We start from the raw sequence: 56,368 nt of genomic DNA, 5'->3' as shown, positions 1-56,368 counted from the left end.
ACAGCACCTCATCATTTCTGCAGGGAAGTTCTCCAAGGCTGTCGTGGTGCTCGACCACCATGGCAAGACCACTCTGGCGCAGAACATCGAGATTGTGGTCGGAGACGGCGCGCAGCTCACGGTGGTAAGTGTCCAGGAATGGGACGACGACGCCGTACACGCCTCCTCGCAGCAGGCGAAGATCGGCCGGGACGCCCGTTTCAAGCACGTGGTCGTCACTCTGGGTGGCGACCTCGTGCGGCTCACGCCGTCGTCATTCTTCACCGCTCCCGGCTCCGAGGTGGAAATGTACGGCCTCTACTTCGCCGATGCAGGGCAGCACCTTGAGCAGCGGCTCCTCGTTGACCACGCCGTACCGAACTGCAAGTCCCGCGTCACCTACAAGGGTGCCCTGCAGGGACAGGACGCGCACACTGTCTGGGTAGGCGACGTGCTGATCCGCAAGGAAGCCGAGGGAACGGATACGTACGAGACCAACCGGAACCTGTTGCTCACCGACGGCACCCGCTCGGATTCCGTACCGAACCTCGAGATCGAAACCGGCCTGATCGAAGGCGCCGGACACGCGAGCGCAACAGGCAGGTTCGACGATGAGCACTTGTTCTACCTGATGGCCCGCGGGATCGATGAGAAGACGGCCCGCCGTCTGGTAGTGCGCGGATTCCTCAACGAGGTCATCCAGCAGATCAAGGTTCCGGTACTGGAAGAGCGCCTCACGGAAGCCGTGGAGCGCGAGCTGGCTGCAGGGAACTACTGATGACCCGGACACCTGAGAACGGCACCGGGCCGCAGGGCGAGCTCGTCTGCAATGTGAATGATATTGAGGTCAAGCAGGCGCTGCGGATCCTCATTGACGATTACCCCGTAGCAATCGTCAAAGATTCCGACGGCGGCATCCACGCAATCGGCGACACTTGCTCCCATGCCGATATTTCCCTTTCCGAGGGTGATGTCGAGGGCTGCAGGATCGAGTGCTGGGGACACGGTTCCCAGTTCGATCTGCGCAGCGGCATGCCGCTCCAGCTTCCCGCCTACGAGCCTGTGCCGGTTTTTGCACTTGAGATCCACGGTGACGAGGTTTACGTCGACATCACTACGGTGACCAACTCGGCGCCTGTCCCCGATCGCGGCTAGAACTGTCACGAGCCAAAACACTTTCGAACATTTGAGCAACCCTGCACTGCAGGATGCAAAGGAGAACCCAAAGATGTCCACCCTTGAGATCAAGGATCTGCACGTCAGCATCGAGACGGAACAGGGCGCCAAGCCCATCCTCAAAGGCGTCAGCCTGACTATCAACACCGGCGAGAGCCACGCCATCATGGGCCCGAACGGCTCCGGAAAGTCGACCCTCGCATCCACCATCGCCGGTCATCCCCGTTACACCGTGGACAGCGGCTCGATCACCCTCGACGGTGAGGACGTCCTGGAGATGAGCGTCGATGAGCGGGCCCGCGCCGGACTCTTCCTCGCTATGCAGTACCCGGTCGAGGTTCCGGGTGTCACCATGACAAACTTCCTGCGCACGGCCAAGACCGCACTCGACGGCCAGGCCCCGAGCCTCCGGCACTGGACCAAGGACGTGAAGGAGGCAATGTCGCAGCTGCGCATTGATGCCGACTTCGCTCAGCGCAACGTGAACGAGGGCTTCTCCGGCGGCGAGAAGAAGCGCGTGGAGATCCTTCAGCTCGAACTGTTCAAGCCGAAGTTCGCCATCCTGGACGAGACCGACTCAGGTCTCGACGTCGACGCGCTCAAGGTGGTGTCAGAGGGCGTCAACCGTGAGCACAGCAAGGGCAACATGGGCACCCTGCTCATCACCCACTACACACGCATCCTGCGGTACATCAAGCCTGACTTTGTGCACGTCTTCGTCGACGGCCGAATCGCTGAAGAGGGCGGCCCTGAGCTCGCCGATCGCCTGGAGGAAGAGGGCTATGACCGCTTCCTCGTGGCCGGTACAGCTACTGCCGGCGCCTGATCCGGCTACCGACACAAAGAGAGGCTCCTGACATGAGCGATGTGAACGCAGCACAGACATCCCTTGAGGATGTCGAAGAGTCGCTGAAGGACGTCATTGATCCTGAGCTCGGCGTGAATATTGTCGATCTTGGTCTGTTGTACGGCTTGAAGTACGCCGACGACGGCGCTCTGCTGATCGACATGACCCTCACCACCGCAGCGTGCCCCCTGACCGACGTGATCGAGGAACAGGTGGGGCAGGCGCTCGATGGGGTAGTCGACGACTGGAGGCTCAACTGGGTGTGGATGCCGCCGTGGGGGCCCGAAAAGATCACCGACGACGGCCGCGATCAAATGCGGGCACTGGGCTTCAATATCTAGCCCATCCGGAACACCGGTCCGCACACAAGGGGAGGCAGCGCTGCGAGCGCTGCCTCCCCTTGTGTGCGTCAGTGTCAGCCTTTACTGTTCGTGTGAGCGTGCCGAAAGACCGAAACAAGCCGCTCCGAAAACAGCACGAAGCTGATCTGCCGGATACCGCCGTCGTAGTCAGCAACCCTCGCGAACGCAATTCTGGCCACCGCGTCGGGGTCCCAACCAAAGATCCCGGCGCTGATCGCGGGAAAGGCAACCGAGCGTGCGCCCAGCTCGTCGGCGACCTTGAGACTCTGTCGGAAGCAGGACTCAAGCAGCGCGGGGTCACTCTGGCCCGCATGGCGGTTGGGACCGACGGTATGGACTATCCAGCGGGCAGGCAGCCTGAATCCCGGCGTCGCGACAGCCTGACCCACCGGCAGCCCGCCGGGCAAAGAATTCGCGCGGATTTCACGGCACGCTTCGAGCAGTTCCGGCCCCGCCGCCGCATGGATGGCACCGTCCACCCCACCTCCGCCCAGCAGCGATGAGTTCGCTGCATTGACGACGGCGTCGACGTGCTGGGTGGTGATGTCACCGTGGAGGATCTGGACTTCCGGTGCCATGACGGTCACATCCGTTCTGCCCGGTGACAGGACCGCGCGGTTCGACAGCGATGAGCGTGTGCACCAATGTACTAACGTTTGCGGTATTGCCAGAAGAGGGAGACGCCCCAACCATGCCCTTCATCGACCGTCTGCTGTACTGGGCACGCCGCGAACCCGGGCGGAATGCCGTCGTCGCCGGGTCCCTGCGGCTGACCTACGGCGAGCTGGCTGCACGGGCGTCCTCACTGCAGTTGCCTGAAGGAGGAATGATCGCCCTACAGATCAGCGATCCGGTGCATTTCGCCGTTGCTTTCACCGCCGTGGTTGGACAGGGTAGATGCGCCGCCGTCCTTGATCCCCGCTGGCCGAGTGATCTTCGGGTCAGGATCCTGGAGGCCCTCCATCCGGACGCCGTGATCACTTCAGCGGATCCGACGGAGGCCGCGCACCCGTCTTCGCTGGCCGACGCAGCTGCCGACGCGCGCTTTTACTGCGGATTCACCTCTGGCACGTCCGGAGTCCCGAAAGGGTTTGTACGAACTGTCGGTTCGTGGTCCCGCTCACTGGAGCGGAGCGTGAACTGGTTCGGTGTCACTCCGGGGTTGCGTGTCTGTGCACCGGGTCCGCTGGCTGCCAGCCTGAATCTGTACGCCCTCGCCGAGTGTCTCTACGCCGGTTCGACCTTCCACTCACTGGCACCCGGGGATAGGGCAGCGACAGGTCCGCTGACGGCGCAGGTCCTAAGGTCCGAGCGCATCGAGCATCTCGTCGGGGTCCCGTCCACACTGCGGCTGGCTCTGGACCGAATCGAGGGAGAACTACCGGAACTGCGCACCGTGGTATCCGGCGGCGCCCGGCTTTCCGCGGCGGACACCCAGATCATCCTGCGCAGTGCGCCGGCCGCCCGCGTCTTCGAGTACTACGGCGCGTCGGAGCTGAGCCTGGTCACCGCCCGGCGGGTGGACGGCTTTGACGGGAACGATGTCGGCCGTCCCTTCCCAGGGGTGCGGATCAGGATCGACGCGGACAGCGGTTCCGGCCGGCACGGCAACGTGGGTACCATTTCCGTCCAGACCGACACAGCGATCGAAGGTTATCTCTTCGGAGACGACGGACGCGCCTTCCGGCGCGACGGGAGCTGGGTCACGGTGCAGGACCAGGGCTGGATTGACGACGACGGCGCGCTGCACCTGACCGGTCGGCACGGCGACATGCTCGTGGTCGCGGGAAGCAATGTCTATCCGAGCGAGGTCGAAGCCGCGCTCGCGACGGCAGGTCATCCGGCCGCCGTCGTGCTCGGGGTTCCGGACGCACGCCGTGGCTGCGCGCTGGCCGCTGTCATCCAGGCGCGCCCGGATGCCGTCATCGACACCCGGGCCCTTCGCACCCGGCTGAAGGAGCTGCTGCCCGTCGATAAGGTGCCGAAACTGATCCTCCGAACCGGGCGGCTACCGTTGACCACCGCGGGGAAACCGGATCGCGCCGCGCTGAAGGCGTCAGTAATAGGAAGGGACGGTGCCCTTGAGCGGCTTGCCTGAGGACCGTCGGGACGAGAGGCGGGCCGTCATTGCCCTCTGCCGCCGCACACCGTTCGGCCGCCTCCGCGGGGTGTTCTCGTCGACCGAGGCGCATGATCTGCTCGCAGCCGTCCTGCACGCCGCGTACCGGGACGCCGGCCTTCCGGAGAGTGGCCTGGCGGACGTCATCATCGGCAATGCCGCCGGTGGAGGAGGCAACGTAGCGCGGTTGGCAGCGCTGGCCGCGGGCCTGCCGGTGGAGGTACCCGGCCTCACGATCGACCGTCAGTGCGCTTCCGGTCTCGACGCGATCTCGTTGGCCTGCCGGCTCGTGGAGTCGGAGGCAGGCGCTTGGTTCATTGCCGGGGGTGTGGAAAGCTGCAGCACCGCTCCCTTGCGCGCGCACCGGTTGACCTCGCTGCCCGGAGCGCCCGACTTCTTCTCCCGCGCGCGGTTTGCACCGGAGACTCACGGCGATCCGAGTGCCGGCCAGGCAGCTGAGAACGTTGCCGCCGCCTTCGGCATCCAACGTGACGAGCAGGACCAGTACGCCCTCCGCAGCTACACCCGCACCGCCGCAGCGCTCGATGGAATGTCGGCGGAGATAGTTCCGATTGCCGGCTGCGACACGGACGAGACACCACGTCGTGGGATGACATCGAAGGTCCTGTCCCGATTCCCACCGGCATTCACGGCGGCCGGGAGCGTTACCGCCGGCAATTCCTGTGCCGATGCAGACGGAGCGGTAGTCGCCGTCGTGACGAGCCGTGCACGTGCCAGGGCGGCGGGCTTCAACACAGTGCTTGAATTCCACGGTTCTGCATCTGCCGGAGGGGCACCTGCCCTCTTTGGAACCGCCGGCGCGCACGCGGTGCTGAAGCTCCTCGAAGGGATCCAGTTGAACAGGAACGCTGTATCCACCTGGGAGTACAACGAGGCCTTCGCGGCGCAGGTGCTCGCCTCGGCGCAGCTGTTAGGAGTTGCCCCTGAACGTCTCAACCTCCACGGCGGGGCTCTTGCCTATGGCCACCCATATGGTGCTTCGGGCGCGATGCTTGTTGCCAACCTTCTGCGCCAGGCCGCCATGCCGGGCGGCCCCCGGGACGACGGCGGCTGGTCGGTGGCTGCGGTGAGCGCAGCCGGCGGCGTAGGGACAGCCGCCGCTTTCCGTACGGTGAGCCTCCAGTAGCAGCGGGAGGATCCGCTGCCCAGCAGCCCTACGAACCGGACCGGGATGCTCCACCGGGAGTGCCGCCGTCGTGATCTGCTTCCGCGAGACCGCGTGCTGCGAGCGCATCTCCGGTCTGCTGTGCATAGGCCACCGCACCGATGAAGACGGGAAGGATCAGCGCGCGTGGATTGCGTTCCAGGCCGCGGGCACGGGCCGCGTCGCGGGAATCCTCCGCAGAGCCGACCAGATAGGGGATGCTGCGCAGCATCAGTGCGACGGTCAGCCCAAAGCGTTCCGGATCGGCGCCAAGCGGCTGCAGCGGACGAGCCAGTGAAACCAGTCCGTCGAGAATGCGTTGGCTCTCGGTTGTCAGCGTGATCAGCAGGGCAGCCAGAACGCAGGTCACGATGTTCCCGACTACGAGGAACGCTGGAAGGAGTCCCGCGCTGAACCACTGGAACGCTCCAAGGACGACGATGAGCAGCCACATCTTCCGAAGGGGCTGGAGCAGCTCGCGGAACCCAAGCCGAGCACCCCCGAGGTAGGCCAGGACAACCAGGCCCAGACCGGCCAGTGTGGCTTCCAGCGAACTTAGTGCCAGGACCACCACCGACAGCACAGCCACCGGCAGGAACTTGGCCCACAGGGGAGCGGCATGCAGGATCGATCTGCGCTCCACATACGCGCCAAGCAGGCTGGCGTGACCCCTCACAGCGGCCCTTCAGCGGACGCATCATGCAGGCTGAGCTCGCGGTAGGCGGCGACGGCGTCGGCGGGGACGCCGTCGAATATCACCCGGCCGGAATCAACCACCAGGGTGCGTTCAGCCTGCAGCGCGAAGTCCAGCGAATGGGTGGTGAAAATGACCTGCTGGTCAAGACCGCGGAACAGGCGCCGCACGCGTTCTGAGTTACGGAGGTCCAGGAGGGTGGTCGGTTCGTCCGCAACGAGGACCTTGGGATCACACGCAAGGACGGTTGCGAGGGCGAGGAGCTGGCGTTCACCGCCCGAGAGGTCGTAGACGCTCTGATCCGCAAGATGCGCGAGTCCGAATCGGCCGAGAACTTCAACAGCTGCCGTGCGCCGCGCCCCGCGGTCTCGGTAGCGCCGGCGCAGGGACAGCTCCACGTCTTCACGACCGGTGGGCATCACCAGTTGGGACAGCGGGTCAGTGAACATGAAAGCCACGCTTTGCCGGACCGCCGCGCCTTTGCGCGCGGTGTCCAGCCCGTCGACCGTCACCTGACCGGACGTCGGCAGGACCAGTGAATTGATCAGTTTCAACAGGGTGGACTTGCCGGATCCGTTTGCGCCGATGATGCTGATGCGGCTTTCTACCAGTGAGAGATTCAGCGGTGCCAGGATGGTTCGTGGTACCGGATGATCTGCCTGTACGGCTGCTTCGCTGAACTGGATCATTGCCTAGCTCAGCGCCGGCGGGCTGAACGGGACTGGAGACGGGGGAACGCCTTGAGAACACTGAGCCCGATTGCAGCGGCCGCCAGGTTCTTCAGGACATCTCCGGGGAGGAAGACGACGTCGGCTGCGATGGCAGCGGCGAGGTCAAGTTTTGCATTGATCATCATGCCGATGATTCCCAACGGATGTGTGATGAGCAGGCTCGTCACAGTGCAGGCAACGAACAGTGCAAGGAACCGGTAGCGGGAAAACCGGCGGAAGACGATGCGTGCGAGGAAGCCGACCACGAAGGCTGCAATGGGAAACGCGATGATGTAACCGGCTGATGGGCCGAAGAGGACACCGATACCGCCTCGGAACTGGCTGAAGATCGGCAGTCCCGCGAGCGCAACGGCCACGTACAGGCTGAGGGCTGCGCCCGCCCGCCACGGCCCGAGCACAATTCCGGTCACCATGATTGCCAGGGTCTGCAAAGTGATCGGCACCCCCACCTGCCCCACCGGTATAGCGGGTAGGATGGCACTGGCGGCCACGACGGCTGCGAAGACCGCGATCAGCGAGAGATCGGTCGCATTCCAGGAAGAACGAGCCCGTGCCGGAGTATCGGCGGGTGTGGAATGCGGAGCCGGATTCGTCTGTTGCATCGTGACGCTTTCTGTGAGATCTACACAACGGTGAGCTGTTACTTACCGAGATTAGTGCGGAAAGAAGCAAACGCTTTTGTAGGTTTCCTACAACATTGAGGTCCGGCCTACAGCGCCGGAACAGGAAAGGCCCAGCCACCGTGATTACCGTGTCGAATCTTGAATTGCGCGCGGGCGCAAGGCTGCTCATGGATCAGGTGTCCTTCCGGGTGGACCGGGGAGACAAGATCGGGCTCGTCGGGCGAAACGGCGCCGGCAAGACAACGCTGACCCGGGTATTGGCGGGGGAGGGTCTGCCGGCCGCCGGCACCATCACCCGCACCGGGGAGATCGGCTACCTGCCGCAGGACCCGCGCACTCCCAACATGGAGCAGTTGGCCCGTGACCGGATCCTCTCTGCCCGCAACCTGGACGTTGTTGTCCGGAAGCTGCGTGAGACGCAGGACCAGATGGCCAGTGAAGATACCACCGTCCGGGACAAGGCTATGGCTCGCTATGACCGCCTGGAGACGGAGTTCCTCGCTCACGGCGGCTACGCGGCAGAAGCCGAGGCGGCTGCTATCTCCTCGAATCTCGCGCTTCCGGAACGAATCCTCAACCAGCCGCTGAAAACACTGTCGGGCGGTCAGCGCCGACGGGTGGAGCTCGCGCGCATCCTTTACTCCGGCGCTGAAACCATGCTCCTCGATGAGCCGACCAACCACCTGGACGCTGACTCCATTACCTGGCTGCGGGAATTCCTGAAGAATCACCAGGGCGGGCTGATTGTCATCAGCCACGATGTGGAGCTGCTTGAAGCGACCGTCAACAAGGTGTTCCAGCTTGATGCGAACCGGGCCACCATCGACCTGTACAACATGGGGTGGAAGCGCTACGTCCAGCAGCGTGAGACCGATGAGCGGGCGCGCAAGCGGGAACGGGCCAACACCGAAAAGAAGGCCCAGGTGCTGATTGACCAGGCCAACAAGATGCGCGCCAAGGCAACCAAGGCGGTCGCTGCCCAGAATATGGCAAAGCGGGCTGAGCGGATGCTCTCCGGGCTCGATGACGTACGCGCACAGGACCGCGTCGCAGCTCTGCGCTTCCCCGAACCGGCGTCGTGCGGCCGCACGCCGATGACGGCAGAGGGTCTGAGCAAGTCCTATGGCTCGCTGGAAATTTTCACCGACGTCGATCTGGCCATCGACCGCGGCTCCAAGGTGGTGATTCTCGGGCTGAACGGTGCGGGCAAAACCACCCTGTTGCGCATGCTTGCGGGGGTTGACAAGCCGGATACCGGCGAGATCATCCCCGGTCACGGACTGAAGGTGGGCTACTACGCCCAGGAGCACGAGACGCTTGACACTGAGCGCACCGTCCTCGAGAACATGCGGTCTTCGGCACCGGACATGCGGGACGCAGAGGTCCGCGGCATTCTCGGTTCCTTCCTGTTTTCCGGAGACGACGTCGACAAGCCGGCAGGAGTCCTCTCGGGCGGCGAGAAGACCCGCCTCGCCCTTGCAACGATCGTGGCATCATCCGCCAATGTGCTGCTGCTCGATGAGCCCACCAACAACCTGGACCCGGCAAGCCGCGCGGAAATCCTGGGAGCCCTGCGGAACTACTCCGGCGCGGTGGTGCTCGTCAGTCACGACGAGGGCGCTGTGGACGCGTTGAACCCGGAACGGGTAGTGCTGCTGCCTGACGGCGTGGAAGACCTCTGGAACGACGACTACCTTGACCTGGTGACGCTCGCCTAGAGTCCCTGGGCGTCCAGAATCGCATCTTCTTCCTGCTCGGAGGAGGGGCGGCGGCGTGCCCGTGCTGGCGCTGACTGCGCATGCTCGTCCTCATGGTCGATGCGGTACTGCTGCCGGGCGGCATAACCCAGACCGACGAACAACAGCACTCCGAAGGCGAACCACTGCATGGAATAGGACAGGTGCGGCCCGAGATCGATAGCCGGCTTGGCCGGCGCGATCGGGGCTGTGGCCGGGGCCGGTGTTTCGCTGGCTACCAAACCGTATGCAGCGGTGGAAATCGGATACTCCAGCTGCGATTGATAGGTAGCCAGGTCAATGGAGGCCAGTTGTCCCTGCGGCGCCGACCGGTCCAGGTCCGGCTCTGCCGGACGAATGCGTGCAACGACGGTGACTTCTCCCTCCGGCGCCGGAGGAACTGTATCGGGGCGGCCCGCGCGGTCGTTGCCAATGGGCAACCACCCACGGTTGATGACGACGGCGGTGCCGTCCTGGAGCTTCAACGGAACCAGAACTTCGTAGCCCGGCCGGCCGCCCAGCGGCCGGTTACGTACGATGCGCTGGTTGGCGGAGTCATAGTGTCCGACGAGCGTGACAGGCGCCCATTCCGTTGCCCCATCGAAAGACTCAAACAGCGACGGCGAGTAGGGGATCGGCGCGAGATCATAGTTTGCCTCGACCGTGTTCACAGTAGCCGCCGCCTGGTCCCGCCGGTCCAACTGCCACAGCCCCAGTGCGCTGCAGGCTGCGGCCAGCACCAGAACGAGCGCCAACCAGCCGAACCAGCGGGGTGTCGCCAGGTATTTCAGTATCTTCACGACGCCGCCGGACTGCCTTCCAGCGGCAGCGTCTGCTTCCAGAGTCCTCTGGTGGTGAGGTACTCCTCCAGCCACTCGCGGTGCTCGCTGCAGGCCAGCCACGTCTTTCTGCGCTCAGGAGTGTGAATGCGGGGGTTGTTCCAGAGGAGTTGCCAGGACGCACTCTGTCCGCAGGCTTTCCGGGAGCAGATGGGGTTGCCGTGCGCTGTAGATGCAGCCCTGGTTGAAGACTGTGCTGTTGAGGGAACTGCGCCCGGCAACTGGTCGAAGATGCTCACGATGTTCCTTCCTGCTTCCCTGCTTCCTGATCGAGCTCCGGCTCGTCTTCGATGATCTCGCCCTGCAGCGTGACGGGCTCCTCTTTCACTGCCGCCGGTGCCGGTGCTTCCAGTTCCGCGGCAGGAGCACGGTCGAGCAGCGAATCGCTGTGGGCGAGGTTGCTGGTGTCGCTTCCACCATTCGCTATGATCACCGCGAAATAGGGAAGGAACACGGCTCCCGCGATCATGACCCACTGCAGCCAGCCCTCCACCACGAAAACGAGGATCAGGCAGACCATGCGAATTCCCATGGACACGGAATACTTGATCATCCGCTGGCGCATGTCATCGCTGTGCGCCTCGCGGGCATCACTGATGTTATGGATTTCCGGGCGGCGCTTTGACTGAAGGCTCAGCTTGATCATCACACTCCAAGGGGACTACTCCATTGTCTCACTCCCGAGCCCCCACTTAAAGTTCCCGGCAACATCGGTCAGTGCAGATAGGATCGAACGGATGCTCAGCACCGCTCCCTCCGAAAGGACCCTCCGTGCAGGAACAAGACACCGCTGGAACGCCCGAGAAGAAAACCGGACGCAGCGTCCTGGTAACGGGAGGCAACCGGGGGATCGGGCTGGCAATTGCTCAGTCCTTCCTCGCCAACGGTGACCGGGTGGCCATCACGTACCGAAGCGGCAATGTTCCGGCCGGGATGCTCGGGGTGAAAGCGGACGTCACGGACAACGCGCAGGTCGATGCCGCCTTCAGCGAAGTTGAGAACACCCACGGCGCTGTTGAGGTGCTGATCGCGAACGCGGGTATCACCAGGGACACCCTGCTTCTTCGGATGAGTGAAACGGATTTCACGGACGTCGTAGACACAAACCTCACCGGCTCCTTCCGGGTGATCAAGCGGGCCAGCAGGGGGATGCTTCGCCTGCGAAAGGGCCGGATTGTCCTCATCTCGTCAGTGTCCGGGCTGTATGGAGCGCCGGGACAGATCAATTATTCGGCGTCCAAGGCCGGTCTCGTGGGAATCGCACGCTCGCTGACGCGGGAACTCGGATCGAGGGGAATCACCTGCAACGTGGTTGCTCCCGGCTTCATCAACACGGACATGACCGCCGCGCTTCCGGCCGAAACCCAGCAGACCTACCTCTCCTCCATCCCGGCCGGCCGGTTCGCGGATGCAGACGAGGTTGCCAACGTGGTCCGGTGGGTTGCCAGCGACGAGGCGGCCTACATTTCAGGGGCCGTCATCCCCGTTGACGGCGGACTCGGAATGGGTCACTGACCACCACAGCAGTTCTTCGCACTACACAGCCAAAGGCACAACCGAATCAAGGAGGGCCCCGGACATGGGCGCACTGGACAGCACAACGGCAATCGTCACGGGATCGTCCCGCGGAATCGGCGCTGAGGTGGCAAAGCTCCTGGCCGCGCAGGGCGCCGCCGTCGTCGTCAATTACCGGCAGAAGGCGCCCCGGGCAAACAAGGTGGTCGCGGGCATCGAGGCCGCCGGCGGCCGTGCCGTGGCAGTGGGCTCGGACCTGACTGCCCAGGACGGCGCACAGGCACTCGTGGACGCTGCTGTGCAGAATTTCGGTGGACTCAACCTGCTGGTCCTCAATGCCTCCGGCGGTATGGAGTCCGGCCTCGGGGAGGACTACGCGCTCAAGCTGAACCGGGACGCACAGGTCGGCATGCTCACAGCAGCTCTTGACGCCATGCCCGCCGGCTCCCGTGTCGTCTTTGTCACGAGCCACCAGGCCCACTTCATCAACACGGTGGAAACGATGGACGCGTACGAGCCGGTAGCGCGCAGCAAACGTGCAGGTGAGGATGCGCTTCGGGAGATGGTCCCGGCGCTGACCGAGCGCGGCATCAGCTTCGTCGTCGTTTCCGGAGACATGATCGAGGGCACGGTCACCGCTGCCCTGCTCGACCGCGCGGCGCCGGGCGCCATCGAGGCCCGCCGGCAGGAGGCCGGACGCCTCTACACGGTGGAGGAGTTCGCGGCCGAGATTGTTGCCATGGCAACCGCTGATGTTCCCACCGGCCACACAGAGTACGTAGGCGGAGCTGAGCACTTCACGCGCTAGCCCTTAGCCGGCTGCCGCGAAGAGCATGGACCTACAACCGCACGAAGTGGCGGACCACGTCAAGATAGGGAAAATTCACCGCAACATCAGCGGCTGACCGCACCGCCGGCTTGGCGTTGAACGCGACGCCAAGCCCGGCAGCGGCCAGCATGTCCAGGTCATTGGCGCCGTCGCCCACTGCCACCGTACGTTCGAGCGGTATCCCGGCGGCCTCGGACCATGCCCGCAGGCACCGTGCCTTCTCCGCCCGGTCCACCACCGGACCGATCACTGAACCCGTGAGCGTGCCGGCGTCCACGCCCAGTTCATTGGCTTTGGCATGGGTGAGGTTCAGGCGCGCGGCCAACGGCTCGAGGATCTGGCTGAATCCGCCCGAAACCACCGCAACAACATGACCAGCATCCAGGAATGCCGCGACCAGATGTTCTGCACCTTCGCTCAGCTCGATCCGGGTGCCGACATCATCGATGACACCCTCAGTCAGCCCGGCGAGCACGGCTACCCTCGCATGCAGACTCTGTGCAAAATCCAGTTCGCCGCGCATTGCGGATTCCGTGACGGCAGCAACCTCCGCTTCCCGGCCGGCGTGTGCTGCAAGGAGCTCGATGACCTCCTGCTTGATGAGGGTCGAGTCCACATCCATGATGAGCAGTTTGGTTCCCTCGCCGAGGAGCGCCGTAGGCACCACCGCGATGCCCGTTTCATCTGACAATAGCGGCGCAACCGTCGTGCGAAGCGTATCGATGCCGTCATCGGAACTGACGGTCAGGCAGGCAACCTGGTAGCGGCCGTCGTCGTTCCGGCTTTCACCGACGACGACGGCGCCACTTTCCTGCAGGGCGCGGCGCACCCGCAAGCAGTGAGCATCCTCCAACCGGGCGCCGAAGCTGACCACCCTGAACATCTCCGCCACGTGCGCCAACGGCCTTTCCTCGATCCGAATCTCCTTTGTCATTATGATCCCCTGCCCGGCGGCGGTGAAACCGGTGACGGGCCATACGGATTTCCGGTCATGCCGCCGCTGTTCATTTAACGTTCAAGGCTGCTCTTGGCCTAGTGTCTACTGTCATGAGTGATGTTCTGGAACTCTCCGGGGTGAGTCTTGTCCGCGGAGGAAAAGCGCTCCTGGACGACGTCAACTGGCAGGTCCGTGAGGGCGAGCGCTGGGTGGTTATGGGCCCCAACGGCGCGGGCAAAACCACGCTCCTGCAGATCGCAGGCGCGCGGATCCACCCAACGCGCGGCGTGGCGGGAATCCTCGACGAGGTGCTGGGAGCGGTCGACGTCTTCGAGCTGCGGCCCCGTATCGGCCTCGCCTCGGCGGCGTTAGCGTCCCAGATCCCGGAACATGAAACCGTGCTCAATGTGGTCGTTACTGCCTCCTATGGAATGACCGGCCGCTGGCGCGAACAGTATGAGCGGCTGGATGAGCGTCGGGCCTTCCGGCTGCTCGACGCCTGGGGTGTGTCCACCCTGATGAACAGACCCTTCTCTTCGCTGAGCGAGGGCGAACGCAAACGTGTCCAGATAGCGCGTGCCCTGATGGCTGACCCGGAGCTGCTCCTGCTCGATGAGCCTGCCGCCGGCCTGGATCTGGCCGGGCGCGAGGACCTCGTCGCGCGCCTCAGCGAACTTGCTGCGGATGAGGATTCGCCGGCGATCGTCCTGGTGACGCATCACCTCGAAGAAGTACCTCCGGGCTTCACTCACGCGATGCTCCTGCGTGAGGGTTCAGTGGTGGCGGCTGGACCCGTCGGTGATGTGCTGGTGGCCGAACACCTGAGCCTGGCGTTCGACATGCCTCTCGAAGTTACCCAACGGGATGGCCGTTACAGCGCCGTCGCGCGGTCCTAGCAGCGGAAGATACTTCGTGGACCTGTGGCGCGATGCGCTGATCCTACTCGGCGGTTTGTGGGCCGGAACCATCAACACGATCGTCGGTTCCGGCACCCTGGTGACGTTCCCCATTCTGGTTGCCCTGGGGTATGCCCCGGTGACCGCCACCATCAGCAATGCCATGGGACTCGTGGCCGGCAACGTAACCGGCGCGTGGGGGTACCGGGAAGAGCTGAAGGGCAACGGCCGAACCCTGGCCCGGCTGTTGCCAGCTTCGCTGCTCGGAGGCATTGCCGGTGCGGCCCTCCTTCTCAACCTCCCCGAGACCGTCTTCGGGCTGGTGGCGCCGTTCCTGATCGTGGTCGCGCTCGGGTTTGTGATCTTCCAACCGAAACTGCAGCGTTGGGTGCGGCGGCGCGCTGAGACCAAAGCGCCCACAAGATCCCATCCGTTGGCACTGACGGTGCTCGTCTTCCTGGCCGGCGTCTACGGCGGATATTTTGTCGCCGCGCAGGGCATTCTGCTGGTGGGGATCCTGGGCATTTTTCTTTCCGGCACCATGCAGTCAGCCAACGCGATGAAGAACGTCCTTGTGCTTGGGGTGAACCTGATCGCAGCTGTCTCCTACATGCTCTTTGCCTTCGATCGCATCGAATGGTGGGTTGTCCTGCTCATCGCCGTTGGTTCCCTTGTGGGCGGGGTTATCGGGTCCAAGGTCGGCCGGCGCCTTTCCCCCCTCATTCTGCGGAGCGTCATTGTGGTTCTCGGCCTGGTTGCGCTCTACGTCATGATCGTGCGGCTGGTGAGCTAGCGTGGCCCTGGAGCGCCTCGCCGACGCGGCAGACCCCCGGGTTACTGATTACACCGGACTGACCGATACGCAGCTGCGTCGGCGCCGCGAGCCGGCTGAGGGCCTGTATATCGCCGAAAGCACGAAGGTGCTCCGGCGGGCCATCGACGCCGGGCATACGCCGCGATCGTTCTTCCTGACGGACAAATGGCTCCCGGACCTCGAAGACATCCTTGCCCGTTTCCCGGACACACCTGCCTATGTCGGGTCCGAGTCGGTACTGGAGGACATCACCGGCTTCCACCTTCACCGCGGCGCCCTGGCGGCCATGAATCGCCCTGCTCCGCTGGCACTGGAGGATGTGCTGCATAGCGCGCACCGCGTGGCGATCCTCGAAGACATGGTGGATCACACCAACCTGGGCGCGGTTTTCCGTTCCGCAGCGGCGCTCGGCGTGGATGCGGTCCTGATCACGCCACGCTGCGCTGATCCGCTGTATCGAAGGGCTATCAGGGTCAGCATGGGAACGGTCTTCCAGGTGCCGTGGGTGAGGCTGGACTCGTGGCCGGGCAGCATCGCAATGCTACGCGCGTCCGGGTTTCTGGTGGCGGCACTGGCCCTGGCACCGGATTCGCTCGAGCTGCAGGAGCTGTCGCAGCGCGATCCGGACCGACTGGCCCTCATTTTGGGCACTGAGGGTGAAGGGCTCTCGCAATCCACACTCGAACAAGCAGATATCTCCGTCAGGATTCCGATGAGTTCCGCCGTGGATTCCCTCAACGTCGCAGCGGCAGGCGCCGTCGCTTTCTGGGAGTGCAGGTCGAGTGCGGTCCAGCGCTCCGAGAGCTCTTTCGCGGATCCCCCGCGCGTGCGGTAGAGTTGGTTGCTGGCCTACGGGCCGTCAACTTTCAAACCACCGGTGCCTGGCAAAATCCAGGCAACTACAGAAGGTACTCCCATGAAGTCTGATATCCACCCCAAGTACGCATCGGTCGTCTTCCGCGACCTCGCTTCTGAGAAGTCTTTCCTCACCCGCTCAACCGTTACTTCCAACAAGACGGTTGAATGGGAAGACGGAAACACCTACCCGCTGGTAGAGGTGGAAATCTCTTCGGAGTCCCACCCGTTCTACACCGGCAAGCAGCGCATCATGGACTCCGCCGGCCGCGTCGAGCGCTTCAACCAGCGCTTCAAGGGTTTCGGCAAGAAGTAGTTCGCCTGAACAGTGTTACTGGGCCCGAACCGGAATTTCCGGTTCGGGCCCAGCGCTTTAAGCCGTATACCAAGGGGTAGCCGGAAGGTGCAGCAGGAGGATCATGGATCACGGGGCCACACGGGAATTTCACGGTGAATACAAGGTTGCCGGCGGCAAGCTGGTAGTGGTGGACACCGACGTCGCAGGCGGGAAGCTGAGTCAGGTGTCGGTGAACGGTGATTTCTTCCTGGAGCCGGACGAGGCGCTGGATGACATCAATGCCGCCCTGGAAGGGCTTGAGACCGATACTCCCCACGGCGAATTGGCATCGGCGATCCGACGGGAGCTGCGACCGGATGCGCAACTCTTCGGCTTCTCGCCGGAAGCAGTCGCCACCGCCGTCCGCAGGGCGCTCGGAAAGGCTTCCGGCTTCGCTGACCACCAGTGGGAGATCATCGGTCCCACGCCGCTTCCCACCGCCATGCACGTCGCGATGGACGAGGTGCTGACCCGTGAGGTGGGTGCCGGCCTGCGTAACCCAACCCTGCGCTTCTGGGAGTGGGAAAGCCCCTCGGTGGTCATCGGCAGCTTCCAGTCCATGCGCAACGAGGTAGACGCTGACGCGGTTCGTCGCCACGGGGTGAGCGTGGTCCGCCGCATGAGCGGCGGCGGAGCCATGTTCATGGAGCACGGCAACGCCATCACCTATTCGCTCTACATCCCGCAGTCACTGGTGGATGGAATGAGCTTCGCTGACTCCTACCCGTTCCTCGATGACTGGGTGATGGAAGGATTGAAAAAGCTGGGGATCTCCGCCTGGTACCAGCCGCTCAACGACATTGCAACGGATATCGGCAAGATCGGCGGCGCGGCGCAGAAACGGCTGAGCAACGGCGGCATGCTCCACCACGTGACGATGTCCTACGACATCGATGCCGACAAAATGCTCGAGATCCTCCGGATCGGACGCGAGAAGCTCTCCGACAAGGGAATCAAGAGCGCCAAGAAGCGGGTGGACCCCCTTCGTCGGCAGACCGGACTGACACGGGAGGAAATCATCCAGGTCCTGAGCGAAACCTTCAGGGAGCGCTACCAGGCCGTAGACGGGATCCTGACAGAGACCGAACTGGCAACGGCGCAGATGCTGGTCGAGGAGAAGTTCGGTACTGACGAATGGCTTTACCGCGTGCCGTGATTCGTCAGCCCGCGGCCTGTTGAGCCCGCAACGCGCGCAGCAGGTGGTCGCGTTCCTCCACCACGATCCTCCGGAGGGATTGAGGTGACCCCGCGTGTTCATCCAGCCAGGAATCTGTCAGCACCAGCACCGGATGGTCTTCAGGAACAGATCCCTCGGCGAGGTCCTGATCGCCGGGATACAGTCCACGCACAATCCTTGCCGACATTTCAATCGGCAGCTCCCGCCATACCCTCTCAATCTCCTGGAAATAGGCATCGACATACGGTTCACGCAGTTCCGACGGTCCTTGCTGGAAACCGACCATGGTGGCGCTGAGCAATTCGTTGGACAACCGATCACCGAAGACGGCCTCCTTCCACGCTCTGGCCTTGACGGCAGCGTCCGGGAACGACGTGCACGCCGTCGTGAAGCCGGTTCGGCCCGATGCAGTGCGGTCACGCTGGAGGGCGGCTTCGAGTTCATCAACCGTGGCAAGGTTCTGCGCCGCCAACGCCTGCCACAGCTGCCAGGTGAGTTCGTCGTCGATCACCAAACCGTCAACAGTCTCCGTGCCTTCCAGCAGGCCGCGCACCAGGGGCGCATGGGTTGCTGTCTTCCGGGCGGTTGCGGCCAGCGCCCGTGCCCAGACCAGCTGATGATCAGAACCGGGTGTGGCGGCTTCCAGCCCGCGGAGCAGGAAGCGCGTGAAGCGCTCGCGCAGAGCCATCCGTGCCGGGACCGGAGCATAGTGTTCGACGGCGTGCCGGGCGTTCTGAAGCAGCTGCTGGAGAATCCCTACGCCCTCCTCGGCCGGCGCTGTCCTCCCGACCGCCTCCACGTAGTCGTCTGCGCTGAGAATGCCGTCACGAGTCGAGGACCACAATGCAGCCAGGCATACAGCCCTCGCCAGGGGTTCCTCCAGCCGGTCCGCGGAGGACAGAAGCGTTGCGAGGGAGCGATCATCGAAGACGAGCTTTGCATAGGTCAGGTCATCGTCGTTGATGAGCAGCAGATCGGGCTGTGCGCTGCCGATGAGTTCGGGAATCTCCGTGCGGTCCCCGTCCAGCAGGACATCGTGGGAGGCGGTGCGGAGCAGCCTGCCGTTCGGATCAAGCGAGTAGAGCCCTAAACGGACGCTGTGCGGGCGGGGAGCAGGTGTTGAACTCACGGGGTCGAGCGCCTGCTGGAGGATCGCCAGGGAGGTATAGACGCCGTCGTCGTCGGTTTCCACCTGAGCGGCAAGCTGCGGAACTCCAGAGGTCTGCAGCCACCGCTGTGCCCAGTCCGACATGTCCCTGCCCGAGGCTTCACTGAGAGCTCCCAGCAGGTCATCGAGAGTAGTGTTCGAGAAGGCGTGCTTGCGGAAGTAGGATCGTGCCGCGGACGCAAAAGCTTCGAAACCGGCGTAGGCCACGAGCTGCTTCAGGACCGAGGCACCCTTGGCATAGGTGATGCCGTCGAAATTGAGCTTCGCGGCTTCCAGGTCCACGATGTCCGCGACGATCGGGTGGGTGGAAGGCAGCTGATCCTGCAGGTAGGCCCAGGCCTTGCGCCGGGTGGCGAAGGTGACCCACGAGGTCGGCGAATCCAACGCCTCCGCTACCGCGAGCGCTCCCGAGAAGTCAGCGAAAGATTCCTTCAGCCACAGATCATCCCACCAGGTCATCGTCACGAGATCGCCGAACCACATATGCGCCATCTCGTGCATGATCGTATTGTCCCGCGCCTCGTACTGCGTGTGTGTGGCCCTCGACTGGAACACATAGGACTCGGTGAAGGTCACCAGACCGGGGTTTTCCATGGCACCGAGGTTGTATTCGGGCACGAAGGCCTGATCGTATTTCCCGAACGGATAAGGGTACCGGAACAGGTCGTGGAAGTAGGTGAGTCCCCGGCGCGTGGTGTCGAAGATCCGCGCCGCATCGAGGTGCGCGCTGAGCGACCGGCGGCAGAACAGGGACAAGGGGATGGTCAGCACCTCTCCGCCGTCCAGAATGCCGGTCCATTCGTCAGTCACGGATTCGTATGGACCGGCCAGGACCGTCGTGATGTAGGTCGAGATGCGCATGGTGGGCGCGAAGTGCCAGGTCGCGGAACCGTCGTCGTGCTGGTCGCGGCTGGTCTCAGCGCCGTTCGATGCGACGGTCCACCGCTCCGGGGCGCGAACGTGGAAGCTGAAGGACGCCTTGAGGTCGGGCTGTTCGAAGCAGGCGAAGACACGGCGGGCGTCGGCTGGCTCATACTGGGTGTACAGGTACGTCTCACCGTCGGCGGGATCCTCGAAGCGGTGCATACCCTCGCCGCTGCGGCTGTACAGCGCCGTACCGTCCACGATCACGGTGTTCTGCTCAGCAAGCTGGGGGAGCATGATGCGCGCGCCGTCAACAACCTGCTCTGGATCCAGAACCGCACCGTTGAGCGTGACGGATTGCACCCTGGCGGGAATGAAGTCGAGGAAAGTGTCGGCACCGGGCGAGGAACAGTCGAACGTCACAACTGTCCGCGATGAGAACCCGGTACTCCCGGCATCCTCCGCGGCGCTTACATCCAGCGTGATGTCATAGCTGGAGACGGTGATGATTGCTGACCGGTCCGCCGCCTCATCGCGGCGCAGATTCTCGTTGTGCACCGGCCTATTCAACCATGATCGGTGCGGCCAGCCGCGATGACTGTCGAGGGCACCACGGCGCGCAGCCGGTCCGTGGCGCCGGTAGGTAAACAGGTCCGATACATGGCAATGTGGAGCCATGTCCGAGCTCTTTGAAGACTACGCAACCGTCGCACGGCGCACCGCCGCTTACGACGAGATGTTCGACGACGCCAATCAACCGCGCTCCGAATACAGACCCGTGGCTGCCGCCCTTGAAGAGCTCAACCTGGCCGATGTGACCGCCCGGGCAGACTCGATGGCGCGGACGTTCCTCGATCGCGGAGTCACCTTCGATTTTGCGGGGGAGGAGCGACCCTTCCCGCTTGATATCGTGCCTCGCGTCATAGCCGGGTCCGACTGGGACTCACTTGAACGCGGCGTGACGCAGCGGGTACACGCACTCGAAGCCTTCCTCAACGACATCTACGACAAGATGAGCGTCGTGACCGACGGCGTCATTCCCCGCCGCCTGATCACTTCCTCGGCGCACTTCCACCGGGAGGTGGCCGGCTTCGATCCGGCCGGAGGGGTGCGCGTGCATATTTCCGGAATCGACGTGGTGCGGGACGCCGAAGGCACTTTCCGCGTCCTCGAGGACAATGTGAGGGTCCCCAGCGGCGTCAGCTACGTGCTGGAGAACCGCCGGGCCATGGCAAAGGGGCTGCCCGAGGCCTTCGGCCAGCAGCACATCCGTCCGGTCGAGGAATACCCGCGCCGTCTGCTTGCAGCGCTGCGAAAAACAGCGCCGCCCGGAGCGGAGGACCCCACCGTCGTCGTGCTCACGCCCGGCGTGTTCAACTCGGCGTACTTCGAACACACCCTGCTCGCCGGGCTTATGGGCGTGGAGCTCGTCGAGGGACGGGACCTCATCTGCCGGAGCAACCGGGTTTACATGCGGACGACGGCCGGGGAACAGCGCGTCGATGTGATCTACAAGCGCATCGACGATGAATTTCTCGACCCGTTGCAGTTCCGGGCAGATTCGGTGCTCGGTTGTCCCGGGATCGTCAACGCGGCGCGGGCAGGCACTGTGACCATCGCTAACGCGGTAGGAAACGGTGTGGCCGATGACAAGCTCGTTTACACCTACGTGCCGGACCTGATCCGCTACTACCTCAATGAGGAGCCGATCATCGCCAACGTTGACACCTTCCGGCTGGAGGAACCAGTTGCCCGGGAGGAAGTGCTGGACCGGCTCGACGAGCTGGTGGTGAAGCCCGTGGACGGATCGGGCGGCAAGGGTCTGGTGATTGGTCCTGATGCGACGGCGGACGAGCTTGCCGCACTCCGGAACCGGATTCTGGCCGATCCCCGGGGCTGGATTGCGCAGCCTGTCCTGCAGCTCTCCACCGTGCCCACAATGTCCGGCGGTCAGTTCGGTCCCCGCCATGTTGATCTTCGTCCGTTTGCGGTGAATGACGGTGAGAACGTGTGGGTCCTGCCCGGAGGGTTGACCCGGGTAGCCATGAAGGAGGGCTCACTGATCGTGAACTCCAGCCAGGGAGGCGGATCGAAGGATACCTGGGTGGTCGACGGCCAGTCAGACAGCGCGCCCGTCCGTCCCGAAGCCGCTCCGGTGACCGAGCGGGTCAGTGTGTGGCCCGTTGAGACGGGGTGGCGGGACCGGCAACCCGAACAACAGCAACAGCAGTTGCATGGGCTCCATCAGAACAGCGGTGAAGGAGAGGTGCACAACAATGCTTAGCCGGATTGCCGAGTCGCTGTTCTGGATCGGCAGGTACGTTGAGCGGGCTGACGGCACCGCCCGTATCCTCGATGTTCACCTTGAACGGCTGAACCAGATGCCTCGTCCCGTTCAGCGGGACGTCTCGCGGCAGCTGCTCGGAGTTATGGGCAGCAAACCTGAGTCTGATGACTTCGGCCTGCCTGATCTCATCGAGGCACTCGCCTTCGATCGCAGCAGCGCTACTTCCATCGCCGGCGCCCTCGGCGCTGCACGGGAGAACGCGCGTCGGGCCCGGGAAACGGTGTCCGGAAGCGTATGGGAGGGGCTCAACACCACCTGGTACGGACTAACGCAGCATCGGAAAGACGTAGTCGGGACCTACCGCTTCTGCCACTGGGTCATCGAACGCACCGCCATGGTGCGCGGTCTCTCGGACACCACCATGAGCCACGATGAGAGCTGGCAGTTCCTGGTGCTCGGGCGCAGTCTTGAACGGGCAGACATGACTGCCCGGATGCTCTCCACGCGTGACGTTCACGCATCCGGCCTGTCGTGGGTGAACATGCTCCGCTGCGCCGGCGCGTACGAGTCGTTCCTGAGAACCCGGCGCGCATCCTTCGGCGAACAGCACGCGGCTCAGTTCCTCCTGCTGGACCGGCTGTTTCCGCGTTCGATCGTCTACGCCCTGAGTGATGCCGAGAAGTGCCTCGCGAACCTGAACCCGGCCTACCAGCGCGTCGGCTTCATCAATGACGCCAGCAGGATCGTGGGCCAGGCCCGCACCTTCCTTGAGTTCCATCAGACGGACGACCTCATGCTGGAGCTGCCCGAGCATATGGAAAGAGTCCAGAAGGCGTGTGCGCGTGCCTCTGATGCCGTCTCACGCACGTATTTCTCGCAGGCAGCGGAACTGTCCTGGGTAGGGGAGGTCTCATGAGCCGCTTGCTGATTGAACACCGGACCGGCTACGACTATCTGCGCCGTGTGTCGCTGTCCTACAACGAAGCGCGCATGACCCCGCTGACAGATTCTCAGCAGGTGGTGCTCGAATCAACGGTCACCCTCAATCCGTCCGGTGCATCAATGGCCACCTACCGTGACTACTGGGGTACCCGTGTGACGTCGTTCGATGTCCACGTGCCCCACGACCGGCTGGAAGTATCGGCGCGGACCCTCGTGGAAGTCAGCCGCACTGAACGCATTCCAGCTCCGGAGGAAGTGGTGAGCTGGCAGCACCTGCGCTCCGACGAAGTTGTGAACGATTACGCTGACTGGCTTCCGGACACGCCTCTGACGGAACCCGATGCTGAAATCCGCTCGCTGGTCCGGGATGTCGTCGGCGGCGAGGACCCCCATGCCGCCGCGCACTCCGTTTTTGACTGGCTCAAGGGCGAGATGAAGTACGTGCAGGGCGTTACAGGTGTGCAGTCCAACGCCCGTGATGCCTGGTCCGAGCGCCAGGGGGTTTGTCAGGACCTTGCTCACGTCGCGATCGGCGCACTGCGCAGCCTCGGTATTCCCGCCCGGTACATTTCGGGATACCTGCACCCGCGCAGGACGGCGGCAGTCGGTGTGGCGGTGGCGGGACAGTCCCATGCCTGGGTCGAGTGGTGGGACGGCGAGTGGCGCGGCTGGGACCCGACCAACAGCGGCCCCGTCAGCGACTTCCATGTGTCTGTGGCGCGGGGCCGTGACTACCGCGATGTCTCGCCTCTGAAGGGCATCCTCTCGGGCGGCGGTGGGTCCTCACTCAACGTGACGGTGGAAATCACCCGCGTAGCCTGACGGTGGGCTGCGGGGTAAACGGACCGCGGCCCACCGCCGCGCTGCGCAATCTCCCGTTACCCCTCGACTACCTGCCCCTTGCTGAGAATTGTCAGTCCGGACTCCGTCACCGTGAATCCGCGGCTGATATCCAGTTCGCGGTCCACGCCGATCTTGGCACCGGGGGGAATGTGGACGTTCTTGTCGATAATCGCCTTCCGGACAACCGCTCCTGAACCAATCGCCACGTGATCGAGCAGGACGGAGCCCGTCACATCGGCTCCCTCGTCGACGAAAACGTCCGTGGCCAGGACCGATCCCTGCACCGCACCACCGGAAATGACGACGCCGTTCGAAACGATCGAATCGTGCGCGACACCTGAAACGCCGCTCGCGCTCCGGACAAACTTGGCGGGCGGGGAAATGCTCTGCCGGGTGTAGATCGGCCACTCGAGGTTGTACAGATTGAACAACGGGAGCGGGGTGATGAGATCCATGGTGGCGTCATAGTAGGAATCCAGCGTGCCGACATCGCGCCAGTACTGGCTGTCCCGATCGGTCGATCCGGGAATCTCGTTGGTGGTGAAGTCATACACAGCGGCATCTCCACGCTCCACGAAGTGGGGGATGATGTCCCCGCCCATGTCGTGTTTGGTGTTGAGGCGTGCGGCGTCAACCTCGAGGGCTTCGATCAGGGCGTCCGTATTGAAGACGTAGTTGCCCATGGACGCCAGGAAGCTGTTGGGGTCATCGGGAAGTCCGGGCGTTGTCTCGGGCTTCTCGACGAAAGCCGAGATGCGGCCGGGATCATTGGAATCGACTTCGATGACGCCGAACTGGTTAGCGAGATGAAGCGGCTGCCGCACAGCTGCGACGCTCACCGACGCCCCGCTGCGCTGATGCGCTTGCACCATCTGCTCGAAGTCCATCCGATAGACGTGGTCCGCTCCGATGACGACGACGATGTCCGGCCGCGCGTCATGGATCAGGTTGAGAGACTGGTAAATGGCGTTGGCACTGCCCAGGAACCAGCTCTTGCCGCGCCGCTGCTGCGCGGGCACGGAGGCGATGTACTGCTGCAACTGGGTGGACATGCGCCAGGTCTCGGAAATGTGCCGGTCCAGGCTGTGCGACTTGTACTGGGTGAGCACCACAATCTGGAGATAGCCGGAGTTGACCACATTGGACAGCGCGAAATCGATGAGCCGGTAACTGCCGGCAAAAGGAACCGCAGGTTTGGCCCGGTCCGCCGTGAGCGGCATGAGCCGCTTTCCTTCGCCGCCTGCCAGTACCACCGCAAGCACTTTCTTGACTGCCACGGGTAACCCCTTCCGCTCGTCCTTGAGTATGACCACGTTCGACTCACACTAGAGGACTCGCCCGCCCTGCACTACGTTGTAGTTGTGCGAATAGACATTGTGACAAAGGAGTTCCCGCCCGAGATCTACGGCGGCGCAGGCGTTCACGTAGCGGAATTGGCTCGCGTGCTCGCCGGGCGCGTCGATTTAGCCGTGCACTGTTTCGGCGCAGAACGTCCAGCGGACTATCACGGCGCCCGCGTGAGCACCTACGGCGTCCCTGACGGGCTGACGGATGCAAATGCGGCGGTGCAGACCCTGGGCACGGATCTGTCCATCCTGCAGGGCATCAGCGGTTCGGACCTGGTGCACTCCCACACCTGGTATGCCAATATGGCGGGCCACCTCGCCTCGCTCCTGCACGGCATCCCGCACGTGCTCAGTGCACACAGCCTGGAACCGTTGCGTCCGTGGAAGGCCGAGCAGCTCGGCGGCGGCTATGCGCTTTCGTCCTGGGTGGAGAAAACAGCATATGAGTCTGCTGCGGCGGTGATCGCGGTTTCCGACGGCATGCGTCAGGACATTCTGCGCTGCTACCCGGAGGTTGATCCTGCCCGAGTGCAGGTTGTGCACAACGGGATTGACACCAAAGCGTGGATTGCAGACCGCAATGACGACGCCGTCCGTGCGCTGGGAATCGACCCAGACCGTCCCAGCGTGGTTTTCGTGGGCAGGAACACCCGTCAGAAGGGTGTTCCGTACCTGCTGCGCGCTGCTGCGAAGCTGGCAGCAGACGTGCAGTTGGTGCTGTGCCTGGGAGCGGCAGATACGCCGGAACTTGCCGCCGAGACCGCCCGCCTGATCGACGATCTGCGTGCGCAGCGCGGTTCAGTGATCCTGATTGAGCGGATGCTCCCGCGGAATGAGCTGGTCCAGGTACTCAGCCACGCAACCGTCTTCGCCTGCCCCTCAATCTATGAGCCGCTCGGCATTGTGAATCTTGAGGCGATGGCTTGCGGTGCTGCGGTGGTAGCGAGCGCAACAGGCGGCATCCCCGAAGTGGTGGACGACGGCGTAACGGGCGTACTCGTGCCCCTCGAGCAGGTTCAGGACGGAACAGGAACCCCACTTGATCCAGAGGGGTTCGTGAATGACTTTGCGCAGGCACTCAACGCGCTGGTTGCCGATCCGGAACGCGCCCGCGCCATGGGAGGGCGCGGACGCATCCGGGCGGAGGAGCACTTTTCCTGGGACTCTATTGCAGAGTCCACGCTGAGTGTTTACCGATCGGTTCTCTAGCGGGTTTGAGCTTTGCGCGCGATCAGGATCTTCTCGTCCAGCGGCGCATCATGGCTGGCTCGCTGGATCCGTGCGTAGGCGCGGGATTCCTCCTGCCGCTCACGCTCGGCCCCCGTTGCGATGGCCGCCCGCAGATGCTCAGGGCCGTACCCGAACGCGTTGACCAGATCGACGGCGTGCGGCCGCAGCTTCAGGAGCAGCCGGTTGATGTACGGGCCGAGGGTGCGGGCGCGCTGGGCTGACAGCCGGCCGTTCATCAGGTACCAGCCGAGGTTGTCCTCGATGAGGCACAGCCCAAACAGGTCACGGAGCCAGGTGAGTACCTGCCGCGTTCCTGCATCCTCGGTCTTGGCGAGCGCCGCTGTGAACGCCTCCCACTGCAGAAGTTCGGCGTGCGCGCGTGCAGCCTGTATCAGTTCCTGCTGATGCTGGTTGAAGATTTTGGCGGCCTTCGCCGGCGGAAGCTTGCGCGCGCCCCGGAGCTCTCCGGCGAGTTCGCCGACCATGGTGTCAACGCGGCCGCACAGCAGCTCGTGCTGTGTTCCCTCGTCCCTCAGGGCAATGGCGGATTTTCGCTCCGAACCGGTGTCAACGACCGTCTGCAACACTCGCCGCAGGCCCGTTCGGTGAAGGGTCCGGTCTGCTGCCTGAGTTGCGACGAAGCGCGCGAGGACCCCAAAGTCAACTCCCTGGAATTCCTTGGCATAGTCAGCGAGGAGCCGCTTGGCCACGAGTTGCAGGAGCACGTTGTTGTCGCCCTCGAAGGTGGTGTAGACATCGAGATCTGCCCGCAGCGAGGTGTACCGGTTCTCGGTGAGGAAGCCTGCCCCTCCGCTGGCTTCCCGGCATTCCTGCAGCGTGTCCAAAGCGTGCCAGGTGGAGAGCGGCTTCAGCGCTGCAGCGAGGGTTTCCAGGTCCTGGCGGTCTTCGTCGGTGTCATGTTCACCGGAGAACACACCGTCGAACTTCGCCAGCAGCTCCTCGTGTGCAAAGGATGCGGCATAGGTGGTTGCCAGGCGGGGGAAGAGCCGACGCTGGTGCAGCTGATAGTCGAGGAGTACTTCCTCGGACAACTCGGAGGTAGTGCTGAACTGGCGCCGTTCCACCGAATACTGGATCGCAGTCTTCATGGCCAGCTTGCTGGCGGCTACGGCAGCGCCGTCGAGTGAAACGCGACCCTGAACGAGGGTTCCAAGCATGGTGAAGAAGCGGCGGCCTGGAGATTCGATCGGCGAGGTGTAGGTTCCGTCCGCTGCGACATTCCCATAGCGGTTCAGGAGGTTCTCCCGGGGAACCCGCACCTGCGTGAAGTGGAGCCGTCCGTTGTCTATGCCATTCAGACCGCCCTTCAGCCCGTCGTCCTCGCCGCCGATCCCGTCCAGAAAGTTTCCTTTCTCATCCCGCAGGGGAACGTACAGGGCGTGCACGCCGTGATTTACTCCGCGGGTGATCAGTTGCGCGAAGACAACTGCTGCTTTTCCATCGCTGGCCGCGTTGCCGATGTAGTCCTTCCACGCTGCACGGAACGGCGTATGGAGGATGAACTCTTCGCTCTCCGGGTGGAAGGTGGCAGTGGTAGCGATGCTGGAGACATCTGATCCGTGCCCGGTCTCCGTCATGGCGAAGCACCCGGGAATTTCCATGTTCATGATGCCTGGGAGCCACCGATGGTGGTGATCCTCGGTTCCGAGGTGCAGCACTGCGGCCCCGAACAGGCCCCACTGGACACCTGCCTTGATCTGGAGAGAGGGGTCGGCAACCACCAGTTCTTCAAAGCCGGCGACATTCCCTCCGTGGTCATCCGACCCGCCCAACTCCGTGGGGAACGCCCGGTGCACCGCCTTGTTCTGAACCAGAAGGTGAAGCTGGTCCAGACAGCGTGCGCGGTGCTCCGCACAGGATGCGCCCTCAGCCTTATGCAGCGACGGATCAGCTGCGAGCGCGCGTGCAGCGCGGCGGGAGTCGGCCCACCGGCCGAGCAACTGCTCGCCCAACGCTGCAACGTCAACGACGGCGGCGTCGTCGTCGTGGATTGGAAGGGTCGCGGGGACCGAGAATTCGGGACGCGTTGCGGTCTGGGTCATGATTCGTCCTTCGAACGTGGATTGCGGCGGGAGGTATGGGCAAGGGGTGCGCTCGGCACGGCGGCAGCGATGCCATCAAAGAGCCAGGCAGTAATGGAGTCTGCGAGGTCAGGCTCAGTGGGCCGGGCCGGGCCGGGAGGCGTCGACAACCATTGTTCGCCCGCGGCACGGACCATTCCGATGGCGGCGCGGGGCCAAAGAGCCAGCGGTTGTGGAATAGCTGCCGCCGGCGGTTCTTGGGCGAGGTATTCCTCCATGGGGCTGGCGAGCATGACCGAGATGGCGTCGAAGAAGGAGCTGAGCGTGGGCGACGCGTCCAACGTCGACGCCGAATCCGGTGTTGGCTGGGTCACGAAAACATAGACGCTCGGCGAGGATGAAGCCATCTGCAGGTACGCAGAAACCATTGCCCGCAGACCGTCCCTCGGCGTGCTGGCCTTCCGCGCGGCTTCGATGAGGTGTTCCTGCATGCGACCCACCACAACCTCGCCCATTGCACGCTGCAGACCTGCTTTGTCTCCGAAATAACGGTAGAAGACGGATTTTGAGGTATCTGCCGCCGAAGCGATGTCCTCCATGGAAGCGCCCGGACCGATCCTGTGGACTGCCTTGCGCGCAGTCCTGATCAGCTCCGCGCGGCGGGCTTCGCGATGTTTTGACCACCTGCTGGAACGTCCGTCCGCGGTGGGGCGTCTCATGGGCGCCATGATCTGATTCACGATACCCAGCGTATCAGGTACGCTGGGTATCGATAACTGAGGTGTTGCCCGCGAGAGATCAGAGGTTTGATCCTGCAGCCGCTTCCACCCTTCAAGTCCAAGGAGCAGCAGTGAGTACTCTTCCCGACCAGCAGAACGCCACACCCCAGAGCAGCAGTGGTCAACGCGGCGCGCGGAGCGCCGTCGTGATTGGAGGCAATCGCATCCCATTTGCCCGCTCGGGTGGACCATACGCGCAGGCGTCCAACCAGGAGATGCTGACGGCCGCTCTGGACGGCTTGGTGGCGCGTTTTGGGCTACAGGGGGAGCGAGTCGGAGAGGTTGCTGCAGGCGCCGTCCTCAAGCACTCCCGGGACTTCAACCTGACCCGCGAGGCGGTGCTGGGATCAGCCCTCGCCGCAGACACGCCGGCTTATGACGTGCAGCAAGCGTGCGCCACCGGCCTCGAGACGGTGATTGGGCTCTCCAACAAGATCAAGCTCGGACAAATCGAATCAGGCATTGCCGGTGGAGTAGATTCGGCTTCAGACGCGCCCGTAGCGGTGAGCGAGGGCCTGCGACGGGTATTGCTTGAACTTGCGCGCGCACGGTCTACCCCGCAAAAACTTGCTGCACTGCGTAAACTTCGTCCCGTCGATCTCAAGCCGAATGCCCCGACAACGGCGGAGCCCCGCACCGGCCTGTCCATGGGGGAGCACCAGGCAATCACTACCTCGCGCTGGAACATCAGCAGGCAGGCCCAGGACGAGTTGGCGCTGGCAAGCCACGCCAACATGGCCGCTGCCTATGACCGCGGGTTCTTCGACGACCTCGTCACGCCCTTCCGCGGGGTCTCGAGGGACGGAAACCTGCGCGCTGACACCTCCCTTGAAAAGCTGGGATCGCTCAAGCCGGTATTCGGCCGGAACCTGACCGGGGAGGCCACCATGACCGCCGGTAATTCCACCCCGCTGACAGATGGTGCGGCGGCGGTACTCCTGGGCTCCGAGGATTATGCGCGCAAACACAATCTGCCCATGCTGGCGAACGTTGTGGATGCTGAAGCGGCCGCCGTTGACTTTGTGCACGGCAAGGAGGGGCTCCTGATGGCGCCGGTCTACGCAATGCCGCGCCTGCTGCAACGCAACGACATGACGTTCGACGACTTCGACTTCTTCGAAATTCACGAAGCCTTCGCCAGCACCGTGCTGAGCAGCCTCGCCGCCTGGGAGGACGAGGATTTCTGCCGCACCCAGCTCGGTCTTTCCGGTGCGCTCGGAACAGTGGACCGCACCAAACTCAACGTCAACGGTTCTTCGCTGGCCGCGGGTCATCCGTTCGCAGCGACCGGAGCACGCATTGTCGCTTCGCTGGCTAAGTCCCTCGCCGAGAAGGGCTCGGGACGCGGTCTGATCTCGGTCTGTGCTGCGGGGGGCCAAGGCGTCGTGGCTATTCTGGAGGCGCGCTGACCATGACGGACACCTATCTCAACCTGGTCAACGCCCAGCCTCTCAGCAGGATCGCGAAGGCCGCCGGTCTGCCGCGGCCGGTCCCGCTCCGCCGTTACGCTCCAGATGCGCCGCTCGTGCCGGGGCCGGTTTTGGTGCTGGGCCGCTCCCGCAGCACGCAGGACATGGCTGCAACACTGCTCGAGTGGAACCTGGACGTCCGTCGGCACCTCCGGCCAAAGGAGAAGTTTGGCGCGGCCGTCGTTGTGCTTGATGATTTAGCACACCCCGGCGAGCTGTCGGAGGTCTTCCTCGAACTCGGCCACGGACTGCGGAACCTGCTTCCAGGCGGGCGCATCGTCACAATCTCCCGGCCCGTCACCTCCGAAATCTCCCCCCAGACCGCTGCCGCCCGGCAGGCCGTCGACGGGACGCTGCGCAGTCTGGCGAAGGAACTGCGGGGAGGAGCGACCGCTAACGGGATCCTCCTTGGTGAGGGTGTGAATACAGACGCACCCAGCGTCCGAGGGACACTCGAGTTCCTGCTCTCCGGCAAAAGCGCCTATGTGGACGGGCAGTTCATCGCAGTAGGGTCGGATCACGGCGCGCCGCCCAAGTCTGCAGAACTGCCACTCGCCGGCCGCACGGCTGTAGTGACCGGGGCCGCACGCGGGATTGGTGCGGAGATTGTCCGTGTCCTCCGACGCGACGGTGCGCACATCATCGCCGTGGACGTACCGGCGGCGGGGGAGCAGCTGGCGCAGGTAGCCAACCACGCCGGCGGCACGGCTCTGCAGGTTGATGTCACCGCTCCTGACGCCGCCGAGCGAATCCTTCGGCACGCTGCCACCCGGTACGGCGGACTCGACATCATGGTACATAACGCAGGCATCACCAGAGACCGGCTGCTCGCCAACATGGACCAGGCTCGATGGAGCTCCGTGCTCGCTGTCAATGTTGAGTCCCAGCTCCGCATCAATGAAAAGTTGCTCAGTTCGGACCACTTCAACAGCAACGGCAGCATTGTGTGTCTGGCCTCCACCAGCGGGATCGCCGGCAATCGGGGCCAGACAAACTATGCAGCGTCCAAGGCAGGCGTGATCGGCATGGTTCGCGCCACTGCCGATGCCCTGGCGGGCTCCGGGCGCACCATCAACGCCGTCGCACCGGGATTCATCGAGACGGACATGACGGCGAGAATTCCCTTCGCCACCCGCGAGGTGGCACGGCGCCTGAGCAGCCTGCAGCAGGGTGGGCTCCCCCTGGACGTAGCCGAAGCGGTCTCATTCCTCGCCTCGACCAATGCCGCCGGAATCAACGGTCAGGTCCTGCGTGTCTGCGGACAGAACCTGGTAGGTGCCTGATGGATCGCCGCTTGGACGCTCCTCCGAAGCTGCCGACGCTCTACGCTGCGGCGCTGGCGCGTCAGGCAAGGAACGCGCTGCGCAGGCCCGCGCCCACGGACCCGTTGCCGACAGAGCGACACAGGGTTGACAACGTCACGGCCACGCAGGAGAAGCTTGACGCTTTCCAGCGCCTGATGGGCCGCCCGCAAGCAGAGTTCCTCCCGTCAGGGTATCTCCACACCCTCGCGTTCCCGGTGGCGGTCAGCGTTCTTGCCAGGCCGGACTTTCCGCTTCCGCTGCTCGGTATGATCCACCTCAGTAACGACATCCACCACCTGCGTCCGATTTCGCTCAGCGAACGCCTGAGTGTCACCGCCTGGGTCGAAAATCTGTTGCCGCATCACAGCGGCGCCCAGGTGGACGTCTTGGTTGACATCAAGACTGACTCCGAATCCGTCTGGAGAGGCAGGTCCACCTATCTGGCGAAGGGCGTCAAGGCGAACGGGCCGGCGGGTACGGCCGTGCCGTCCGCGGGCGAGCGCCGGACCGAACAACTACCGGAATTTCACACCCGCCAGTGGGCACTGGCGAGCGACATCGGGCGGCGTTACGCGAGCGTCTCGGGTGACTACAACCCTATCCATCTGAGTGGGATCTCGGCGCGGGCAAGTGGTATGAAGCGGCCTATTGCCCATGGCATGTACCTGGCCTCGCGCATGGCGGCAGAGATGGGCCCCGGGGACGCAACACCCTTCCGCTGGACAGTTGAGTTCAGGGCTCCGGTCACCCTGCCCTCAAGGGTATTCCTGTCGGCGGGCATGGACAGGTCAGTAACGGCCCAGTGGCAAGGGGCCGAAGTGACCGCCTGGGATCCGCGTCGTCGTCGTAAGCATTTTTCCGGTCGAATGGAAAGGCTGGGAGACAGCGCAGGCGAGGAATAATTGCATGACCCTCCTTCAATGTCCAGAGGGACGGCCTGATTCGCCATCAGTTTCAACCCAGATGGTCTCCTGGTCTGTGATCGGCCTTTCGAACAGTGCAGACTCCAGAAGTCAGCTACCGCTGACGGTTCACCACTGATCGAAACGAGGAATTTCGTGAATTCACGAGGTTTGAAGGCAGCCGTTCTCGCAGCATCGACGCTGATGGCTACGGCACTGATGACCGGCGGGGCGGCCCAGGCCGCTCCGCAGACGCCGCTGAAGGCGCCGGCGGCCACCATCTCCCATGCACAGACCGACTCCCAGGATGCGCTTGAGGCGTACTGGACCCCGGAGCGGATGAAGAACGCAAAGCCAGGCAACACCATCAACTCACAGGGCTGGGGGGAGCAGGGCCGCTCCATCATGCCGAAGGCAGGCGCGGATGCCCTCGCTGCACCACAGCCCAAGGCAGCACCGGTCAAGCGTGCAGGTAGCCCTGCACCGGTGTCGCATATCGGGAAGGTCTTCTTCACGCTCGGCGGCCAGAACTACGTCTGCTCGGCCAATTCGGTTCAGAGCTTCAATCAAAGCACCGTTGCCACCGCCGGGCACTGCACCTATGACATCAACGCCGGCTGGGCAAGCAAGTTCGTGTTCGTGCCCGCCTACAGCAACGGGTCTGCTCCATACGGCATGTGGTCGGCAACGTCGCTGCATTCCACCAGCGAATGGATCTCCCGCAACGACATCAGCTACGACGGCGCCTTCGCCGTTGTAGCGCCGTTGAACGGGCGCACGCTGGCCGCCACCGTGGGTGCGTCGAGGATCGGCTTCAACCTCGCCCGCGGTCTCACCTACACCGCCTACGGTTATCCCGCAGCTGCTCCCTTCAACGGGGAATCCCTGAAGAACTGCTATGGCACCGCCTCACGCGACCGGATCGGCGGCACACAGTCCCAGGGCATCCCGTGTGACATGACCGGCGGGTCTTCCGGCGGGCCCTGGTTCATCGGATCGGGCTCGTCCGGCACACAGAACTCCGTGAACAGCTTCGGCTACAACACCCAGAAGAACGTCATGTACGGACCGTACTTCGGAAGCTCCATCCAGAGCGCGTACACCAACGCGTCCAACCGCTAGCGCACAACGCTTACCGGTCCGGAAAGGCCGGCTCCACCTCACGCGGTGGGGCCGGCTTTCGCGTCACCGGTGAGCCGGTGTTGCGCACCTACACTGATTGCATGACGAACGACTCCCTGCTTGCCCGTGCCCGCACTCTTGATGCGGAGGACCCCCTGGCCTCCTGCCGCGCGCTCTTTGAAGGCCACGACGACGATGCTATTGCGGCCTATCTGGACGGAAATTCGCTCGGGCGCCCGCTGAGGGCAACCACGGAGCACCTACCTGAGTTTGTGCGGAAACAGTGGGGCGGCAGGCTCATCCGTGGCTGGGACGAGGAGTGGCTGCAGCTTCCCCAGAGAATAGGGGACCGCATCGGGCGGGTTGTGCTAGGTGCGGCGGACGGCGAGTGTGTCGTCGCCGATTCCACGAGCGTCCTGCTGTACAAGGTCATTCGAGCAGCACTCGCCGCTCGCCCGGGCCGGACGGGCATAGTGATCGAACGGGACAACTTCCCCACTGACCGCTTCATCGTCGAAGGAATCGCAGCCGACCGCGGCCTGGCGGTTCACTGGGTGGAGGCAGCATACGACGCTGGTCCCACCCCCGAGGAAGTGGCAGGCGCACTCGGCCCGGACACCGCCGTCGTCGTCCTCAGCCACGTTGCCTACCGGTCGGCCCACATCGCCGACATGGAAGCGATCACCCGGCTTGTGCACGAGGCTGGAGCGCTGATTGTGTGGGACCTAAGCCATTCTGTGGGGTCGGTGCCTGTGCGGTTGGACGCCTGTGGGGCGGACTTCGCGGTCGGTTGCAGCTACAAATACCTCAACGGCGGGCCTGGTGCACCTGCCTGGGCTTACGTGGCCCGGCGGCACCTCGCTGATCTCGTCCAGCCCATTCAGGGCTGGCTGGGAAGTGCCGATCCGTTCGGGATGGGTTCGAGCTACCAGCCGGCGGATGGAATCCGCCGCATGATCTCGGGGACGCCACCGATCCTCGGGATGCTTGCGCTGCAGGACATGCTCGACCTCATCGAGGGTGTGGGTATCGAAGCCGTTCGAGCCAAATCGGTGAAGCTGACCTCCTTCGCCATCGAAGCAGTCGACGAACTGATGGGTCCAGCCGGAGTGAATGTTGCATCGCCCCGTGATGCTGCGCAGCGCGGCAGCCACATAACCATTGACCATGAGTCTTTCAGAACGGTGCTGCCCGGGCTGTGGAAGGACGGCGTCATTCCCGATTTCCGCAACCCCGATGGACTCCGTCTGGGCCTGTCCCCGCTGTCCACCTCATTCGAAGAGACGTTGATTGGTATCCGCGCGATCGCGGACCGGCTTCCCGCGAAGGTACTCGATTAAACTCTTGGGCCATGCTCGTGTTAGAGTTTTTCTCGCTGCTTTCGAGGGTTTTGAGCCTCGAAATCACCACCTGCGCGGGTGGCGGAATGGCAGACGCGCTAGCTTGAGGTGCTAGTCCTCTTATTGAGGGTGGGGGTTCAAGTCCCCCTCCGCGCACAACAAAAACCCCGGATTTCCGGGGTTTTTTTGTGCCCTCGACCACGTCGATGCTGTCGCCAAACCCATCGCATGGGTTCGGCTGGGCTGCGCACTTCGCCGGCCAGGCGCGGACGCGGGCCTCCGGGAGGAATCAGGAGCGCCGCTGTCTAAGGGCAAGGGTCACCGGACGAATACCCCTGCACTCCGTGTCGCGCACCTTGATACGTGCCAGCGTTGTGCTGAAACTTCTCGCCATCGGGCAACTCACTGTAGGTACGCGGTCTGCTCAGGTCCTTGTGGCGGGCCAACAGTCCCAGGAGGGTCACCACAGCCCCGGCTGCGATCAGGAGCGATCCCGCGACGACGGCCGCTATGCCCAGGGCGTCGCTCTTACCTTCGATGACATCGGCGAATGGAAGTAGCGAGGCGGTCAGACCTACCACAATCGATAGTCCGCCGGTGCTGAGCAGTTTGGTGTGAGACATCATTTTCCCCCCGGTTGGATACTCCATTGAAGCATCGGTATGGGATGCATCACAGGTGCGGTGCGCTCAAACTTCGCCAGTCGGGCGGTGTCTCAGGAACACTGGGAGGCAGGATAGACACCCTCGATGGGCGCACCGGAATCACTGATAGGGCATCTGCTGCGAGTACCTTGTGCTTACAGTGGGCGGGTGGTCCACCCGAATACGTGATGAGAGGTTATCGATGAGCCAGGAGTGGTACCGGAACTTTGACAAGCGGATGTCGCTCTCCATCTCCAACTCGTGGCGAAAGCATAATGAGGCCGCTGGAAAACGTCAGATCCTCGCGGGGTCCGTCTTCGCCCTGATTGGCATCTGCCTGCTCGTCGCAGGTGTGAGCCGGTATGTTGACGTGGCCTACAGGGACGGAAGCAGTGGTCTCGCGGTGGCGTTCTTCCTCTTGATCACAGCTCTTGGATCTGGTTAAACGGCAGCACCCGCTCCTGTCGAAGGCAGGGAGCGGGTGCGTAACGCGTGGACGGGTCCTACTCAGTGGCAGGAAGTTCCGCGTCCGGCGTCTCCTCGAGGTAGGTGGCCTTCCAGGCACCATCGGAGTACACCACGGTGGCGGAGTACATTGAACCGGCAGGATCGAAGGGGCGAGTCTCCTCCACGTCGCCGGCCTCATTGAACTCGGTGTAGGCATCCGGATTAACCGGAATCATCGCGTCAACCTCGACACCTTCCGCCACCTCCTCGGCGGCGGTCGTGATGAGGATTTGCTTCACCTTGGGCTGCCCGCCCAGAATCCAGCCGCCGTCGTCGTAAATGCCCTTGATTGTTTCTGCATTGGCAACCGCTGCCTCAGCACCGTCCAGCGAGGCGAGCAGTGCCTCCACATCGCCAGTCTGCTGGGCATAGGACTTGAGCTGGAAAACGTGGTGCAGAAAAGCCTTGGCGCCGTCAGCGGTGGGTTCGCCCATGAGGTCATTGACAGAAGGCTCGGCGATGTTCTGTGCAGGTGCGGTTGAGCTTGCCGCCGTGGGCGCCGCGTTGGATCCGGTGGCGGCAGAGTCGGTGGACTCCCCGCAACCGGTGAGCACAGCGAGGGCGACGGCGGCGGTGGCCGCAATCTTGATGGTCTTCATGATCTCCCCAGAAAGGTAAGTGATGCGCCCGAAGCGGCGTCGACGCCCATCAGGATAGCCGTAGCCTGAGGCAACGGAAGCCGAAGCCGGCTTGAACGTGCTGGAAATCACACGGCATGGGCAGACTCCGGACGCGGCATCGGTAGGCTGGTCCCAACACCCGCTATTCGATGGAGGTCTGCAATGGGCGTCGCCCCCGAAGAAGAAGTTGTCCGGATCTGCCGGGAACTCATCCAGATCGACACTTCGAACTTCGGAGATAACCAGGGACCAGGAGAGCGCAAGGCTGCAGAATATACGGCAGGTCTCATCGAAGAGGTAGGGCTCGAGGCGCAACTGTTCGAGTCAGCCCCCGGACGGGCTTCCGTTCTGACCCGGATGTCAGGAACCGACTCCAGCCTTCCAGCCCTGGTGGTGCACGGCCACCTCGACGTCGTACCTGCTCAGAAAGAGGACTGGAGTGTCGATCCGTTCAGTGCAGAGGAGCGCGACGGATTGATCTGGGGTAGGGGAGCGGTGGACATGAAAGATATGGACGCCATGATTCTTTCCGTCCTGCGCTCCATGCAGCGCGATGGCACACGGCCCAAACGAGACCTCATCTTCGCGTTCTTCGCAGACGAGGAAGCCGGCGGAAACTACGGCGCCTCCTGGCTGGTGGACAACAAACCTGAACTGTTCGACGGCGCAACTGAGGCGATCTCGGAGGTTGGCGGGTTCTCGGCAATCATCGGCGGCCAACGCACATATCTTCTGCAGACGGCAGAGAAGGGTATCTCCTGGCTTCGGTTGGTGGCGCACGGCCGCGCAGGCCACGGTTCACAGATCAATACCGATAACGCTGTAACGCAGCTCGCACGGGCAGTAGCGCGCATCGGTGAACATCAGTGGCCGATCGAGCTTACGCCGACCACGCGACAATTCCTCGACGGCGTCACGGAGCTGACGGGGGTTGAGTTCGACGCAGATAACCCGGAAATCCTGTTGAAGGAGCTGGGAACCGTTGCGCGCTTCGTCGGCGCAACCTTGCAGAACACGTCCAACCCCACAGTGTTGAAGGGCGGCTACAAGCACAACGTCATCCCCGGCAGCGCCGAAGCGCTCGTTGATGTCCGCACTCTGCCCGGACAGGAAGAGGAGGTTTTCGAGACGATCAAGTCGCTGGCGGGCGATTCCGTGGATGTCAGCTACGAGCATAAGGATGTCTCGCTCGAAGTACCGTTCGCGGGGAACCTGGTGGACCGCATGGTGGATTCGCTACTCGCCGAGGACCCCGGAGCCAAGGTGCTGCCCTACACTCTTTCCGGCGGAACCGACAACAAGTCGCTGAGCCGGCTCGGCATCACGGGTTATGGGTTTGCTCCTTTACGGCTGCCCGATGACCTCGACTTCACCGGCATGTTCCACGGCGTGGATGAGCGGGTGCCCACCGATTCACTCCGCTTCGGTGCGCGCGTGCTCAACCGTCTACTCACAGGCAGCTGATGAGTTCCGTCGCAGAGGAAATGCTTCCAGCGGATCTCCTCGAGCGGTTCCGTGCACGTGCGGCGGACTACGATGCACGGAATGTTTTTTGCACGGAAGATTTTGAGGAGCTCGCTTCCCGTGGCTACCTGCGCCTCTTCTGTCCGGAGCACGACGGCGGAGCAGCCGTGGGCATGGCCCAGGCAGTGGCCTGCCAACGCAGGCTGGCATCGGCCGCCCCTGCCACGGCCCTCGCTGTGAACATGCACCTGGTCTGGACGGCTGTGGCCAGGCTGCTCGCACAGGAGGGAGACAGTTCGCTGGGCTTCATCCTCAGCGAGGCATCCGCGGGAGAAATATTCGCCTTCGGGCTCTCGGAGCCTGGCAATGATTCGGTGTTGTTTGATTCGAGCACCGTCGTAGAGCGTCGCCCGGATGGCGGCTACGCATTCACGGGCACCAAAATCTTCACCAGCCTTTCGCCCGTGTGGACCCGGCTTGGTGTGTTCGGAAAGTGCATGGATGAAGACGGTGAACGGTTGGTTCACGGATTCGTCACCCGAGGCTCGGCCGGCACAGAGATCCTGGAGGACTGGAACATGCTTGGCATGCGGGCGACGCAGTCCCACACAACCCTGCTGAACGGCGTCGTGATTCCACCGGCAAGGATCTTCCGGAAGCTACCGGTCGGGCCGAATCGGGATCCACTTGTCTTTGCAATCTTTGCGGCGTTCGAGACGCTGATCAGCGCCGTCTATGCCGGCATTGCCGACCGCGCCCTTGAGTTGGCTGTGCAGGCCGCGCTCCAGCGGGCTCCGGGGATGGATGGAATTCCTGTTGCATCGCGTCCTGGCGTGCGTTCAGCCGTGGCAGACGCCGCCATGAGCTGGGAGCGCGTTGATGCCCACATTAGGCTGCTGGCCTCGGACCTTGATTCCGGGGCAGCTCATGGGGATCATTGGTTCGCTAAACTGGTGGCGCTGAAGATTCACTCCACGAGCGCCGCCCGCGAACTGGTGGACGCGGCAGTGTTTCTATCCGGCGGAAAGGGTTACTCCAATGACAGCGAGATCAGTCGCATCTCGCGGGACGTAGCAGCGGGTTTCTTTCATCCGTCCAACCTGGAGTCGGCGCGCCGCACGGTTGCATCGGCGTGGCTTGGTCCTGAGCAGCAGTAAGAACCACTGCTCAGGCGGTGCGCTCTACCCGGAGCACTTTGCGCCGTAGCCAGAAGCGTCGGTGACCGTTTATGTAAATGCAGCTCCGCTCCAGTTCCCACTTGCCGTACTCTGCATGCTCAGTCAGTAGCTGGCGCGCCATGGAGAGTGGTTCGCCGGCGTTGACGGTGAGCACGAGGTACTCATACTGGCGGCCGTAATCCCGTTTCCGAATGGCGGTTGAGTTCAGAAATTGTTCGCGCATTTCCCTCCAATTTGCTTCACTTTACCGATAACGTCTAGACCATGAGCATCGATCCGCGTGTCGCATTGCAATCGCTGGTTTCCGCACTGGAAGAACACCTCGCCGCGGCAGCATCACGCAGGGGAGAGGATGATCCCGCGGTCGAAGCCGCCTATCTTTCCATCGCCGATTCTTTTGAGGCGTACGAGGAATCGCTGTATGACGCCTACGGCGAAGTGACTCCCCTCGTCATCTACGAAGACGACGAGGAAGATGACGAAGAGGGCAGCAGCGGAAATGGAGTGCGGGAACCGGCCAGCGGCTCCTGACCTGGCCGTCAGCTTTCGGCCGCGACGCCGCATCGAGACCGTTTCGGGATGTGAGCGCTCAGCGTGGCGCGGAGACCTCGTCCAACACCTCGGAGATCTGCGCAGGAAGAGGCGCCAGCGAGCATGCCAGCAGTTCCTTCAACTGCGCGCCAGTGCGTGCTCCGAGCACGGCCGAGGCGACGGTGGGGCGTTGGAGAAGCCAGCGAAGCGCTACTTCGGCGGGTGAAAGTTCCAAACCTCTCGCGGCGGTGGCGACCGCTTCAGTAATGCGCGCTGCCCGCCCTGACAGGTACGGTTCGAGGTAGCCGGCCCACTCATCGGACGCGGCACGTGAGTCAGACGGCAGCTGCGATCGATACTTGCCTGTCAGTGCACCGCGTCCAAGCGGTGCCCATGCGAGCGTTCCCACTCCGAGAGCGTCCGAAGCCGGTAGCACCTCGTCCTCCGGGCGACGGCTGAGCAGTGAATACTCCGTCTCGTGGACCGAAAGGGGAAACCCCGCCGTTGAACATAACCGGGTCAATTCCCAACCTGTGTAATTGGTCACCCCTACATAGCGTGCCTTGCCCGACCTGTAGGCGTATTCGAGCGCAGCCAGCGTCTCCTCTACGGGTATGTTCGCACCGGTAGCGGGTGCCATCCAGATATCAACGCTGTCGGTACCCAGGCGCGAAAGCGAAGCATCCAGGGAATCCAGCAAGCCTTTTCGGGACGCGTCGAGGCGTCCCTCGGACCAGTGCCGCGGAATGCCGCCGGACACGGCAAGGACCACCTCTGAGCGCGCAACAAGATCGCCCAGCAGCGATCCAAGTACCGCCTCTGACTGTCCGTCAGAGAAACGTGCGGCCGTGCTGATCAGCGTTCCGCCGGCCTCGACGAACAGGCGCAACTGCTCCCGCGCCGCTTCTTCGTCAACGTCGCCGCCCCAGGTCATTGTCCCGAGGCCGAGCACTGATACCAGTTGTCCGCTACCGCCCGCGTTTCGCCACTGCATACGCCTAAGCCTACTGGCCGAGGGACCCGCGCCGAGTGCGGGCGAGGGGGCGAAGGCGAGGACTCATTGAAGGGTAGGCCCGGCACGGTGACGTAGGGTCTTATCTGTGAATTGGATCGAAGCGGCCGTCCTGGGCCTCGTTCAGGGCCTTACCGAATTTTTGCCAATCTCATCAAGTGCACACCTGCGAATCGCCGGAGAGCTTCTGCCCAGGGCACAGGACCCGGGGGCAGCTTTCACGGCGATTACCCAGCTCGGGACAGAAACCGCGGTGATCGTGTACTTCTGGCGGGACATCGTCCGAATCATCAGGGCGTGGTTCGGCTCCCTCACCGGCAAAACCGCGCAGAACGACCCGGACGCTCGAATGGGGTGGCTGGTCATCCTCGGCAGCCTGCCGATCGTCATCCTCGGGCTGCTCTTCCAGGAGCAGATCGAAAGTACGTTCCGCAGTATGTGGCTGGTGGCTACCATGCTGGTCGTTTTCGGCGTGATCCTCGCGGTTGCAGACGCCGTTGGCCGCCAACGGCTGACTCTTGACCGACTGACCTACAAACACGGAATCCTGTACGGGCTTGCGCAGGCGCTCGCTCTTATTCCCGGTGTCTCCCGCTCGGGTGGAACGATCACTGCCGGACTGCTGATGGGCTACACGCGCGAAGCGGCCGCGAGATACTCCTTCCTGCTCGCCATCCCCGCAGTTTTTGGCAGCGGTCTCTACCAGCTCTACAAGAGTGCCGGGACGCCCGGTCCCTATGGCGGCCTGGAGACCCTCCTCGCAACCGTCATCGCCTTCGGGGTGGGCTACGTCATCATCGGGTGGTTCCTGAAGTTCGTCTCCACCCGCAGTTATGGCGTCTTCGTCTGGTACCGGATCGTCCTCGGCCTGGTAATCTTCCTGCTTCTCGGCTTCGGCGTCATTACCGCGTGACGCGTCTGTCGCGCCGATCGCCAACATCCAACCCCGTAAGGTAGAACAGTGATTTCCTGGAATTCCCGGACCGTTCCGGGCCTGCCCGGCAGCCCTCCTCCCATTCGCCTGTGGGACAGCGCCCTGAAGCGCTTCATAGAGCTTCCCGCTGGGCAGCGACAGGGATTGTATGTCTGCGGAATCACACCCTACGACGCCACGCATATGGGCCACGCGGCCACCTACGTGGCATTCGACCTGCTGAACCGGCTCTGGCGGGATGCCGGGTCCGCGGTGGACTACGTCCAGAACGTGACAGACGTAGATGATCCGCTGCTCGAGCGCGCCAGCGCCACCAACGTCGATTGGATGGATCTCGCCCGCTCGCAAACGGACCTTTTCCGAGCGGACATGGAAGCGCTCAACGTCCTCGCTCCCGCCCACTACGTGGGAGCAGTCGAATCCGTCGCTGCCATTGTCCCGGTCATCGAGGATTTGCTGAAGCGCGACCTCGCGTACCGCGTTCCGGGCTCCGAAACCGACCCCGACGGCGATGTGTACTTCTCCGTCGACCAGGCAACGGAACTATCGGACGCCGCCGGAGAAACGCAGTGGAAGCTGGGCTTCATCTCGCATCTGGGCGAAGACGAGATGATTCCCACCTTCGCCGATCGCGGTGGCGATCCTGCCCGACCGGGAAAGCGCAATGCGCTCGACCCCCTGCTCTGGCGGGTCGCCCGGCCGTCGGAGCCGGCGTGGGACGGTGCGTCCCTCGGCGACGGAAGGCCAGGCTGGCACATCGAGTGCTCGGTGATTGCGCTCCAGCATCTCCCGGCGCCTTTCGCGGTGCAGGGCGGGGGAGCGGACCTGATGTTTCCCCACCACGAAATGAGCTCTGGCCACGCGCAGGCCATTTCCGGGCGTCCGCTTGCTCGCCACTACGCGCATGCGGGCATGGTAGGGCTTGACGGCGAGAAAATGAGCAAGTCCAAAGGCAATCTGGTGCTGGTCTCTGCATTGCGCGAAGCCGGGACCGATCCAGCTGCCATTCGCCTCGCCATCCTCGCGAACCACTACCGTTCCGACTGGTCGTGGACATCGATCGGTCTGGATACCGCGCGCTACAGGCTGGATACGTGGCGGGCCGCACTCGCCGGAGCAACGGTGGAATCGGTAGAGGATCTTGTCGGAGCGATGCGGGCGGCGTTGACGGATGACCTTGATGCTCCGGCGGCCCTGCTGGCAGTGGATCGCTGGTGCGCTGAAACAGCGCACCTCGCAGGAACAGACTCAGGCGCGCAGCTGGCTGCTGACGCTTTCGACGCGCTGCTGGGGATCCGGCTGAAGGACTAGTCCTTACGGCGTTTCTTGAGGTAACGCTCAAACTCACGTGCAATTGATTCGCCGCTTGCCTCCGGAAGGTCAGCGGTGTCCTTTGCCTCCTCGAGCTGGCGCACGTATGCCGCAACCTCCGGGTCCTCAGTGGACAGCTCATCCACTCCCCGCTCCCATGCCTCGGCTTCCTCTGCGAGTGCCTGCGTGTCCAGGCCGACGCGGAGTAGTTCTTCAAGCCGGTTCAACAGGGCGAGCTGGGCTTTCGGGGACGGTGACTGTCCGACATAGTGGGGGACGGCCGCCCACATGGACAGGGTGGGTATGTCAGCGAGCTGGCCCACCTCCGCAAGCACTCCCACAATGCCGATCGGTCCCTCGTAGGTGGAGGCCTCGACGTTGAGCGACTCGCGAATGAGGTCGTCGTCGGAAGACACCGTGACCGGAATCGGACGGGTGTGCGGCACATCCGCGAGGAGCGCACCGACCAGGACAAGGCAGTCGACGTCGAGTTCCTTGGCCATACCCACCAGCTCGGCTGTGTATCCGCGCCACTTGTAGGACGGTTCGACACCGTGGACCAGGATGACGTCCAGGTTACTTTCAGGCACTGAGGCCTTGCTGATGCGGGTGGTGGGCCATTTGATGCGCCGCAGTCCGGAGCTATTGCGCCTGATGACGGGCCGGGTGAATTGGAAATCGTAGAACTCGTCGGCATCGATGGTCGAGATCTTTTCCCCGCCCCACTGCGTACCGAGAAACTTCAGAGCATCGCTGGCAGCTTCGCCGGCATCATTCCATCCCTCGAACGCGGCGAGCATGACCGTGACTCTTCCTCCGGTTTCCGTCTCCGGGAACAGGCCGGGAATGCCGTCAGGAACATCCTGAGTCTGGTTGTCTTCGAACGTACTCACCGTTTCACCCTAATCCTCCGCCGCTGTCGTGTCAGGCGCGCCAACGCAGCTTCGCGCAGAGCGGACCCGCCGGCCGGCCCTGCGTGGCCCCGTAGACTTGAGGAATGGTCACCCCTTTCAGCAATACGGCTGTGCCCTCAGATAACGGACAGCGTGCCGAGCACCGTGCTCCCGCGGAGCGCATTCTTCAGGCTGTGCTGTGGGACATGGACGGCACGATCGTGGATACCGAACCGTACTGGATTGAAGCTGAGCGTGCGCTGGTCGCCGCCCACGGCGGATCCTGGTCCGATGAGCAGGCAACGGGCCTGGTAGGCCAGGCACTCACCTTTTCGGCCGGCGTGTTGCAGGCCGCTGGTGTCAGGTTGAGCGTGCGCGAGATCATTGACACGCTCACGACACAGGTGACAGCAAGGGTCAGCGAGTCGGTTCCGTGGCGTCCGGGTGCCCGCGAACTCCTGACCGCCCTGCGGCAGGCCGGGATTCCCTGTGCACTGGTCACGATGTCCGAGCAGCAATTGGCGCTCGAGGTGTCACGCCACCTGCCGGAGGGTACGTTCGAATTGTTGGTAACCGGTGACCAGGTAGCCCGGGGAAAGCCTGATCCCGAGGCATACCAGAGGGCCTTTGACTTCCTCTCGGAAGGTCGCATGCTACACAAGGAGCGCGTGGTGGCCATCGAGGATTCCCTTCCCGGGGTCACATCAGCCAGGGCCGCGGGAGTAGTCACCCTTGGCGTACCGCACTTCGTTGCCTTGCCCGCTGAATCCGCTGACCACCAGTGGACCAGCCTCGCCGGACGCACCGTGGAAGATGTTGAAGACCTCGTCCACTTCCACGTTGGACGCGCTACAGGCGAAAGGGCAACTGCGTGAATAGGTCACGACGCCCTGAGCCCGTACGCCAGGAAGGTATTCCGCTAGGGCGGATCTTCGGTATTCCGGTTGTACTGGCATGGTCATGGTTCATCATCACGGCTTTCGTGGTCATCGTCTTCGGCCCGCAGGTGGCAGACCTGTACCCTGCCATTGGCTTGGGCGCGTACGGCGTTGCCCTCACCTATGCCGTCCTGCTCGCAGCGTCCGTCCTCATACATGAACTTGCACACGCGCTCTCAGCCCGAAGGTTCGGGTGGCCGACCACGCGTATCGTCCTGAATCTCTGGGGCGGACATACCCAGTTTGAAAACTTCGCCGCCAGCCCCGGCAGGTCATTGGTCGTTGCCATGGCGGGACCCGCAGCCAACCTGGTCCTTGCTGTCGCCGGGTGGGGAGCGCTGGTCATCATCGAACCAACCGGCGTGTTAAATCTCCTGGCCAATATACTGATCTGGGCCAACTTCCTTGTCGCGGCCTTCAACGTACTGCCCGGCCTGCCCCTCGACGGCGGACGGATCGTCGAATCTGCTGTTTGGCGTGCTACCGGCAGCCAGGAAAAAGGAACGGTGGCCGCCGGCTGGACAGGGAGGGCTATCGCCGTCCTCCTCGTTGCTGCCGTTGTGCTGGTGCCACTTCTTGGCGGTTCCCAACCCAGCACCGTCACGGTGATTGTCGCCGTCGTTATGGGCGGTTTCCTATGGCTCGGGGCCAGCTCAGCGATAGCCAACGCTCAGATGCGGCTGAGACTACCCGAAGTCAGCGCAGGGAGATTGAAGCGTCCCGCGGTGAGCGTCCCGGCGGGAACCTCCGTCCAGCAGGTCCGGCGGCTGCTCGCCGACCGGCCAGGGCACGAGGTCGTCCTGACCAGCCCGGATGGGCTGCCGGAAGCGGTGGTGGACCAAGGCGCGTTGACGGCCGTCCCCGATACGCAGGCCGAGGGTACGTCGGCGAATGCTGTCGCCCGCGCGCTCGCGCCGGGCGCCTACGTGCCTGAATTTGCCGAAGGGCAGGAACTGGTGCAGTATCTGGCCAGGCTCGCCGGAAGTGAGTACGCGGTGACAGACCGGCAAGGGTCGGTCACCGGTGTTCTGCATCAGTCCGTTGTCATCGCGGCTATCACAGGCCGTGCTCAACCAGGCAGTAACTGACACTACGCATACCCACGAACACGGGCGCCGTCAGGTTGCCTCAGCAGAACCACCGGAGGACTCCATGAACACCAGCCAGCATGAGACGGATGAGGCTCCGTCCAACCAGCGCTCTGCGCCGCAACCCCACGGCGCGGCAGCCCGCCGCGGGCCGCTGCGTCCCGGTGAGCGCGTACAGTTGACCGACGAGAAGGGGCGAATGAACACCGTTACCCTGACTCCGGGCGGTGCATTCCACACTCACAAGGGGTTTCTCAGCCACGACCAGCTGATCGGCATTCCTGAAGGAACGATCGTCACCAACACCACCGGCGGCCAGTATCAGGCACTCCGCCCGCTGCTGTCCGACTTCGTCTTGTCGATGCCTCGCGGCGCTGCGGTTGTCTACCCCAAGGATGCCGGTCAGATCATCACCATGGCAGACATCTTTCCGGGAGCCCGGGTAGTGGAAGCCGGTGTGGGTTCGGGTGCACTGTCCATCTCGCTGCTCCGTGCGGTCGGTGACAACGGATACCTGCACTCGTTCGAACGCCGCGAGGAATTCGCGGACATCGCCAAAGGCAATGTCGAAACGATCTTCGGCGGCGAACATCCCGCCTGGCAGATCACGCTCGGGGATTTCCAGGAGCAGGTTCTGGAAACGGAGCAGCCGGGAAGCGTTGACCGCGTCGTTCTGGACATGCTCGCGCCATGGGAGTGCCTTGACGCCGTCGCCACCGTGCTGGCACCGGGCGGAGTGTGGATCAGCTATGTGGCCACCGTTACCCAGCTTTCCCGGACAGCGGAGTCGATCCGCGCCGATGGCCGGTTCACTGAACCGGACGCGTGGGAGTCGATGGTGCGTGGGTGGCACCTTGAAGGACTGGCTGTGCGCCCCGACCACCGCATGGTGGCGCATACCGGATTCCTGCTCATTACCCGCCGTCTCGCGCACGGAGTGACCGGAATCAGCACGAAGCGCCGACCGTCGAAGACCGGATTCAGTGAAGAAGACCTCAACGCCTGGACGCCGCAGGCGGTGGGCGAGCGCTCAATGTCGGACAAACGGCTGCGGCGGGTCGCGCGTGATGCAAGTTCGACCATCCAGCGCGGCGCATTGTCGGCCGAGGAGGCGCAGTTCCGGCGTGAATCCGAGGCGTCGCGGCAGACCGACTGACCCGAGCGCTTCCGAGATGACGAAGTTGTCACTTTCGGCATAATCCGATGTGCACTGCGCTATGGTCAAAAGAGAACGCAACAGACAACGGTGAAGGTGGCGATCGCGTTGGATACATCGAGTAATGAGTCCGGAACGCCTCGGTCCGCGCCCAATGCCAACCCGGCTCCGACCGACGGACAGCTGGCAGTTGCGCAGCGCCAGATCAATGTTCTACGGGACAAGCTTCGGCACATTGATCGACAACTGGCGTCCGCTACGCAGAACAACTCCAAGCTTGTTTCGGCGCTGGAAGCCGCCCGGACCGAAATTGTTCGGCTCAAGGCGGCACTCGAAAAGGAGGGGGCCGCGCCCTTCAGCTTCGCGACTGTGATCGAAGTGAACGCCCGTATTTCGTCCGGCGAGGCTAACGGTGCTCAGGCCGCACAACAGGTCAGCGCTGACATCTTCCAGTCGGGCCGGAAGCTGCGGGTCGCTGTCAGTCCGCTTGTGAACATGGACCAGCTGATGCCCGGGCAGGAAGTTCTGCTGAACGAGTCCTTGACAATCGTCGCGGCGCTTTCATTCGAGCGCGCCGGGGAACTGGTGACCACCAAGGAACTGCTCGGCAAGGACAGGGTTCTGGTCATCGGGCGCGCCGACGAAGAGCGCGTAGTCCGGTTGAGCGGCCCATTGCAGCAGCAGAAGATCCGTGTCGGGGATGCATTGTCCGTGGACAACCGGACTGGTTATGCGCTGGAGAAGATTGCACGTTCTGAGGTGGAGAACCTCGTTCTCGAAGAAGTGCCTGACATTGCTTACGAGGATATTGGAGGTCTGGGACCGCAGATTGAGCAGATTCGCGACGCCGTCGAGCTGCCTTTCCTCCACCCGGACCTCTACCGCGAGCACGGGTTGAAGGCTCCCAAGGGGATTCTGCTCTATGGTCCGCCAGGGTGCGGCAAAACGCTCATCGCCAAAGCCGTAGCCAATTCGTTGGCGGCGAGGGCAATCGAGCGTACCGGATCAGAGGAAACCCGCAGTTACTTCCTTAACATCAAGGGTCCCGAGCTGCTGGACAAGTATGTCGGTGAAACGGAACGGCACATTCGGCTAATTTTTGCCCGTGCACGTGAGAAAGCATCGGACGGCTCGCCCGTTGTCGTCTTTTTCGACGAAATGGATTCGCTGTTCCGCACGCGCGGTACCGGAGTGTCATCCGATGTAGAGACAACCATCGTGCCGCAGCTGCTCAGCGAGATCGACGGTGTCGAGAAGCTCGAGAACGTCATCGTGATCGGTGCTTCGAACCGTGAGGACATGATCGATCCAGCCATCCTCCGCCCGGGACGCCTCGATGTGAAGATCAAGATCAACCGACCGGATGCCGAGGGTGCGGCGGAGATTTTTGCGAAGTACGTGACCGGCAACCTACCCCTTCACAGGGATGATCTCGCCGAATACGGCGGCAGCACCGCTGCCGCCATCCAGGCTATGGTCCGCCGCACTGTGGAGAAGATGTATTCGACGGAGAAATCGAACGAGTACCTGGAGGTGACCTACGCCAACGGTGACACGGAGATGCTCTACTTCAAGGACTTCAACTCCGGCGCAGTCATCCAGAACGTCGTGGACCGCGCGAAGAAGAGCGCAATCAAGGACTTCCTGCTGAACGGTCAGAAGGGGTTGCGAATCGAGCACCTGCTGCAAGCCGTGGTGGACGAGTTCCGCGAACACGAGGACATGCCGAACACCACAAATCCCGATGACTGGGCGCGCATCTCGGGCAAGAAGGGTGAGCGCATCACCTACATCCGGACCATCGTGCAGGGCAAGGCAGGGCAGGAACCGGGCAAGACCATCGAAACCACCGCCAACACCGGGCAGTATCTGTGACGGAACCTTCATCCACTGCTGCATCAACAGTCGATGTGCCGCCTCTGACCGTCCACCGTGTCATGGGCACTGAAACCGAATACGGAATCATCGCTCCCGGTATCTCCGATGCGAATGCGACCGTGCTTTCCACACAGGTTGTGAACGCGTACGCTACAACACTGCGCGAAGGTTTGGGGAATCTCGCCGGTACCCGTTGGGACTACACGGACGAAGCCCCGCTGTCCGACGCCCGCGGCTGGCAGATGGGACGGTCCGTCGCTGACTCTTCCCAGCTCACCGATGAACCCCCAGTGCTCACGGCGGAGGAGGTCGCCCTCGTTGACCAGGGCGGCACCGATCCTTCGGAAGATGCTGCGGTGCTGATGAACCTCGTCCTGAGTAACGGCGCGCGGCTTTACGTGGACCACGCCCACCCGGAGTACTCAAGTCCGGAGGTAACGAACCCGCTGGATGTTGTGCGCTGGGATCGTGCCGGAGACGTTGTTGTGCAGCGCGCCATGGCCCGTATCGCGGCTACCCACGGCTTCGCGCCCGTCATCCTCTACAAGAACAACACCGACAGCAAGAGTGTTTCGTACGGGTCCCACGAAAACTATCTTGTACCCCGAAGCGTTCCCTTCGGCAGGATCGCCGCCGCATTGATCCCGTTCTTCGTGACCCGCCAGGTCATGTGCGGAGCGGGACGGGTGGGTCTAGGTTCCCTCAATCAGCAGCCCGGTTTCCAGCTGAGCCAGCGGGCAGACTTCTTCGAGAATGAAGTTGGTCTGGAAACCACCGTCCGCAGGCCGATCATCAATACACGGGACGAGCCGCACGCGGTCGCCGAGAAGTATCGCCGACTGCACGTCATCATCGGTGATGCGAATCTGAGCGAGGTATCCAACTATCTGAAGCTCGGAACTACCTCGCTTATTCTGTCGCTGATCGAACATGAGCTGGTTCCCATCCCGGAAATTGCCGAACCGGTCCGGGAACTGCAGGCGGTCAGTCACGACCCCTCCCTGCGTCACCTCATCAGACTCACCGATGGTCGAAGGGTGACAGCCCTCGACATTCAGCAGATGTATCTCGAAGCTGCACTGTCCGCAGTGACCGCCCAGGGCGGGGGAGATGCACAAACAGCGGATGTGCTTGCCCGGTGGGAGTCCCTGATTGAAACGCTGCGTCGAGATCCCATGGAAGCTGCCGGTCAGGTGGACTGGGTCGCCAAGCTGAAAGTATTACAGGCATACCGTGACCGGGATGGCCTCGGTTGGAAAGATCCACGGCTGGCGCTTATCGACCTACAGTACGCGGATCTCAGGCCGGACAAGGGTATCTATTACCGTCTCGCTGCCAGGAACGCAATGGAACGCCTGGTGAGCTACGACGACGTCGTTGCGGCAGTCACGGATCCGCCCACGGACACGCGGGCCTACTTTCGCGGACGCTGTATCTCCGCCTTCCCGAAGGAAGTGGTTGGTGCGAGCTGGGATTCCATTATCTTCGAACTGCCGTCGCAGCGAAGACTTCAGCGTATCCAGACGCGCGAACCACTTCGCGGGACAGCCGCGTTGACGGAGGAATTGTTCGCCGGTTCGCGGACGGCGGAGGAATTTGTGTCCCGGCTGCAGGGCGGTCCGGAACCCAGCATGGCACCATAGAAGTAGCCGACAACAGGCCGAAGAGAAGGGCTCTCATCATGGCAACACAGGACCAGCGGAACACCGGATCACGCCCCGAGGAGCAGGACGAGGCCACCGTCGACACTGCGCAGGCGCCTGCCGCCGCTCAGTCGCAGGACAGCAGCCAGACCGAAGGTGTAGATGACCTTCTGGATGAGATCGACGGCGTACTTGAATCCAACGCGGAAGAGTTCGTCCGGGGATTCGTGCAGAAGGGTGGACAGTAGCGCATGCTGCCGGAAGACGCGGCCGCAACCATAGGCCGGGCCGCCTCCACTTCTTTCTCCGACTACATCGCCGCACAGAATCCAGCCGCGCTTCCCTCCGCCCGCGATGCAGCGAACCATTCGGCCGGTGGCGCTGACCTCGCGCCGCACGCCACAACCATCGTGTCGCTCACCTATGCGGGCGGCGTGCTGATGGCCGGTGACCGGCGCGCAACGATGGGCAACATCATTGCCAGCCGCCACATTGAGAAGGTTTTTCCGGCGGACATGTTCTCGGTCCTCGGGATCGCCGGAAGCGCTGGAATCGCGCTCGATATCACGAGATTGTTCCAGGTCGAACTGGAGCACTATGAGAAAATCGAGGGCACACGGATGAGCCTCGACGGTAAAGCGAACCGCCTTGCCGCCATGATCAGGGCAAACCTGCCGCTGGCGCTCCAGGGCCTGGCCGTTGTGCCGCTCTTCGCTGGTTTCGATACCACCCGCAGGGTCGGACGACTTTTCTCCTTCGACGTCACCGGCGGCCGTTACGAGGAGCAGGAGCACCATTCCGTCGGCTCCGGTTCCGTTTTCGCCCGCGGTGCACTCAAGAAGCTGTGGAAGCCCAACCTCGGGGAAGACGACGCCGTGAAGGTGGCGGTGGAAGCCCTGTATGACGCGGCAGATGACGATTCCGCAACGGGCGGCCCGGACGTCGTGCGCCAGCTCTGGCCCGTGGTCTACACGGTCAACGGTGCGGGAGCGCGGCGAATCCCCGAACGAACGCTGGCGGAAGCCGCCGAGGACATCATCGCGTCGCGCTCGGTCTCAGGGCGGGAGGCTTAGCAATGACTCAGCAGTTCTACGTTTCCCCCGAACAACTCATGAAGGACCGAGCCGATTTCGCGCGTAAGGGCATTGCACGCGGCCGGTCCGTCGTTGTTCTCAGCTGCAGGGAAGGCATCGCCCTGGTCGCCGAAAATCCCTCACCCTCGCTGCACAAGCTTGGCGAGATCTACGACCGCATAGCGTTTGCTGCCGTGGGCAAGTACAACGAGTTCGAGAGTCTTCGCCAGGCCGGCGTGCGGTATGCGGACGTGCGCGGCTATTCGTATGACCGCGAGGACGTGACCGCTCGCGGCCTTGCGAGCGTCTACGCGCAAAGCCTCGGTGCGGTCTTCACCGCTGAAAGCAAGCCGTTCGAGGTGGAGCTTGCGGTGGCGGAGGTCGGCGCGTCCAGTGCGCAGGACCACATCTATCGGTTGACCTTCGACGGTTCCATTGCCGATGAAACCGGCTTCATTGTGATGGGAGGTCAGGCTGACGCCGTCGTCGAAGCCCTCAAGGACCGCTGGAACGCTGACCAGAATTTCGGTGAAGGCATTCGTGCAGCAGTTGACTCCCTTCGCTATGACGGCGGGCCAAACTCCCAGCCCAGGGAGCATCCCGGTTCGAAAACCCTCGAGGTGGCGGTTCTGGACCGCAATCCACTGACAACGCGCGGCAGCGTCCGTGCCTTCCGCCGTATTAGCTCCCACGAGCTCGATGTCATGCTGACCCCGGACGGGGCGTCACTGTAATGGACCGCCGGATCTACGGAATTGAGACAGAGTTCGGCATTGCCTACTCCGGTCCCAACTCCCGGCCGCTCTCGCCGGAGGAAGTGGCTCGCTACCTCTTCCGCAAGGTAGTGAGCTGGGGCCGGTCCTCGAACGTTTTCCTGACCAATGGGTCACGTCTTTACCTGGACGTGGGCTCGCACCCTGAATATGCAACCGCCGAGTGCGACGACGTCGCGCAGCTCATCGCGCATGATCGCGCCGGCGAACTCATCCTCGAAGACCTGATTGCCGAGGCTCAGCGCAAGCTCAGCCAGGAGGGTTACGACGGCCGGGTCTACCTTTTCAAGAACAACACCGATTCCGCCGGCAACTCCTACGGATCCCATGAGAACTACCTCATACCGCGCAAGCTGGAATTTTCCCGTCTGTCCGACATCCTGATCCCGTTCCTCGTTACCCGCCAACTCCTCGTCGGAGCAGGCAAAGTTCTGAAGACGCAGTCAGGGTCGCTGTACGCTTTTTCACAGCGCGCCGATCACATCTGGGAAGGTGTGTCTTCAGCGACTACCCGCTCGAGGCCGATCATCAATACCCGGGACGAGCCGCATGCCGACGCCGAATATTACCGGCGCCTCCATGTCATCGCGGGTGATTCGAACATGTCGGAAACAACCACCCTGCTGAAAATCGCGTCCGTCGATCTGATCCTGCGCATGATTGAAGCCGGTGTCATCATGCGGGACTTCCGCCTGGAGAATCCCATTCGGAGCATCCGGGAGATCTCACACGACCTCACTGGCAAGCAGCCGTTGAAGCTGGCCAATGGGCGTCGTGTATCAGCACTGGACATCCAGCGGGAGTATCTGAATCGTGCACGCGCCTTCGTCGCCGCTGAGGGAGCGCATACTCCGCACCTTCCACGGGTTCTGGAACTGTGGGAGCGGACCTTGAACGCCGTTGAAACCGGCGACCACACGCTGGTCGATCGCGAGATCGACTGGGCGATCAAGAAGAAGCTCGTGGATCGCTACATGGAACGAAACAACCTCGACCTTGATTCAGCACGGATCGCCCAGCTCGACCTCACCTATCACGACATCTCGCGGTCGCGGGGCCTATTTTTCATGTTGCAGGCCCGCGGGGAGACTGAGCGCGTAGTGGACGACGTCGACATCAAGGCCGCGGTCGATATTCCGCCCCAAACCACCCGGGCTCGGCTGCGGGGCGAGTTCGTGCGCCGCGCGAAGGAAGCCAACCGCGATTTCACCGTCGACTGGGTGCACCTGAAGCTCAATGACCGGGCACAGCAGACCATCCTCTGCAAGGACCCGTTCGCCGCAGAAGACGAGCGCGTGAATGCTCTTCTGGAGCATCTCTAGGCCCCGTCCCGCTCACCGGAACGGGAGAAACTTTTCCACCCAACCCGTTAGGGTAGGTAAGTCCGGTGCCGAGAGGACGGCCGGCAGGATCGCGGAACCGCGTTCTCCATCCCACGTGAAAGAAATACTGTGCGCAAAGTATTAGCATTCCTGCTGCCCACGATGCTGTTCCTGACGGCATGCGGCGGAGCAAGCACACCCGCGGAGTTCGACCAGGACGGCAAGTCCGCCGGGGCAGTTGAGACCCTTGAATCGGTAGAGGTCACCGACGCCGGGCCGGACACCGCTCCGGAAGTTGAGTTTGACGCTCCGCTTGACATCACGGAACAAGGTGCTCGCGTCATGACCGAGGGGGACGGCGCGGCCCTCGAGGCGGGCCAGAACGTGAGCGTCCATGTTCTGTCTCTCAACCCTGAGGACGGGAGCCCGCTTCAGAACTCGTATGAGGCCGGGGCGCCCCAGACCCTACCGCTGGATGAAGAGCTTCAGGAAGTCTATCCGCCGCTATATGAAGTCCTCCTTGGATCCAAGGTGGGCTCCCACGTAGCCTTTGCAATACCTGCGGAAGAAGAAGTGCCCCAGTCCCAGGATGTGCTCTTGATGCTGCAGGTAATCAGTGCCGAGAACCCTCCTCAGAAGCTCTCCTCTGAGGAAGTTGCCGAGCTTGAGGAAGCCGGACAGCTGCCTACTGTGACGCTTAACGACGAGGGTGTTCCCTCGATCGAATTCCCGGACAACGAAGCCCCAGCAGACCTCGTCGTCAAGGTCATCGAAGAGGGAACCGGCGAAGAGGTTACGGAAGCGGACACTATCGCAGCCAATTACACCGGATGGTCCTGGCAGGGCGAGCAGTTCGATTCCAGCTTCGATCGCGGTGAACCCTCCGAGTTCCCGCTCAGCGGTGTCATCCCCGGGTGGACCCAGGGACTGTCCGGCCTGAAGGTCGGCGCCAAGGTCCTGCTCGTGATTCCGTCCGACATGGCGTACGGTGATCAGCCGGCGCAGGGACCGGCCGGACCGCTCGCTTTCTATGTCGAAATAGTCGAAAAAGTATCCGCAGAGTAAGAGGAGTTTCTATGTCTTTCGGACAGCGTGAATATGACCGCACCAAGCCAGAGGTCGATTTCCCCGGCGAGGACCTTCCGGCGGACCTCATCATCAAGGACCTGATCGAAGGAACAGGCCGTGAAGCGGAAGTGGGGGATACCGTCTCCGCGCACTACGTCGGCGTCGCATTCTCCACCGGGGAGGAGTTCGACTCCTCCTGGAACCGCGGTACGCCGTTGGACTTCCGTATCGGAGTGGGTCAGGTCATCCAGGGTTGGGACCAGGGTATTGCGGGCATGAAGGTCGGCGGACGGCGCCGGCTGGAGATCCCGCCGCATCTCGCGTACGGCGATAGCGGCGCAGGCTCAGCCATTGCACCCGGAGAGTCACTGATCTTCATCGTGGACCTGATGGGCGTCCGGTAACGGACCGAAACGCGGGCGGGCAGCAACACCGAATGGTGTGGCTGCCCGCCCTTCGTCGTTGAACCTCTTCGGGAAGGTATTCTTGCCACCGTGTCAGCGAAACGAACGGAGCGCCTGCTCACCTTGGTGATGATGCTCCTATCCACCCGTCAGGGATGGACCAAGGAGGACCTGTTCCGTGAGATCGAACAGTATGAACAGGCGCCCACGCCCGCTGCCCGGGAGAAGCTCTTCGACCGGGACAAAGCCACGCTGAGGGAACAGGGCATCCCGCTTGAGGCATTCACTGAAAATCCTCTGTTCGACAATGACAATGCGTCCATCCGCTATCGGATCAACGCTGAAGATTACCGCCTCCCAGGGATGAGTTTCACTGCCGCTGAGTCCGCGGCCCTCACCATCGCGGCGGGTATGTGGGAGGAAGCCTCGCTGGGTGCGGCGGCATCACGCGCGCTACGAAAGTTGCAGGGCAGGGGAGTAGGCACGGAGACGGTCTCTCCGTCTCCGATCAATGCCCGTATCCAAACGAACGAACCGTTCTGGGACGCGCTTTGGCAAGCCACCACAGGACGCCGAGTGATTCTGTTCGGGTACAGGGCGGCAAGTACCGGGGAGGAGCGGGAGCGCAGGGTGCAGCCGTGGGGAATGGGGAGCCGGTTCGG

Annotated in this window: 58 protein-coding genes and 1 tRNA gene (2 of these 59 only partly in view); 42 read left to right on the top strand and 17 right to left on the bottom strand. The window is 63.1% G+C overall.

Annotated features, from left to right (window positions below; translation table 11 throughout):
- From sufD to P4U43_RS01640, 4 genes are all read left to right on the top strand, one after another.
- Positions 1-757 carry the 3' portion of a Fe-S cluster assembly protein SufD gene (gene sufD / locus P4U43_RS01655; RefSeq protein WP_277357170.1) on the top strand. Its footprint begins 542 nt before the window's first position, so the window shows 757 of its 1,299 coding nt (coding positions 543-1,299); its start codon lies beyond the left edge, outside the window; it ends in the stop codon at positions 755-757.
- On the top strand, positions 757-1,134 hold the full coding sequence (locus P4U43_RS01650) for a non-heme iron oxygenase ferredoxin subunit (RefSeq protein ID WP_277357169.1): 378 nt from the start codon (positions 757-759) through the stop codon (positions 1,132-1,134). The genes sufD and P4U43_RS01650 overlap by 1 nt, the downstream gene beginning before the upstream one ends.
- 73 nt (positions 1,135-1,207) lie before the next feature.
- Positions 1,208-1,981 carry a Fe-S cluster assembly ATPase SufC gene (sufC, locus tag P4U43_RS01645; RefSeq protein ID WP_056547845.1) on the top strand — a complete coding sequence of 258 codons (774 nt, stop codon included), beginning with the start codon at positions 1,208-1,210 and terminating at the stop codon, positions 1,979-1,981.
- Between the two features lie 32 nt (positions 1,982-2,013).
- Positions 2,014-2,343 carry a metal-sulfur cluster assembly factor gene (locus P4U43_RS01640; RefSeq protein WP_056547596.1) on the top strand — a complete coding sequence of 110 codons (330 nt, stop codon included), beginning with the start codon at positions 2,014-2,016 and terminating at the stop codon, positions 2,341-2,343.
- Between the two features lie 74 nt (positions 2,344-2,417).
- Here the strand turns inward: P4U43_RS01640 and P4U43_RS01635 are convergent, their stop codons facing one another.
- Positions 2,418-2,942, bottom strand: a complete 525-nt coding sequence (locus P4U43_RS01635) for an O-acetyl-ADP-ribose deacetylase (RefSeq protein ID WP_277357168.1) — start codon at positions 2,940-2,942, stop codon at positions 2,418-2,420.
- Positions 2,943-3,055: 113 nt separating this feature from the next.
- On the opposite strand from P4U43_RS01635, the gene P4U43_RS01630 reads away from it, so the two are divergent.
- Complete coding sequence (locus P4U43_RS01630) at positions 3,056-4,462, top strand: class I adenylate-forming enzyme family protein (protein ID WP_277357167.1); 1,407 nt, start codon at positions 3,056-3,058, stop codon at positions 4,460-4,462.
- Positions 4,440-5,630, top strand: a complete 1,191-nt coding sequence (locus tag P4U43_RS01625) for a thiolase family protein (protein WP_404800678.1) — start codon at positions 4,440-4,442, stop codon at positions 5,628-5,630. Before P4U43_RS01630 ends, P4U43_RS01625 begins: the two co-directional genes overlap by 23 nt.
- A gap of 28 nt (positions 5,631-5,658) precedes the next feature.
- Here P4U43_RS01625 and P4U43_RS01620 read toward each other — a convergent pair whose 3' ends face one another.
- The 3 genes from P4U43_RS01620 to P4U43_RS01610 are packed head-to-tail and all read right to left on the bottom strand — an operon-like array spanning position 5,659 to position 7,675.
- On the bottom strand, positions 5,659-6,324 hold the full coding sequence (locus P4U43_RS01620; protein WP_277357165.1) for an energy-coupling factor transporter transmembrane component T family protein: 666 nt from the start codon (positions 6,322-6,324) through the stop codon (positions 5,659-5,661).
- On the bottom strand, positions 6,321-7,031 hold the full coding sequence (locus tag P4U43_RS01615) for an energy-coupling factor ABC transporter ATP-binding protein (RefSeq protein WP_277357164.1): 711 nt from the start codon (positions 7,029-7,031) through the stop codon (positions 6,321-6,323). The genes P4U43_RS01620 and P4U43_RS01615 overlap by 4 nt, the downstream gene beginning before the upstream one ends.
- An 8-nt stretch (positions 7,032-7,039) precedes the next feature.
- Positions 7,040-7,675 (bottom strand): biotin transporter BioY, encoded by a 636-nt coding sequence (locus P4U43_RS01610; RefSeq protein ID WP_277357163.1) that lies wholly within the window; start codon positions 7,673-7,675, stop codon positions 7,040-7,042.
- Positions 7,676-7,815: 140 nt separating this feature from the next.
- Here P4U43_RS01610 and P4U43_RS01605 point away from each other — a divergent pair, with 140 nt between their 5' ends.
- Positions 7,816-9,414 carry an ABC-F family ATP-binding cassette domain-containing protein gene (locus P4U43_RS01605; RefSeq protein WP_277357162.1) on the top strand — a complete coding sequence of 533 codons (1,599 nt, stop codon included), beginning with the start codon at positions 7,816-7,818 and terminating at the stop codon, positions 9,412-9,414.
- Here the strand turns inward: P4U43_RS01605 and P4U43_RS01600 are convergent.
- From P4U43_RS01600 to P4U43_RS01590, 3 genes are read right to left on the bottom strand one after another with little or no spacing between them, the layout of a single operon-like run.
- Positions 9,411-10,226, bottom strand: a complete 816-nt coding sequence (locus P4U43_RS01600) for an SURF1 family cytochrome oxidase biogenesis protein (RefSeq protein ID WP_277357229.1) — start codon at positions 10,224-10,226, stop codon at positions 9,411-9,413. The two genes, P4U43_RS01605 and P4U43_RS01600, sit on opposite strands and share 4 nt — an antisense overlap.
- A 2-nt stretch (positions 10,227-10,228) precedes the next feature.
- Positions 10,229-10,510, bottom strand: coding sequence for a hypothetical protein (locus P4U43_RS01595; RefSeq protein WP_404800677.1), 282 nt, complete (start codon positions 10,508-10,510; stop codon positions 10,229-10,231).
- Positions 10,507-10,917, bottom strand: a complete 411-nt coding sequence (locus P4U43_RS01590) for a DUF3099 domain-containing protein (protein ID WP_277357161.1) — start codon at positions 10,915-10,917, stop codon at positions 10,507-10,509. Before P4U43_RS01590 ends, P4U43_RS01595 begins: the two co-directional genes overlap by 4 nt.
- 125 nt (positions 10,918-11,042) lie before the next feature.
- Between P4U43_RS01590 and fabG the strand changes: the two genes are divergently transcribed.
- Positions 11,043-11,786, top strand: coding sequence for a 3-oxoacyl-ACP reductase FabG (fabG, locus tag P4U43_RS01585; protein WP_056547620.1), 744 nt, complete (start codon positions 11,043-11,045; stop codon positions 11,784-11,786).
- Between the two features lie 64 nt (positions 11,787-11,850).
- A complete protein-coding gene (locus P4U43_RS01580; RefSeq protein ID WP_277357160.1) occupies positions 11,851-12,594 on the top strand; it encodes an SDR family oxidoreductase in 744 nt (247 codons plus the stop codon).
- A gap of 31 nt (positions 12,595-12,625) precedes the next feature.
- Here the strand turns inward: P4U43_RS01580 and serB are convergent, their stop codons facing one another.
- Positions 12,626-13,507 (bottom strand): phosphoserine phosphatase SerB, encoded by an 882-nt coding sequence (gene serB, locus P4U43_RS01575; RefSeq protein WP_404800680.1) that lies wholly within the window; start codon positions 13,505-13,507, stop codon positions 12,626-12,628.
- A 155-nt stretch (positions 13,508-13,662) separates the two neighbouring features.
- Between serB and P4U43_RS01570 the strand changes: the two genes are divergently transcribed.
- The 5 genes from P4U43_RS01570 (at position 13,663) to P4U43_RS01550 (ending at position 17,610) form a co-directional block, all read left to right on the top strand.
- A complete protein-coding gene (locus P4U43_RS01570; protein ID WP_277357159.1) occupies positions 13,663-14,448 on the top strand; it encodes an ABC transporter ATP-binding protein in 786 nt (261 codons plus the stop codon).
- A 16-nt stretch (positions 14,449-14,464) separates the two neighbouring features.
- Positions 14,465-15,241 (top strand): sulfite exporter TauE/SafE family protein, encoded by a 777-nt coding sequence (locus P4U43_RS01565; RefSeq protein ID WP_056547625.1) that lies wholly within the window; start codon positions 14,465-14,467, stop codon positions 15,239-15,241.
- 1 nt (position 15,242) lies between these two features.
- Positions 15,243-16,097 (top strand): TrmH family RNA methyltransferase, encoded by an 855-nt coding sequence (locus tag P4U43_RS01560; protein ID WP_277357158.1) that lies wholly within the window; start codon positions 15,243-15,245, stop codon positions 16,095-16,097.
- An 81-nt stretch (positions 16,098-16,178) separates the two neighbouring features.
- Positions 16,179-16,433 (top strand): type B 50S ribosomal protein L31, encoded by a 255-nt coding sequence (locus P4U43_RS01555; protein ID WP_056547629.1) that lies wholly within the window; start codon positions 16,179-16,181, stop codon positions 16,431-16,433.
- A gap of 103 nt (positions 16,434-16,536) precedes the next feature.
- Positions 16,537-17,610, top strand: a complete 1,074-nt coding sequence (locus P4U43_RS01550; protein WP_277357157.1) for a lipoate--protein ligase family protein — start codon at positions 16,537-16,539, stop codon at positions 17,608-17,610.
- 4 nt (positions 17,611-17,614) lie between these two features.
- Here the strand turns inward: P4U43_RS01550 and pepN are convergent, their stop codons facing one another.
- Positions 17,615-20,221: an aminopeptidase N gene (pepN, locus tag P4U43_RS01545; RefSeq protein ID WP_277357156.1), complete on the bottom strand. Its 2,607-nt coding sequence runs from the start codon at positions 20,219-20,221 to the stop codon at positions 17,615-17,617.
- A gap of 118 nt (positions 20,222-20,339) precedes the next feature.
- Between pepN and P4U43_RS01540 the strand changes: the two genes are divergently transcribed.
- From P4U43_RS01540 to P4U43_RS01530, 3 genes are read left to right on the top strand one after another with little or no spacing between them, the layout of a single operon-like run.
- Positions 20,340-21,947, top strand: coding sequence for a circularly permuted type 2 ATP-grasp protein (locus P4U43_RS01540; protein ID WP_277357155.1), 1,608 nt, complete (start codon positions 20,340-20,342; stop codon positions 21,945-21,947).
- Positions 21,940-22,866, top strand: a complete 927-nt coding sequence (locus tag P4U43_RS01535) for an alpha-E domain-containing protein (RefSeq protein WP_277357154.1) — start codon at positions 21,940-21,942, stop codon at positions 22,864-22,866. The genes P4U43_RS01540 and P4U43_RS01535 overlap by 8 nt, the downstream gene beginning before the upstream one ends.
- A complete protein-coding gene (locus P4U43_RS01530) occupies positions 22,863-23,714 on the top strand; it encodes a transglutaminase family protein (RefSeq protein ID WP_277357153.1) in 852 nt (283 codons plus the stop codon). The genes P4U43_RS01535 and P4U43_RS01530 overlap by 4 nt, the downstream gene beginning before the upstream one ends.
- Before the next feature lie 56 nt (positions 23,715-23,770).
- On the opposite strand, the gene glgC is transcribed toward P4U43_RS01530, so the two are convergent.
- A complete protein-coding gene (gene glgC / locus P4U43_RS01525; protein ID WP_235563243.1) occupies positions 23,771-25,012 on the bottom strand; it encodes a glucose-1-phosphate adenylyltransferase in 1,242 nt (413 codons plus the stop codon).
- An 84-nt stretch (positions 25,013-25,096) separates the two neighbouring features.
- Between glgC and glgA the strand changes: the two genes are divergently transcribed.
- Entirely contained in the window at positions 25,097-26,290 is a 1,194-nt protein-coding gene (gene glgA, locus P4U43_RS01520; protein WP_277357152.1) for a glycogen synthase, read from the top strand.
- Here glgA and P4U43_RS01515 read toward each other — a convergent pair.
- Positions 26,287-28,374: an acyl-CoA dehydrogenase family protein gene (locus P4U43_RS01515; protein ID WP_277357151.1), complete on the bottom strand. Its 2,088-nt coding sequence runs from the start codon at positions 28,372-28,374 to the stop codon at positions 26,287-26,289. The genes glgA and P4U43_RS01515 overlap by 4 nt on opposite strands.
- The gene (locus P4U43_RS01510; RefSeq protein ID WP_404800676.1) at positions 28,371-29,093 is read right to left on the bottom strand and encodes a TetR/AcrR family transcriptional regulator; all 723 of its coding nucleotides are present in this window, start codon (positions 29,091-29,093) and stop codon (positions 28,371-28,373) included. The genes P4U43_RS01515 and P4U43_RS01510 overlap by 4 nt, the downstream gene beginning before the upstream one ends.
- Before the next feature lie 110 nt (positions 29,094-29,203).
- On the opposite strand from P4U43_RS01510, the gene P4U43_RS01505 reads away from it, so the two are divergent.
- The 6 genes from P4U43_RS01505 (at position 29,204) to P4U43_RS01480 (ending at position 35,425) form a co-directional block, all read left to right on the top strand.
- Complete coding sequence (locus P4U43_RS01505; RefSeq protein ID WP_277357150.1) at positions 29,204-30,541, top strand: acetyl-CoA C-acetyltransferase; 1,338 nt, start codon at positions 29,204-29,206, stop codon at positions 30,539-30,541.
- Between the two features lie 2 nt (positions 30,542-30,543).
- The gene (locus P4U43_RS01500) at positions 30,544-31,884 is read left to right on the top strand and encodes a 3-oxoacyl-ACP reductase (protein ID WP_277357149.1); all 1,341 of its coding nucleotides are present in this window, start codon (positions 30,544-30,546) and stop codon (positions 31,882-31,884) included.
- Complete coding sequence (locus tag P4U43_RS01495) at positions 31,884-32,807, top strand: MaoC family dehydratase (protein WP_277357148.1); 924 nt, start codon at positions 31,884-31,886, stop codon at positions 32,805-32,807. Before P4U43_RS01500 ends, P4U43_RS01495 begins: the two co-directional genes overlap by 1 nt.
- Positions 32,808-32,963: 156 nt before the next feature.
- Positions 32,964-33,929, top strand: coding sequence for a trypsin-like serine peptidase (locus tag P4U43_RS01490; protein ID WP_277357147.1), 966 nt, complete (start codon positions 32,964-32,966; stop codon positions 33,927-33,929).
- Between the two features lie 101 nt (positions 33,930-34,030).
- Complete coding sequence (locus P4U43_RS01485; RefSeq protein WP_277357146.1) at positions 34,031-35,269, top strand: kynureninase; 1,239 nt, start codon at positions 34,031-34,033, stop codon at positions 35,267-35,269.
- A 72-nt stretch (positions 35,270-35,341) separates the two neighbouring features.
- A tRNA-Leu gene (locus tag P4U43_RS01480) sits at positions 35,342-35,425 on the top strand.
- Between the two features lie 149 nt (positions 35,426-35,574).
- Here the strand turns inward: P4U43_RS01480 and P4U43_RS01475 are convergent.
- Positions 35,575-35,892 (bottom strand): hypothetical protein, encoded by a 318-nt coding sequence (locus P4U43_RS01475; RefSeq protein ID WP_277357145.1) that lies wholly within the window; start codon positions 35,890-35,892, stop codon positions 35,575-35,577.
- 223 nt (positions 35,893-36,115) lie between these two features.
- Here P4U43_RS01475 and P4U43_RS01470 point away from each other — a divergent pair, with 223 nt between their 5' ends.
- Positions 36,116-36,358 carry a hypothetical protein gene (locus P4U43_RS01470; RefSeq protein ID WP_277357144.1) on the top strand — a complete coding sequence of 81 codons (243 nt, stop codon included), beginning with the start codon at positions 36,116-36,118 and terminating at the stop codon, positions 36,356-36,358.
- 58 nt (positions 36,359-36,416) lie between these two features.
- Here the strand turns inward: P4U43_RS01470 and P4U43_RS01465 are convergent, their stop codons facing one another.
- Positions 36,417-37,019, bottom strand: coding sequence for a DUF6318 family protein (locus tag P4U43_RS01465; RefSeq protein ID WP_277357143.1), 603 nt, complete (start codon positions 37,017-37,019; stop codon positions 36,417-36,419).
- A 183-nt stretch (positions 37,020-37,202) separates the two neighbouring features.
- Between P4U43_RS01465 and P4U43_RS01460 the strand changes: the two genes are divergently transcribed.
- Both P4U43_RS01460 and P4U43_RS01455 read left to right on the top strand, forming a co-directional pair.
- Entirely contained in the window at positions 37,203-38,504 is a 1,302-nt protein-coding gene (locus tag P4U43_RS01460) for a M20/M25/M40 family metallo-hydrolase (RefSeq protein WP_277357142.1), read from the top strand.
- A complete protein-coding gene (locus tag P4U43_RS01455) occupies positions 38,504-39,661 on the top strand; it encodes an acyl-CoA dehydrogenase family protein (RefSeq protein WP_277357141.1) in 1,158 nt (385 codons plus the stop codon). The genes P4U43_RS01460 and P4U43_RS01455 overlap by 1 nt, the downstream gene beginning before the upstream one ends.
- Positions 39,662-39,671: 10 nt before the next feature.
- Here the strand turns inward: P4U43_RS01455 and P4U43_RS01450 are convergent, their stop codons facing one another.
- The gene (locus tag P4U43_RS01450; RefSeq protein WP_277357140.1) at positions 39,672-39,905 is read right to left on the bottom strand and encodes a DUF5703 family protein; all 234 of its coding nucleotides are present in this window, start codon (positions 39,903-39,905) and stop codon (positions 39,672-39,674) included.
- 41 nt (positions 39,906-39,946) lie between these two features.
- On the opposite strand from P4U43_RS01450, the gene P4U43_RS01445 reads away from it, so the two are divergent.
- Positions 39,947-40,213, top strand: a complete 267-nt coding sequence (locus P4U43_RS01445) for a hypothetical protein (protein ID WP_277357139.1) — start codon at positions 39,947-39,949, stop codon at positions 40,211-40,213.
- A 58-nt stretch (positions 40,214-40,271) separates the two neighbouring features.
- Here the strand turns inward: P4U43_RS01445 and P4U43_RS01440 are convergent, their stop codons facing one another.
- A complete protein-coding gene (locus P4U43_RS01440; RefSeq protein WP_277357138.1) occupies positions 40,272-41,207 on the bottom strand; it encodes an aldo/keto reductase in 936 nt (311 codons plus the stop codon).
- A 106-nt stretch (positions 41,208-41,313) separates the two neighbouring features.
- Between P4U43_RS01440 and P4U43_RS01435 the strand changes: the two genes are divergently transcribed.
- Together P4U43_RS01435 and mshC are read left to right on the top strand one after the other, a co-directional pair.
- Entirely contained in the window at positions 41,314-42,138 is an 825-nt protein-coding gene (locus tag P4U43_RS01435; protein ID WP_277357137.1) for an undecaprenyl-diphosphate phosphatase, read from the top strand.
- A gap of 48 nt (positions 42,139-42,186) precedes the next feature.
- Complete coding sequence (mshC, locus tag P4U43_RS01430; protein ID WP_277357136.1) at positions 42,187-43,470, top strand: cysteine--1-D-myo-inosityl 2-amino-2-deoxy-alpha-D-glucopyranoside ligase; 1,284 nt, start codon at positions 42,187-42,189, stop codon at positions 43,468-43,470.
- Here the strand turns inward: mshC and P4U43_RS01425 are convergent.
- Complete coding sequence (locus tag P4U43_RS01425; protein WP_277357225.1) at positions 43,467-44,318, bottom strand: proteasome assembly chaperone family protein; 852 nt, start codon at positions 44,316-44,318, stop codon at positions 43,467-43,469. The two genes, mshC and P4U43_RS01425, sit on opposite strands and share 4 nt — an antisense overlap.
- A gap of 149 nt (positions 44,319-44,467) precedes the next feature.
- Between P4U43_RS01425 and P4U43_RS01420 the strand changes: the two genes are divergently transcribed.
- From P4U43_RS01420 to P4U43_RS01365, 12 genes are all read left to right on the top strand, one after another.
- Positions 44,468-45,238, top strand: coding sequence for an HAD family hydrolase (locus P4U43_RS01420; protein ID WP_277357135.1), 771 nt, complete (start codon positions 44,468-44,470; stop codon positions 45,236-45,238).
- On the top strand, positions 45,235-46,389 hold the full coding sequence (locus P4U43_RS01415; RefSeq protein ID WP_277357134.1) for a site-2 protease family protein: 1,155 nt from the start codon (positions 45,235-45,237) through the stop codon (positions 46,387-46,389). Before P4U43_RS01420 ends, P4U43_RS01415 begins: the two co-directional genes overlap by 4 nt.
- Before the next feature lie 64 nt (positions 46,390-46,453).
- Positions 46,454-47,545, top strand: coding sequence for a tRNA (adenine-N1)-methyltransferase (locus P4U43_RS01410; protein WP_277357133.1), 1,092 nt, complete (start codon positions 46,454-46,456; stop codon positions 47,543-47,545).
- A gap of 108 nt (positions 47,546-47,653) precedes the next feature.
- Positions 47,654-49,420, top strand: a complete 1,767-nt coding sequence (gene arc, locus P4U43_RS01405) for a proteasome ATPase (protein WP_056549621.1) — start codon at positions 47,654-47,656, stop codon at positions 49,418-49,420.
- 62 nt (positions 49,421-49,482) lie between these two features.
- On the top strand, positions 49,483-51,066 hold the full coding sequence (gene dop, locus P4U43_RS01400; protein WP_277357224.1) for a depupylase/deamidase Dop: 1,584 nt from the start codon (positions 49,483-49,485) through the stop codon (positions 51,064-51,066).
- 38 nt (positions 51,067-51,104) lie between these two features.
- Positions 51,105-51,314, top strand: coding sequence for a ubiquitin-like protein Pup (locus tag P4U43_RS01395; protein WP_277357132.1), 210 nt, complete (start codon positions 51,105-51,107; stop codon positions 51,312-51,314).
- Positions 51,315-51,320: 6 nt separating this feature from the next.
- Positions 51,321-52,139: a proteasome subunit beta gene (gene prcB, locus P4U43_RS01390; protein WP_404800679.1), complete on the top strand. Its 819-nt coding sequence runs from the start codon at positions 51,321-51,323 to the stop codon at positions 52,137-52,139.
- Between the two features lie 2 nt (positions 52,140-52,141).
- Entirely contained in the window at positions 52,142-52,873 is a 732-nt protein-coding gene (gene prcA / locus P4U43_RS01385; protein ID WP_277357130.1) for a proteasome subunit alpha, read from the top strand.
- A complete protein-coding gene (gene pafA, locus P4U43_RS01380; protein WP_277357129.1) occupies positions 52,873-54,234 on the top strand; it encodes a Pup--protein ligase in 1,362 nt (453 codons plus the stop codon). The genes prcA and pafA overlap by 1 nt, the downstream gene beginning before the upstream one ends.
- Before the next feature lie 129 nt (positions 54,235-54,363).
- Positions 54,364-55,299 (top strand): FKBP-type peptidyl-prolyl cis-trans isomerase, encoded by a 936-nt coding sequence (locus P4U43_RS01375; protein ID WP_277357128.1) that lies wholly within the window; start codon positions 54,364-54,366, stop codon positions 55,297-55,299.
- Between the two features lie 11 nt (positions 55,300-55,310).
- Positions 55,311-55,706, top strand: a complete 396-nt coding sequence (locus P4U43_RS01370; protein ID WP_277357127.1) for an FKBP-type peptidyl-prolyl cis-trans isomerase — start codon at positions 55,311-55,313, stop codon at positions 55,704-55,706.
- A 90-nt stretch (positions 55,707-55,796) separates the two neighbouring features.
- Positions 55,797-56,368, top strand: partial view of a helix-turn-helix transcriptional regulator gene (locus tag P4U43_RS01365; protein ID WP_277357126.1) — the 5' end (the start) only. 1,408 nt of this gene lie beyond the right edge of the window; 572 of the gene's 1,980 nt are visible here — the first part of the coding sequence; the start codon lies at positions 55,797-55,799; its stop codon lies beyond the right edge, outside the window.

Source organism: Arthrobacter vasquezii, from assembly GCF_029455255.1.
GTDB classification, from domain to species: domain Bacteria; phylum Actinomycetota; class Actinomycetes; order Actinomycetales; family Micrococcaceae; genus Arthrobacter_D; species Arthrobacter_D parietis.
Note: the sequence above shows the minus strand (reverse complement) of the source record. Positions and strands in the feature narration are given on the sequence as shown.

What these genes read in the sequence shown, in the direction of transcription:
- P4U43_RS01650 (WP_277357169.1), top strand. Translation starts at nt 757, where the DNA reads ATGACCCGGACACCTGAGAACGGCACCGGGCCGCAGGGCGAGCTCGTC.
- sufC (WP_056547845.1), top strand. Translation starts at nt 1,208, where the DNA reads ATGTCCACCCTTGAGATCAAGGATCTGCACGTCAGCATCGAGACGGAA.
- P4U43_RS01640 (WP_056547596.1), top strand. Translation starts at nt 2,014, where the DNA reads ATGAGCGATGTGAACGCAGCACAGACATCCCTTGAGGATGTCGAAGAG.
- P4U43_RS01635 (WP_277357168.1), bottom strand. Translation starts at nt 2,942, where the DNA reads ATGGCACCGGAAGTCCAGATCCTCCACGGTGACATCACCACCCAGCAC.
- P4U43_RS01630 (WP_277357167.1), top strand. Translation starts at nt 3,056, where the DNA reads ATGCCCTTCATCGACCGTCTGCTGTACTGGGCACGCCGCGAACCCGGG.
- P4U43_RS01615 (WP_277357164.1), bottom strand. Translation starts at nt 7,031, where the DNA reads ATGATCCAGTTCAGCGAAGCAGCCGTACAGGCAGATCATCCGGTACCA.
- P4U43_RS01610 (WP_277357163.1), bottom strand. Translation starts at nt 7,675, where the DNA reads ATGCAACAGACGAATCCGGCTCCGCATTCCACACCCGCCGATACTCCG.
- P4U43_RS01590 (WP_277357161.1), bottom strand. Translation starts at nt 10,917, where the DNA reads ATGATCAAGCTGAGCCTTCAGTCAAAGCGCCGCCCGGAAATCCATAAC.
- P4U43_RS01580 (WP_277357160.1), top strand. Translation starts at nt 11,851, where the DNA reads ATGGGCGCACTGGACAGCACAACGGCAATCGTCACGGGATCGTCCCGC.
- P4U43_RS01570 (WP_277357159.1), top strand. Translation starts at nt 13,663, where the DNA reads ATGAGTGATGTTCTGGAACTCTCCGGGGTGAGTCTTGTCCGCGGAGGA.
- P4U43_RS01555 (WP_056547629.1), top strand. Translation starts at nt 16,179, where the DNA reads ATGAAGTCTGATATCCACCCCAAGTACGCATCGGTCGTCTTCCGCGAC.
- P4U43_RS01550 (WP_277357157.1), top strand. Translation starts at nt 16,537, where the DNA reads ATGGATCACGGGGCCACACGGGAATTTCACGGTGAATACAAGGTTGCC.
- P4U43_RS01540 (WP_277357155.1), top strand. Translation starts at nt 20,340, where the DNA reads ATGTCCGAGCTCTTTGAAGACTACGCAACCGTCGCACGGCGCACCGCC.
- P4U43_RS01535 (WP_277357154.1), top strand. Translation starts at nt 21,940, where the DNA reads ATGCTTAGCCGGATTGCCGAGTCGCTGTTCTGGATCGGCAGGTACGTT.
- P4U43_RS01530 (WP_277357153.1), top strand. Translation starts at nt 22,863, where the DNA reads ATGAGCCGCTTGCTGATTGAACACCGGACCGGCTACGACTATCTGCGC.
- P4U43_RS01515 (WP_277357151.1), bottom strand. Translation starts at nt 28,374, where the DNA reads ATGACCCAGACCGCAACGCGTCCCGAATTCTCGGTCCCCGCGACCCTT.
- P4U43_RS01500 (WP_277357149.1), top strand. Translation starts at nt 30,544, where the DNA reads ATGACGGACACCTATCTCAACCTGGTCAACGCCCAGCCTCTCAGCAGG.
- P4U43_RS01495 (WP_277357148.1), top strand. Translation starts at nt 31,884, where the DNA reads ATGGATCGCCGCTTGGACGCTCCTCCGAAGCTGCCGACGCTCTACGCT.
- P4U43_RS01485 (WP_277357146.1), top strand. Translation starts at nt 34,031, where the DNA reads ATGACGAACGACTCCCTGCTTGCCCGTGCCCGCACTCTTGATGCGGAG.
- P4U43_RS01475 (WP_277357145.1), bottom strand. Translation starts at nt 35,892, where the DNA reads ATGTCTCACACCAAACTGCTCAGCACCGGCGGACTATCGATTGTGGTA.
- P4U43_RS01470 (WP_277357144.1), top strand. Translation starts at nt 36,116, where the DNA reads ATGAGCCAGGAGTGGTACCGGAACTTTGACAAGCGGATGTCGCTCTCC.
- P4U43_RS01465 (WP_277357143.1), bottom strand. Translation starts at nt 37,019, where the DNA reads ATGAAGACCATCAAGATTGCGGCCACCGCCGCCGTCGCCCTCGCTGTG.
- P4U43_RS01460 (WP_277357142.1), top strand. Translation starts at nt 37,203, where the DNA reads ATGGGCGTCGCCCCCGAAGAAGAAGTTGTCCGGATCTGCCGGGAACTC.
- P4U43_RS01455 (WP_277357141.1), top strand. Translation starts at nt 38,504, where the DNA reads ATGAGTTCCGTCGCAGAGGAAATGCTTCCAGCGGATCTCCTCGAGCGG.
- P4U43_RS01450 (WP_277357140.1), bottom strand. Translation starts at nt 39,905, where the DNA reads ATGCGCGAACAATTTCTGAACTCAACCGCCATTCGGAAACGGGATTAC.
- P4U43_RS01445 (WP_277357139.1), top strand. Translation starts at nt 39,947, where the DNA reads ATGAGCATCGATCCGCGTGTCGCATTGCAATCGCTGGTTTCCGCACTG.
- P4U43_RS01440 (WP_277357138.1), bottom strand. Translation starts at nt 41,207, where the DNA reads ATGCAGTGGCGAAACGCGGGCGGTAGCGGACAACTGGTATCAGTGCTC.
- P4U43_RS01420 (WP_277357135.1), top strand. Translation starts at nt 44,468, where the DNA reads ATGGTCACCCCTTTCAGCAATACGGCTGTGCCCTCAGATAACGGACAG.
- P4U43_RS01410 (WP_277357133.1), top strand. Translation starts at nt 46,454, where the DNA reads ATGAACACCAGCCAGCATGAGACGGATGAGGCTCCGTCCAACCAGCGC.
- dop (WP_277357224.1), top strand. Translation starts at nt 49,483, where the DNA reads ATGGGCACTGAAACCGAATACGGAATCATCGCTCCCGGTATCTCCGAT.
- P4U43_RS01395 (WP_277357132.1), top strand. Translation starts at nt 51,105, where the DNA reads ATGGCAACACAGGACCAGCGGAACACCGGATCACGCCCCGAGGAGCAG.
- prcA (WP_277357130.1), top strand. Translation starts at nt 52,142, where the DNA reads ATGACTCAGCAGTTCTACGTTTCCCCCGAACAACTCATGAAGGACCGA.
- pafA (WP_277357129.1), top strand. Translation starts at nt 52,873, where the DNA reads ATGGACCGCCGGATCTACGGAATTGAGACAGAGTTCGGCATTGCCTAC.
- P4U43_RS01370 (WP_277357127.1), top strand. Translation starts at nt 55,311, where the DNA reads ATGTCTTTCGGACAGCGTGAATATGACCGCACCAAGCCAGAGGTCGAT.